Genomic DNA, 56,464 nt, shown 5'->3' on the forward strand with positions numbered 1-56,464 from the left:
GATAAAAACTTTAGGAATTACTGAAGAAAACCCCGGGAATTGGGACGATGGAATAACTAGGGTTAAAACATTTTTAGCTGATTCTGCCGGAATTGATACTGGCACTATCCGAATGGCAGATGGATCCGGTGTTTCCCGATATAATCTCACCAGCGCAGATCATTTTATTCAATTGCTTTCCTATATGTATCAAAGCCCATACTCAGATGATTTTTTATACGTATTAGCAAATGGCGGGTCTAAAGGAACTTTAAACAACCGGCTCACAAAAAATGGACATAAAATAAAAGCAAAAACGGGGCATCTTTCCGGTGTGAGTTGTTTTTCCGGCTATGCTTTTTCTCCGCGTTTTGGACCGCTGGCTTTTTCTTTTATGATGAATGGTTATATTGGCTCAGCAAAAGATTATCAACGATTGCAGGACAATATTTTAGAAATGTTAGTTCATGATTAAACCGCCGGTACTTAATCCAAACGCAACCATTGGAATTGTGAGCCCATCATCTTGGATGAAGGAATCTGACTTAAAAACCAGCGTTTTTGTTTTTGAGAATAAAGGATATAAACTGGTTTTAGGGAAAAGTGTATTTTTGAAAGATAACACTTATGCGGGGACACCCCAAGAAAGAGCAGATGATATCAATGGCATGTTTGCAAATCCGGATATTGATGCCATTATTTGTGCACGCGGCGGATATGGCGCCAACCGAGTTTTACCCCTTCTGGATTATGACCTCATCAAATCGAATCCGAAAATATTTATAGGTTACAGCGATATAACTGCTTTTCTAACATCCATTACCCAAACTACCGGACTTGTTACCTTTCATGGTCCCATGCTGTCTAGCTTTAATAAAGGGATGGTGGAATATAATTTTGATCTCATGGAAAAAACGCTATTTGGAAATGAATCTGTAACCATCTCGCCTCCACCAGAATTGCAAGCTCGTGTTTTAAAACCCGGTAAAGCAGAAGGCCCCATTTGGGGTGGAAATATGTGTCTTTTGATCAATCGATTGGGGACTGAAGATCAACTTGATACAGATGGTGCCATTCTATTTATTGAAGACGTTGATGAATATTTGTACGCATTCGATCGTATGCTCGTCCACATGAAAGAAGCCGGTATGTTTGACAATATTAAAGCACTCATTATAGGTGAATTGCTTGACATGAAAGATTATGATGATCCATTTGGAAAATCCACAGATGAAATAGTTATAGATGTGTGTGGTGATTTGAATATTCCCATTATTTCTAATTTTCCCTGCGGACATGGCATTTTTCAAGCAACAATCCCCATTTCAGTTCCAGTTCAATTGGATGCGAAAACTGATATACCATCCTTAACGTTATTAGAATCGCCGGTTAAATAAGGAAAAAATAAATGCTGAATTACATTTGGTTTGGAATGATGCTAATCGCTGTTGTAATTGGCGCGTTCACAGGGAATATTGATGCAGTCACAGAAGCGGCAGTCAATATGGCAAAAGTGGCCGTGGAGTTGGCGATTGGATTGATTGGTATTATGGCGCTTTGGCTGGGTATCATGAAAATTGCAGAAGAATCTGGACTCATTCGTCTCATTGCCAAAGGATTGCGCCCCATCACCATTCGACTTTTCCCTGATGTGCCGGAAGATCATCCTGCGATTGGATCGATTGTATTAAATATGTCTGCCAATATTCTTGGGTTGGGAAATGCTGCCACGCCACTTGGTTTAAAAGCAATGGAAGAACTCCAAGAATTAAATCCAAACAAAGAAACCGCCACCAACGCAATGTGTATGTTTTTAGCCGTGAATACGTCCAGCGTTCAACTCATTTTACCGGCAACGGTAGTGGCGCTGATGGGTGCACAATCCAGTCAGATATTTATCACCACCATTATTGCAACAAGTATGTCCACCGTTGCGGCTATTGTTTCTATCAAATTTTTAGAGAAAAGAAAAAGATTTTCTTTTGAGCAAGGAAACGAACTATGATTGATTCATTTGTAAACGGCGTAAACGAAATTTCAAAATACATTATTCCTTTTTTACTCGTAGGAATTCCGTTTTATGGTCTGGCAATTAAAAAGGTAAAAGTGTATGAATCTTTTGTAGAAGGCGCAAAGGACGGATTTACAATTGCTGTTAGAATTATTCCTTACCTTGTAGCAATTCTGGTTGCAATCGGAATGTTCCGAGCGTCCGGCGCACTGGATGTTTTACTAAATTTTCTAACGCCTGTTTTAACATTCATTGGTTTTCCACCTGAGAATCTTCCATTGGCATTAATGCGGCCTTTATCCGGAAGTGGATCATTGGGTCTTTTGACAGATTTGATTCATCAGCATGGCGCGGATTCTCTGATTGCAAAAATTGGCGCCACTATGTTTGGCTCTACTGAAACCACCTTTTATGTTTTGGCTGTTTATTTTGGATCTGTTGGTATTCGAAAAACGCGACATGCTTTGATTGCAGGACTCATTGCAGATGCGGTTGGTGTTTTAAGTGCCGTTTATGTGTGCAGATTCTTTTTTAGTTAAGGCAATTTACTTCAGTAACATCATTTTTTGCACCACACGAAATGAGCCACTAACCATTTCAACAAAATATACCCCACTGGCTTGCTTAGAACCGTTCCATTGGATCTCATGGATTCCAGGATTAAGCCACCCATCCACCAATGTTGCAACCAAACGACCGGCAATATCGTAAATGTTCAATTGTAGAGGCGAGTCATGTCTCGCCCCTACAGGAATATCAAATCGAATCGTGGTGGTTGGATTGAATGGGTTTGGAAAATTCGGATAAAGAGAGAACTGTTTTGGCTGCATGTTTGGTGTATCATTAGTTAACTGAACGTTAAATCCAAAGAAGCTCAAAATCCGCCCTGCCAAATTAATTTTTTCCTGATCATTATATATTGTTTCAAATGGAAAACCCATTAAAACCACACGTGCATTTTCCTGGCTCCCTGGGACAGGTCCGATAAACTGGGTTGCCGCAATCAATCCATTTGCATAAAGCAATGCAGATTCTGACCCTCCCATTAATGAAAAAGCATCCGGATAATTTTCAGGATACACGCCATAATTTCCATTATCATAATGAAGGGTTAGTCCATTAAAAACGGTACTTTCAGCGCCATGAACGGTATATGAATTGGCATCATCTACATTGTAATCAGTTTTTAGATAATCATGAATGAAACTGCGATCTGAGGACGAGCCCTGTTCATCCAAATCCCAAGCTACTTCCGAACCTGAAATAAAAATCTGCCCACCTTGAGATAAATAATCTTTCACTTTATTTTGTTCAACAGCATTAAATGTTTCATGCTCCGTACTTTCATCACCCAAAAGCCAAAAAACTGCAGTATAATTATTCAAATTAACTGAGTCCGAAATGATGGCATCATTATCTGCAGTGTCGAAAGAATATCCCCAGGGTTGGATCGCCAAACCCATCCGTTTAGAAAAATTGTGATACGGAAGTGCATAACTGCCATTCGTTCGGTCAAACCCGTCCACTATTAATATATTGCCCGATTCGCCAGATTGAAATGTGCCATAGATATCTGAAGAAAAACTTTCAGTTATACTATCATTTGCTGAAACGCTAGTTATTTTATAAAAAGCTGGAACCTCATTTTCATTGGAAAGAGTTAAATATGATTTATCTGAGCTCATTTCATTGAGAATATTCCACAAATCTCCGCCATTTTGAGTATAAATATGAAACCCGAAAATTGATTCCGGGTCTTGAATATTCCATTGCAATGCAATGCTATCTGTCCAAACGACTGAATGAATATCAGTTCGTGGAATTGTCGCCGGGTTGCCCTCCATGCCTACATAATATCTTGGTGTATAAGCTGTCAATTGACTCAAATTATAGGTTCGGTAGCTAACTTTCCAATCCGCTGCAGATGCCTCCACAGTTAAATAAGTCCCGTCTGTATTTCGCAAAATGACCATTCTGACATGCCCAACTTTATGGATGGCATCGCCCGGACCCAAATCGTTCCAATTGGTATAAGCGATCGTTATGCCATCGTCCATCATAGCTGTAGAATAATGCGATGACAAATTCCAACATCGTGAAACAAAACCGGAGCAATCCACTCCAACAGCATAATCGCTAACACAATAATTCACAGAACAACTTGTTGCGTTGTCTCCTGCATATTTTCCATTACTTATTCCATTATTAAATCCGTCCAATGTATAAAACCCGCCCCATTGATAAGGCGCATGATAATTGGTACCAACTTGTATCCAGCTCGGCGTTTCTACTGTTACGCCATTTGGATCGGTAATAGGACCACCGGTAATGTTCTCTGCGACAGCATCCCAGCTATAACTCACATAAGCATCCGCCATTGCCAATGCTTCCGTCGGTGTTACTTGCGGATAAATAATAGACTCTCTATCATCTTCTTGAGGCGGTTCAGGCTCCGGGAACAGATTTGGCGATTTATTATAATGAATCCCTTCCCATAAATAATCCGGGAATGAATAAATAGGGATATTTTCATATTCCTTCCCGTTTTGAATCCATCCATTGATGGTTACGCCAGATTCTCTTGTATTCATTATAAAAAGATTACCGGCACTGTCAATGTAAAATGGATTTTCAATGTGAGTAAAATCTACGTTTGGAATTTCAAAAATAGCGTGCGCCACTCCGTGAGAATTGTACAAGCCAATGGATCTTTTTACGTCTAATGGAATTTGTTTTGTGATGGTTTCTACGTAAATATAATGGAAACCTTCTGCATTTTTACCAAGATAGTTTCCCGATCCAATGACGCTAGATTGAATAATCGAAAAAGAAAAATCTTTTCCTGTAATTTGGAGGGTATGATCATTATTTCTGACAACCGTTCCTTGAGCATCTTTTTCAGGTGGTTGGAGAATTCGTGATTGTTTGAGCGGTTCGGTTTTAACAAGTTTAGTGTGTTTGAATATTTTTTGAATTTTGGCAATAGGATCTATTATTGTAACGTCTTGACCAACTACAGAAAAGGATGTTGGCCCCATTCTAAACCCAGGTATATCCTTGATTTGAATTGTTGAATCTTCAATCCCCCAAGGGACAAACAAGATTTCATCATAAGCATATTGGGCAATGATGGGGCTGGTGGCAACTGCCGTTATAAAAATAAGATTTTTCAACATAACAGAAATGTACGAACTTTATTTGACCGAAATCCATATCATAATCATTTATTATACCTATTATTCATCTGTTTTGATTGAGGATTATTTATTAAAATCACCTGTGCGGAATAATTTCTTAATTCTCAGTAAATATAAAGTAACTCTTGTTTTCCTTTTCTTATTTTGTTGTCTATTTGCAGAAGAAATTCCCAATCGACTAACTCCCGGGGATACAATTATCTTCGTTGCTCCTTCTGGGGGATTAGATAATAAACGAATTTCGCGGGCAAAGCGAAGATTGGAAAAGCGTGGATATATTGTTTTGTATGCAGATGATTTATTGCGTTCTCATGGATATTTAGGTGGGACCGATGATCGTCGTGTAGAAGAATTTATGGACGCTTGGAAGAATCCGAATGTAAAAGCAATTTTCCCCGGCACAGGAGGGTATGGGACAACTCGGATTTTAGATAAAATTGATTTTAATATGATCAAAGAAAATCCAAAAATCTTGGTCGGATTTAGTGACATTACCGGGCTGCATTTAGCGATTAACAAAATGGCAGAACTGATTACATTTCATACACCAAGTCCGATGTATGGTTTAGGGAGCATTGGAAACCTTTCACCGGTTTCAGATCATTATTTCTGGAAAGCTATTGAACAGGATAATCCAAATGGATACATAATCGATGTAAAACCATTTGATCTTGATGAATCCATTATCACACTTCACGGCGGGAAAGGAAGGGGAGAGCTTATTGGTGGGAATTTATCATTGATCAATACTTTAATGGGAACACCGTATGAAATTGAAACCGATGGAAAAATTCTATTTATCGAAGATGTGGGCGAAGCGCCGTATCGCATCGACAGGTATCTTTCTCAATTAAGATTAGCAGGAAAACTTGACAATCTTAAAGGAGTTATCTTGGGGAAATTTACTAGAAGGGCAGATGAACCACCCGATGATAAAAATAGTTTTAGTATGATGGAAGTATTAGAACAATATTTTTCACATCTTGGAGTGCCGGTTCTTGCCAACTTCCCCATCGGGCATCATAAATACAATATTTCCCTACCGATAGGTATTCTGGCCGAACTTGATGCAGATAAACAAATAATTCAAATTTTACATAATCCCACCAAATAATTCCAGGTAATTAGTAAACCATTACCAAAGTAGGATCATTTTTTTTGCTTGATACTGGTCGCTTGATCGGATGCGGTATAAATATAATCCCGAACTCATCCGTTTTCCATTTTCGTCTTTTCCATCCCATTTTATTTCATAGTTAAAGCTCGGTTCATAGGTGGAATTTGTTAGTGTTTTTATGGTGCGTCCTAAAATATCTACAATTTGAATTGTTACGTTTTCTTCTATAGATACATCAAATGGAATGGTGGTGTTGAGATTAAAAGGATTGGGATAATTTTGATGAAGTACTAAAGACCTTGGCATATCACCGAATTCAAGATATAATGAGATTTCATCTCGAAGTTCCGGGAGAAGAACCCAAATATTATCACCCGGGCATGCTGTGTGTTGATAATCGTAATAATCTCGGTGCCCTTTAAGAATATGTGGATTTTCGTAACCATACTGTTCTGAAATCCATGCATACAATTTTGTAATTGACTCACGGGTTGGGTCGCTCATTTCATCATAGCAAAAATAGGATGTTTCAGGTGGATGATAACACCCAAGCACGCACACTCCGATATTCCCGGTATTTGCACCAGACGTGTGCGCGCCGAGCACAGTTTCTGGTCTTGCCTGATAAATATTACCGCCCTTATCCACAACAAAATGATAACCGATATCTGACCAACCGCGAACATCCTGATGTAATTCTTGAATGGCTTGCATTTGGACGATTCCTTCTTCGATGTTTGTTGCTGAAAACCCTGCTGCGTGGTGAAGCGTTAGTTTATCATAATAAGGCATTGAAGAATAACCAAATTGAGGTGGCTTGGCATTCCATTCTTCTCGCGATATGATGCTCGGTTTTAGGATATGAGATATCGTAGTTTTGTGTAAAAGTTTTAAAGAATCAATTATTTCTTCCTGTTCCGGAATCAAAAACCCGGTGCTTAAAATTTGGAATTCAAAATCAGAAATTATTGTGATTTCAATGTGTTTGGATTTAGAGAATTCTATTCCTTTATACACGGCTAATAATCGATCTGAAAATGGCTCCGGATAAATAATAGCAGTTTTTTCAGATGACAAAAGATCGTTAGAATTCATAAATTTCATTTGGACGGTCAGAAATTTTGATCCCTGAAGTTTAATGAGAATTCCATTTGTACCAGGATCAATATTTTCGATTGAAATATCGAATTTTCGGTTTAGCGTTGAACCCAAACGTTGATCAAAAGTTTTGACTAATTTCACATCCACCACGTCTGCCATGTCTAAAAATTGTCCAGACATTGAGTCAGAAAAGGCAAATAGGATTAATAGGCATTTGCTTAAGCGTAAATTCATTATTCTTCCATATTAGTATAGAAAAAATATAGGCTTAAATATAGGGTAGTGAGCCCGGAGCGACTCGAACGCTCGGCCAACGGCTTAAAAGGCCGCTGCTCTACCAACTGAGCTACGGGCTCTGATTCTGGTTCCAAAATCGGGGCGAAAGTTACAGTAATTTATTCTCAGAATAGATTAAAATTTTGACTATTCTAAGCCTCCTTCAATGCAGGTTGTGTCGAATCCCCCTCTTGTATTGTAAATCGTTGTAACTTGTAATTTGTCGGTCCCTAAAGCTGATGTTAAATCAACATAAATCCGTTTGGTTACAGCTTCCTGATAAATCCCCACATTTCGAAAACTAATAAAATAATATTTTAATGATTTTAACTCGATGCATTTCCCACCAGTTGGAAAATATTCAATAATAACATCTGCCAAGTCGGGTAGTCCACTAAATGGACACACTGCACTGAATTCACTGTTTTCAGTACAGATATACTGATCTTCGCTTTCAAAATCAAATGTTTCAAGATAATCGGGACGGATTTGATCTTCGCTTTCAAAATCAAATGTACGCCCTTCGGGTTTAGTCATGGTTTATTCTCCTCGGTAAATACATCCGGTTGAACAGGTTTCTTTCACTTCAATCCCGGATAATAATGGAAGTTTTGGTTTTAAATTATTCCAAATCCAAACTGCCAAATTTTCACTAGATGGATTTTCTAAGCCGTCAATATCATTTAAACAGCTATGGTCAAGTTGATTTAAAATTGGGTCAAACACTTTCTTGATATCGGCAAAATCCATTACCCAGCCGGAATGTTTTTCAATAGGGCCATTAATGGAAATTCGAATTTTAAACGAATGTCCATGCATCCGCCGGCACTTATGATCTTCCGGCAAATTCGGTAAAAAATGCGCAGCCTCAAATCTGACTTCTTTATATACTTCCATTTTAATCCTTAAGAAATGCCTATGAATTTATGAGTTTGAAGGCTCAACCGCCAATGGGGATGATTTAGGCAAAATTCTACAGCAAGATCAATATTTTGTTCCAAGTTTGGACCGTCCATCGGTTGAATGGAAAAATATTCAAAATCTAGTTTTTCGAAATCTTTGGGATTCATATCTGCTTGAGGAAACACTATTTTTAATTCGTTTCCCCTTCTTAAAATAAATTTTGCATTGATTTTTGGGCTGACACAAATCCAGTCGATGCCAAGAGGTGGCACTAAGGTGCCGTTTGTTTCAACCGCAATGTTAAAGCCGGAATCATGAAAAGCATTCACCAATGCATCATCCATTTGCAATAATGGCTCTCCGCCGGTGCAAACGACAAACGGTTTCGTTGATTTTTTTGTGGGCCATTTATTTTGTACAGATTTGACAAGGTCCTCAGCAGATTCAAACACGCCACCACCCGGCCCGGATGTTCCGATAAAATCTGTATCACAAAAATCGCACATTGCATCCTTTCTGTCTTTCTCATGTCCATTCCACAGATTGCAGCCAGAAAATCGGCAGAATACAGCCGTTCGACCAGTATGAAAACCCTCTCCCTGAATTGTATAGTAAATTTCTTTAACCTTGTAACTCATCTTATCAGGACTGATAGGATATTGGATCGGATAATCCGGCTTCTTTAAATCCCTTTAGGCGCAAAATGCATGCATCGCATTTTCTGCAGGACGTTCCGGATTCGTCAGGATTGTAACAGGAAAAAGTGAGCCTGTAGTCCACGCCGAGTTTGATTCCATTTTGGATGATTTGTGCTTTTGTGAGATGGAGAAGGGGAGTGTGGATTTGTATGGATTCACTTCCTTCTACTCCAGATTTTGTTGCAAGGTTTGCCATTGTCTGAAATGCATCTATGTATTCAGGTCTGCAATCGGGATAGCCGCTATAATCCAGTGCATTGACGCCAATGAAAATGTTATAACATTCCAGCACTTCTGCCCAGGCGAGAGCATAAGAAAGAAAAATTGTATTGCGAGCGGGAACGTAGGTTACAGGGATGTCATTTGTTATATCATCAACCATTTCATGTTGTGGGACTTCGATATCATCTGTTAAAGCAGATCCTCCAAAGGTAGTCAAATCTATATCAATTATTTTATGTTTCTCTATAGCGTATTTGCTTGCAATACGTTTCGCAGAAGTTATTTCAAATTTATGCCTTTGACCATAATTGAATGAAAGCGCATACACAGAATATTTGTTATTCATTGCCATTGCTAAACAGGTGGCGGAGTCTAACCCACCACTTAAAAGGACGATTGTTTTTTTAAGGGTATTCATAAAACGTAGCAGAGAAATTACATCTATACTAGAAAATCATTTGAAAAGAATATAGGGAATTCAATTGTGCCCGCGGAAGGATTTGAACCCTCGGCCAAGTGATTAAGAGTCACCTGCTCTACCAACTGAGCTACACGGGCTTTTTAAGGGTTTGGAAATTAGTTTGTATTAAAAAATAAACAGAACTCAAATTTTTTGTTTTTTTTATTCTTTTGCACTTGCTCCAAATGACTCCGGCTCTTACTTTTGTTATGCCTCACTTATGCATATCATAAAGAGTTGCATAACAAAAGAGGTTGGTATTTGAAAAAAAGAAGGCTCTTGGTTGGCGTTGAGAGCCTCCAATTTGAACCAAGCCGCAGGATGCATTTCAATTTGAAACGTAGTCTGTGGCTTGATTCGTTTTTGGTTGTAAATTTATTTGTTTTTTGACATGGGGGCGACCGGTTTCGACGGGACAGGAGTTCTTTAGAACGGCATGCAGAGGTCCCAGGGTCCTCTTAAATCAACCTGGAAATACCATAAATGCCGATTACGGCTACATGGCAGCAGCTTAAGTAATTAAGCAATAAAGTTGCCCGTCCTGAGTCAGTTCCGCCTGTGGGCAGGCTCAAGGGCGTCGATTACACGGGCTGGGTATGTTGAGCGCCTGATCCGACATACTGAGAATTCTTCAGGCTTCGGTTGAAATGCGTGGGTCCCTGGATCGCATTTCAGCAACACTTAACCAGGCGACTAAGCATGTAGAAGATCTTTTGAAACTTGTTTCGGACGGGAGTTCGAATCTCCCCGCCTCCACTTCATTCAAGCGAACATGTTCGCTTTCATTCCGTTCCGGCGGGCAAGCCCGCCTCCCGTAGGCTAATTAGATGAAAATTAGTTTGGTTATATTGAGAAGTAGATTGATCCCGAAACGATATATTGGTATTACCAATAACTTAACCACCCGTTTAAAAAAGCATCGTACTCCAAATTCAAGAGTGTATCGAATGCTTGGGGATTTTGACTTAATTAATACTGAAAATCACCCGGATTATAATTCGGCGCGAAAAAGAGAACTTTTAAGTTTGGATTATTATGAATTGAATTAGGGTTTCATTATTTTCTTTGAACAATCGGAGCATATTTTATGAGAAAACTGTTTATGTTAAGTATTTTCATTTCATTCCTATTTGCAAGCGAGGGAGAAACTATCACTTTTACCAGCGCAAATCCTTTTGGGTTTAAGGATGTTATTTCTACTCTAGATCAGCAAGAGCCTCAGGAAGTCTATGGTATTCTCAAAATGCCGAAACAAATGGAGAATTCAAAAATTCCTCTAATTATCGGAGTGGCAGGCAGTTTAGGATGGTCTGATCATCATTATAAATTTCTTCAGATGTACCGCGACATGGGAATAGCAACATTCGAAGTCAAAAGTTTTGCCAGCCGAGATATTGAATCTACGGTGGGCTCACAGGTTGAGGTTACCATCGCAGCTATGATGCTTGATGTTTATCGTGCATTTGAAACATTGGCAAATGATCCACGAATTGATAAGGATCGAGTAGCCATTACCGGATGGAGCCTTGGAGGTGGTGTTACTCTTTTTTCTGGATGGCTACCAGCAAAAAATGTAATGAATTCAACTTTAACGTTTGCAGCTCATTTGGCTTTTTATCCGCCGTGTTTTATTGTGCCGGAAAATTTAGATTTTACTGATGCGCCCATGCATATTCTTATTGGAGACCTAGATAACTGGACTCCTGCCGCCGCCTGCGAAGAATTGATTCCTGAAATGTTGGCGAACGGTGCCAATATTGGCCTGACGGTATATAAAGATTCTCATCATTCGTTCGATAGTGCAAAAGAGCCGGTGGTGAATGAAGTGGGCTACAGTTTTACGGATTGTAGATTGAAAATGCAGGCAGATGGAGCTGTTGTTATGAATTTTCTAGATATTCCAATGACAAATCCTACACTCCAAAAAATTGGTCTGGCATTCTGTGCCGAACGAGGACCTACTCACGGTGGAAATCCTGAAAGTCGGGAAGCTGCATTTATTTTTGCAAAAGAATTTATGGGGGAACATCTCCTGAATAAAAAATAGCGATTACTTAACACCAGCAATCCCAATATAACCGCCTCTCTTATTTTATAATATTTTACTTACGACGACAGTAATGCCATTAATAACAAATTGTACTGCGATGACCATCAAAATTAGTCCCATGATTCGCTGAATAATTCTCATGCCGGTTACACCAAACCGTTGAGTAATTTTTTCTCCTCCCAAAAAAATGAATAGAACGGTAGCCATTACAAGTATAATTGCAAAAATTAAAGTACCAAAATTATAGGGTGTTTGTGTTTGTCCGGACAACAGCATTGCGCCGGTTATGGCACCGGGACCTGTGATGAGCGGGATTCCTACCGGTGTATAGGCAATTTCACTTGCAGTGATAGATTCTTTTTGTTCCTGCACAGTAGTTCTTGTTCTACCTACTTTAGCATCTAACATATGTAATCCGGTGCGAAAGAAAATGATGCCCCCCATAATTTGAAATGCTTCGATCGTGATTCCAAAAAAGGTGAAAATAACAGATCCGAATAACGCAAAAACAATCAAGGTAATGGAACCGGTCATTGCACCTTTTTTAGCAATGGAAATTTTATCGGTGTGATTATATCCTTCTGTCATTGATAAAAAAATGGGTGTAATTCCCAAAGGATTGACAAGAGGAAATAACGTTGACAAACAAAGTAGGAAAAATTCGAGTTCAGTATTAAATAAATTCATCGGTTACATTCGTTCCGGAGTTGATACCCCAAGAATTTGCATCCCAGCCGCTAAGATAATTTTTACGGATTCTATAAGTCCTAACCGGGCTTCAGATAGATTTTTATCATCTGTAATCACTCGACATTCTGCATAAAATTTATGAAAACATCCTGCGAGTTCCTGAAGGTAATTAACAACAATTTGGGGTTCGAGTGTTTCGTAAGCAGACTGCATGATATGTCGATATTGATCCAGTTTTCGAATTAATTCCTTTTCTCCGCCTATGGTTAGCAAGCTGAAATCAGCATCACGTTTGGTCGTGATTTCTTCAGCATTTCCTCTTTTAATGATATTACAAATCCTAGCGTGGGCGTATTGCAAATAAAAAACTGGATTTTTTTCAGATTGATCTTGCGCAAGATCCAAATCAAAATTCAGATGAGAATTCATTCCGCGCATTATAAAAAAATACCGTACAACGTCAGATCCATACGAATTGGTTAACTCCTCCAACGTTACAAAATCACCTTTCCGTGTGGACATTTTAACTATCTCGTCATTTTTTAATAGGGTAACAAATTGATGAATAAGAATTTTAATAAGAGAAATATCATACCCAAGCGCTTCAACCGCTGAAAGCACATCTGGATATGTGTCCATGTGGTCTGAACCAAAAATATCCACAAGTAAATCAAATTTGCGGTCGAGTTTGTTGCAATGATAAGCAATATCGGGAAGGCGATACGTTGGCTCACCACTGCTTTTGATTAGAACTCGATCTTGATCTTTTCCAAACGATGTTGTTTTCAACCAAGTGGCATCATCTTTTTCATACACGAGATTTTTATCCCGCAATGCTTCAACTGTTTTTTTAATTGCACCTGAATCATAAAATGATTTTTCATTTGAGAAAATATCGTGACTTATTCCAATAGATTTCAAAGATGATTTTATATCTTTAAAAATATACTTTTCAGGTACAACTCGAAATTCCGAAGAATTTTTCTCTAAATTATTTCCATGATCATCAATAATTAATTGAGCAATTTCTTTAATATAAGATCCTTGATAGCCATCTTCCGGGAAGACAAATGGTTGATCTAAAAGTTCGAAATATCGCGCTTGTACGGACTCTGATAAAATCCTCATTTGACGCCCTGCATCGTTAAAATAATATTCTCTTGTTACATCGTATCCGTGCCATTCAAGAATATTTGATATAGTATCACCGAGGACTGCTTGCCGACCGTGCCCCACTGTTAGCGGACCGGTTGGGTTTGCACTTACAAATTCTACATTAGCTCTTTTCTTTTTTTCAGAATGATTTTTTCCATAAGCAGAACCCTGCGTTATAATAGATTGAAGAACGGATTGCGAGTAAGATTCACTCTGAAAAAAATTGATAAATCCCGGTGGCGTCACCGTAACAGACGAAACCATTTCCGGATCCATAGAAAGCGCTGTCTTTATTTCTTCTGCAAATTCTATCGGTGGTTTATTAACCTGTTTTGCAAAACTCATTGCAATTGAGGTCGAATAATCGCCAAGTGCGGGATCTTTGGTTGGAAGAAGGGGAATATCGTCACTTTTCAACCCAAAGGTTTCGAGCGCGTCCTTTAGGTTATGTAATAGATATGTTCTCAGGTTCATCCAAAAATTCCTTTAGTGGCGCATCGGCCCACAGGCGCTCTAAATTGTAATAATCTCTTTCCGTGGTGGTGAAAACATGGGCTACTACATCAATATAATCCATGAGAATCCATCGAGAATGTTCATACCCTTCAACGCGCCAGGGCTTTGAAGCAGTTCCACGTTGGATTGCATTAGCAATGGCTTTTACTTGAACTTCTGAGTCGGCAGAACAGATGAGAAAAAAATCCGTAATGCTGGTTAAACCGCGCACATCAATAAGTTTGATATTAGAAGCCTTTTTACTAAGGGCTAACGTGGCGATTGTTTCAGCGAGTTCGTCTGCTTTTATAGATATTGAGTCAGAGGTAGTTGGCAAGATTAAAAGGCAGTGTCCGAATTATTCAGGAACGGTTCTAGAGATGAAAAATCTCCTCCAATGATCAGAGTGATAGATACATCGGAACTTTCATCGGGTTGTATTTTGACCCTTGGATCATCCAACCCTAACCCGAGTGTTTCAACAACTTTTTTTAAATGGGATTGTTGCTCGTTTCTAAGAATAACTAGTGTTTCTGTGTAGTCAAAATGTTCAGCATTTTCAGATCTTACAACGTCAATTTTATTCTCTCTCAAATAGTCTGAAAGTTTATTTGCTAATCCCGATTTCCCGCACCCGTTTAGCACTTCTATTTCAATATCCTGAACTGGAGGAACATAGATTTCGAGTGGTGTTTTTGGCTCTGGAAGAGCAGGGAAAGTAACATTTATTGAAACTCCATTTTGAGCTGTTCTCTGAGAAAATGAAAAAATGAATGCAATTAAGAATAATGAAAGAACAGCGATTGCAGAATTGATAACCGCACCTTGCTTAGATTTTCCCTTAATCCTTTTTGATGGTTTTTTAGAGAAAAGTTTGGATTTTTTACGACGGGATCGAGGTGTCACCAGACTGGTCTGTGGAATGGATTGAGGATGTAGTTTGGTTTGTTCTGGTATGTTGGCATTCTTTCAATACTTAGATTGAACTGTAGGTTTTCAAAGGGTTGATATCCAAGAGATGCTCGGTAAAATAAATTTTGCTGTAATGACTGATTTGGCAAAGAAGTCGGAGATCCGTTTGGCAATACAAATGCAATGTCTGTTTGTATCCAAGTTTTATCAGAAATCATGTAGGTCATCTGATTTGTATACGTATTCATATTCAACGGTTTTCCACCCATCGACATCAAAGACATTGAAAATCCGTGATGCATAGAAAATCGTGAAGGATCTAATAAACTTGAATTGTTGGTTTGTCCTGCAACTTCGCGGTTGGGCATGACCGGTTTTGCTAGATCGTGTTTGTATTGCCCTACTCCAATGCTAAAACAAACCAGCATAGTGATAAAGACCTTTGAGATTGTGTGATTAATCATGGGTAAAAGTACAACGATTTACAGATAAAAGTTCCAGTGATTTTCATTAAAAATAGATTCCAATATTTAAGATATTTATTGAATGATTCCACCGCCAAGGCAAACATCATGATTATAAAAAACTACGGATTGACCTGGAGTAACAGCGAAAATTGGTTGGTCGAAGGAAACGTTAGCAACACCATCTTTTATAGAATTAATTGTACATTTTTCATCTTGCTGGCGGTACCGAACTTTCGCATAAATGGTTATCGGAATTTTTGGGGCACTTCCTGAAATCCAATGCAATTGATCTGCTGTTAATTGTTTTGAATAAAGTGAAGGGTGATCTCGTCCTTGTACCACAATCAATTCATTGGATTCTATTATTTTTTTGGCAACATACCACGGGGAATCATCTGTTCCGAATCCACCACCAATTCCCAGCCCTTTTCTCTGCCCGATTGTGTAAAAGAGTAGTCCATCGTGAGTACCGCAACTCTTTCCGTCAATGGTTCTGATATCCCCAGGGTTTTCCGGAAAATAATTTTTTAAGAATGAAATAAAATGCTTTTGTTCACCTATAAAGCAAATGCCGGTACTATCTTTTTTATCATGGGTGTGTAAATTATGTTTTTCAGCTAAAGCTCTTACATTTTGTTTTGTCAATGATCCCAATGGAAAGGATGCCTTTGAAAGTTGTCTTTGGTTTAAGGCATAAAGGAAATAGCTTTGGTCTTTGTTTGTATCAAATCCTTTTAATAATTGATTTCCTTCATCCGATTTAGTTGAATTTGCATAATGTCCTGTCGCCATGAAATCAGCCCCCAATTCCATAGCGTATTCTAAAAAAGCTTTAAATTTAATTTCTCGATTGCAAAGTATATCCGGGTTGGGGGTGCGCCCTGCGTCGTATTCTTCTAAAAAGTAAGAAAATACATTTTCACGATATTCTTTTACGAAATTGACTGTATGGAGAGGAAGGTTTAACGCGTCTGAAACTCGAACTGCATCTTTATAATCCTGTTCAGTAGTGCAGTATTCTGCGTCCGGGTCATCCCAGTTTTTCATAAACAAGCATTCAACATCATAACCCCATTCCTTGAGTAAAAGTGCTGCCACAGAACTGTCAACCCCGCCACTAAGACCAACAATGACTCGTTCAGACATTATTCGGAACCGTCTAAAATTTCTAAGATGGTTTGAATTAGGTCATTCACCTCTTTGGCAGTATTATCTTTTCCGAAGCTAATCCGGAGAGTATTCAGATTTAGACTTTCTTTTATACCCATGGCTTCCAAAACAGGAGATGGTTTAATATCGCCTGAACCGCAAGCAGATCCTGCTGAAACTTCCATGGATTTTCGATCTAAATAAACCATCATTTTATCACTTCTCATATTTGGGAAAGAGACACTAACAATGCCGGGAATATGATGATCTGGGTCCCCATTAAAAACTACATTTTTACAGGTTTCAGTTAATCCTGTTATTAATTGATTTTCAAGGGTTTTCAAATGGATAGCAGTCTTTTTTAGTGATTGTTGTGCAAGTTTTACCGCCAGCCCAAATCCTGCAATTCCTGCAACATTTTCCGTCCCGGCTCGCAGATTTCGCTCTTGCCCACCTCCAATCAGTAAAGGATGAAGATTGGATCCTTGTTTGCAGAATAAGGCCCCAACACCTTTTGGACCATAACATTTATGAGAAGCTAAACTCATGAAATTTACTCCGAGAGTATTTACATCAATTGGAATTTTCCCCAATGCTTGTACTGCATCCGTATGCAGGGGAATGTTTCTTTTTTTGGCAATAAGAGAAATGTCTTCTACCGGCTGCATTGTACCCATTTCATTATTTCCAAGTATAATGGAAATCAACCCGGATTCATTTTGAATTGCAGAGCCAATGTCCTCCGAGCTAACCATTCCCATTGAATTTACAGGGATAGCAGAATGGGTTATTCCAAATTTGGTCAGTTTGTTCAGGACATTTAATACGGCTGGATGTTCAACTTGGGTTGTGATTACGTGTTTTTTAACAAGTTGTATTACACTCCAAAGAACCATATTGTTGGCTTCGGTTCCCCCTGCTGTAAAAATTATTTCATGAGATTTTGATCCGATAGCGTTTGCTATACCTGATCTTGCTTCTTCTATAGCTGCTCTTGCAGCGCGCCCGGACGAATGCACACTGGATGGATTCCCAATAGCATTATGAGTGATTTCCAGCATTTTATCTTGCACCTCAGGTCTGACTGGCGTCGTTGCAGAATGATCAAAATAGGGCATAGGAATGGTTATGAATTAAAACAGCTAACAGAGGATGGAGACAGTACTAGATGTCGTTCCGAATTTCTGCGTAACTAATAGTATTCTGAAGATTGGCATAAAATGGAGGTTTTCGATTTTCGAGCATATTAATTGTTACATCTTTATCATAATTGTAACGCACTACATCCCAATGAACACCATCGTTTACAGTTAAAAACCCAACCGCTCCGCGTGAATCTTTATCAAAAGGTAATCCGGTAGCACCTTGGCAAAAGACAGTTAAATTTCCATCAGTTTCTTCCCGCGGAAGGTGTGAATGACCGTGGATCAATACAAAACGATCTAGCATCGGGTTTGCTTCCTGCTCTTTTTTTCGCCATTCTTTCAATTCGTCCATAACGGGAGGTTCATCGTCACGCTCAAACCAGGCATGGGTGAATTCAATTAAAGTAGATCCAATTATTTCTTTGTGTGAAATATCAAGAGATTTAATAAAATCCAAACCCCGTTTTCCAATTTGCTCAGCTGTCCATTTTTCATTCAAAACAATTTCTTTAGTAACGGGATCGTTGGGATCCATTCCTTCTAAAGTAGGATTTTCTTGTTCCCATAATCGATCCTCAATATATCGTTCATGGTTTCCACGAAGCTTAATAATATCATCTAATTGAAGAATGGTATCAAGTGTCTCGACTGGCGCAGGGCCTAAAGAAAAATAATCACCCATAAGCATGAGCTGATCGACGCCACCGCGATTTTCGACAATGGACAATGCTGTCTCTAATGACTCAAGATTTGAGTGAATATCGGTAAGGATTGCAAACGTTTTTATACTCATAGGAATATAATTTACAGATATTAAAATGCAGTTTCCAACACTTTAACTATTGTGGATTTAATTAAGAAGTATTCTCACTTGCGGGATGGGAAAAATTCGAGTAAAATACTGGACAATAATCATGCATAATTCACTTCTAATAGCAGGATCCATTGCAATTGATTTGATTGAAACACCACAGGATAAAAGGAATGCTATTCTCGGTGGTTCGATTACCCATGCGCTTATTCCAAGCGGGAAAAGAGTTTCTGTATTTCCGGTTGGAATTATTGGTTCTGATTTCCCGGATGAGGGAATGGATATATATAATTCGTATTCCGAATCGTTGGAAAATATTCAGCAAGTTGTAGGTCAAACGTTTAGGTGGGGTGGGCGATATCATGAAAACTGGGATAAAAGAGATACGCTTTTTACAGAATTGGGTGTGTTTGAAGATTATCAGCCGGTTATTTCTAAGTCTGCATGCGATGCGGATGTTATATTTTTAGCCAATATCCACCCGGCACTTCAACTCTCGGTATTGAAGCAATGTAGCAAAGCTCAAACGGTCATTACCGATTCTATGAATCTATGGATTGATATTGCGAAAGATGAACTTTTGACTGTATTGCAACAAACGAATATTTTACTTATCAATGAAGAAGAAGCGCAACAATTAACCAGTCAAAAGAATTTGAACAAGGCAGCTTCTCACATGTTGGAATTGGGTCCGGATACAGTCATAATTAAAAAAGGAAGTAGAGGATCTGCCATTTTTACAACGGAAGATTGTACCTGTATTCCGGCAGTGTCTGGAGTGTCGGTGGTAGATCCAACGGGCGCCGGTGACACATTTGGAGGCGGGATGGCAGCGTCTCTTGTTTTAGGCGAATCATTAGTAAACGCTGTTTCGGATGGAACGGCATGGGCCTCTACATGTGTAGAAGGTTTTGGAATTGCAAATACATTGCTCGCAAAAAGAGAAGAAATAAATCAAAGAAAAAGAAACGTGCTGTCTGGTGTAAGCACTTGTTGAAAAAATAGAATCCCATTACATTCTAATGTCCTTTTAAGGTAACTATTGAGGAAACTATGTTAAAAAAATACCAATTATCATTAATAACTCTTTTGTCATCCGCTGTGATATTCTTGGGTTGTCCTCCCGCCGAGCTTACATCGGCTAGGGTATATTTAAATGAAGAGAACTTTGAAAGGGCTGAGGAATTTCTTCTGAAAACCATGGAAATCGCCCCCGAAAATGCCGAAGCTCCCGCGCTACTGGGAAATGAGATTTACGGGAAACGACAAGAATGGAATAAGATGAACGAAATGTTTGAAAAGGCGCTGTCAATCAATTCGCAGGAAACAATGCCCGATGGAATGACAATCGAACAATATGTCAAAAATAGTAGGTATTTCAATTGGACAACCTCATTTAACGTAGCCATTACAGAATATAATAAGGTTATTCATCTTATCGGCGAAGACCGAAAATCAGCAATGATTGAAGTGCTTCCATTATTTTTAGCCTCAAAAAATATTCATCCGGGAGAATCTCAAACATATCCGGTTCTTGCTACGGTATTTTTTGAAACAGGAGATACTTCTCAGGCAGTTGCGTCTTTAGAAATGGGCTATGAACTCGGTCCGGATGAAATTGGTATTAATCACACAAGCGGACAGATTTATCTCCGCTTAGGCGAAAAAGAAAAGGCTGTCACATTTTTGAGGAAAGCGTCAGAGCTTGATCCGAGTAATTCACAAATCACTCGTCAGTTAGCCACGGTGTATTATGATCTAGGGAGAACTGAAGAATCAATTAAAACGTTTGAGGATGCCATCGAGAAAGAAGAAGATAAAATCATTAAAGCAGATTTGTATTACAATCTAGGAATTTTGAATATGCAATTAGGTGAGTTCGATACCGCAGAGGATAATTTTTTCTGGGCGAATGATTTAAATCCTGATGATACGGAAGCGCTGTTGAGAATGGCTCAAACATTTGAACGTGCAGAAAAATGGCGGAAAGCAGGAAAATTTTACAGAGAACTCATTGCTGAAGATCCGGATGTAAAGGAATATTATTTGGGTATGGTGCGCGTGCTGACCCAGCAGGGAAAACCGCAGGATGCTCAGCGGTATTATGATAAAGCCCAAAGGGCCGGGAATTAGCAGATTTTCTTACCCTACCCTTTGCCGTTTTCTTAAATATTCATTCAGAGCCAAATCGAGACTCTGGTCGGTAAATAGAGGGACATAATCAATTTTACGATTTTGACATTCTTTTCTGTATTTATTTTGAACATCTTTTATCAATTCTTTATATGCTGTTCTGATTTGCCAGGGTTCGGTCGTAATCGTTTCGCCGGTTTCTAAATCCAAAAATTTTGACCGTGTATTAAATTGGAATTGTTCTTCTTGCCTATCCAATATATGAAAAACAATAACTTCTTGATTGTTATGCCGGAAATGTTTTAACCCGGAAATAACCGAATCAAAATTATCGAATAAATCAGAAATGACGATTACCAATCCCCTTTTGGATATGCGATCTGCCATTTCATGGAGAACATTCCCCAATTGAGTTTGTTTGCCTGGTTTAGCATGTTCCAGTTTCCCCAATATCGCATTCAATTGAGATTGAGTTGATTTTGGTGAAATAAGCGATTGAATTTCTTCATCAAATAGCACAAGCCCAACGCCATCTCGTTGGCGAACCATCAAGTAGGATAGAGCTGCAGCGAGGTAACCACTATAATCCAACTTGGATACGGTTCCACTGGAAAACGCCATTGATTTGCTCGTATCCATAAGAATGAATGACCGAAGATTGGTTTCTTCCTCAAATCGTTTGATATAATACCGATCAGTTTTACCATATAGTTTCCAATCAACATGACGAATGTTATCGCCGGGATTGTACGCCATATGATCTGCAAACTCAACGCTGAATCCATGGAATGGACTTTTATGCTGGCCGATAAGATACCCTTCAACGACCAACCTTGCCCGCAGGCCCATTGAATTAAGTCTGGCAACCATTTCCGGTTGGAGAAATTTCCTTTTATCAACGTTGTTCAATCTTGATTCCCGGCTGTAACAAGTTTAGTTAAAATGGAATCGACGGTCATTCCTTCGGCCTCAGCATTAAAATTGGGGATTACACGATGGCGTAAAACAGGAAGTGCAAGCGCCTCTACGTCTTTAATACTGGGAGATGGGCGGCCATCCAAAACAGCTTTTGCTTTTGCACCCAGAATTAGATATTGAGATGCTCTTGGTCCCGCCCCCCATTCAATCCATTCTTGGATAAAGGTTGGTGCTTGATCTGCGTAAGGTCGCGTTGCAGATGCAAGGTCCACCGCAAATTCCACAACATTATCTGCAACAGGAACTCTAAGAACCAAATCCTGAAATGCCAACATTTCATTTTTTGAAATAACTTTAGAGAGCGGGTTTTCATGCGAACCGGTTGTCATTTGTACAATAGAAACCTCTTCATCCCGTGAGGGATAATCAATATTGATTGTAAACATGAATCTGTCCAACTGAGCTTCCGGAAGCGGATAGGTGCCTTCTTGTTCAATTGGGTTTTGTGTAGCGAGGACAAAGAAGGGTTCATCCAGTTTGTAAGTTTGTCCAGAAGCCGTTACGCTATGTTCCTGCATACTTTCTAAAAGGGCAGCCTGTGTTTTGGGTGGCGTTCGATTAATTTCGTCAGCTAAAACCATATTACCGAAAATGGGACCTTTAAAGAATCGAAATTCACGTTTTCCTGTGTTTTGATCTTCCTCGATGATTTCAGTCCCAGTAATATCACTTGGCATAAGATCAGGAGTAAACTGAATACGGCTGAATTTGAGATCAAGCAATTCGGATAAAGACTTAATCATAAGTGTTTTGGCTAATCCCGGGACACCGACAATTAGTGTATGTCCGCGTGATAATAATGCAATCAAAATATGGTCTAACACAACTGTCTGCCCAATAATGCGTTTACTGATTTCCTGGTGAAACTGTTTCCTAATTTCAGAAAGGCGCTCTACCAGTTTTGTATCGTTATTTTCTGTCATAATTTATTTCCTCTTTAAAAAAATGAACCAAAACTTACACGGGCTTTAACCCTGAATCAATCTTAATGTCTTGCGCTATGGCTTGTTCCATCAAATATTCCAGCCACTTCAATTATAACGAATACAGCGCTTAAAAGACCATCACATCGCCTCATTGCAGACTTGAAAGAACAGGTTAGCGATAGAACGGGATTTTCCGGACAAACTGCGATTATTCTCGGATGAGTATTTAACACCTTATCAGAATCTTTAACGGATAAACAATCCATGCCGTATTCAGAATTAAATGTGTTTCCGGTATCCACAGTAGAAGGCTATACCGGCGAATCATTTACAGTATTAATTTCAACCATCATTGAAGGTATGAAAATAGAAAAGAATTGAGCCGATGAATAAACAAAACCGACCGGTAGTGGAAGCGGCTATTTAAGCAGAACTATTTTACGTGAATCTAATCTTTTTCCGTCGCTTATTTGTAAAAAGTACGTTCCTGATGCAAGATTGTTACCGTCCAATGAGAAACTATGCTGACCTGTGCCTAACCATGCATTTAATTGTTCCTTTATTAACCGGCCTTTTATATCATACAATTTGATTGATAAGACAGCGGGAAAAGGCACTTCAAATTTAATGGTGATATTCGAATTGAATGGATTTGGGTAGGCAGACTGAAGTCGCAGTTTTTTGGGTAAGATTGCTTCCGGTGTAATTTTTAGCCTTTGGTATTCAAGGGCTCCGATATCAGGCGCTTCCCCAACATAGTTATTTGGAGAAAGATTTACAATTGTATCTCCGTCCCACACAAAAAATGCTGTACCGGCATCAATCGCCGCCGAGGATGCTGATAAAGAATAATCATTGGAGTCAAGTAGACTGAATTGGGGATCGGAACTCATATTCCCATCAAGCAACGTTACATTTTGGGATATATTATCCAAATCTTGTACAATGTTGTGAGAAAAAATAACTTCATTTGTCGTCATTCCACCCCAAACAGTCATTTGGGAAGGGGCGTTCCCCCAAAATATGCAGTTTGCAAAGCGTGTACTTCCTCCGTCATGTCCGTCCACAATCACAGCGCCATACGAATTGGAATTTGCTATGAAGTTGTCCGCGAATGTACAGTTCACAAAATCTACGTTTTTCTTTGATTCCACATATACAATAGTTTGACTCCCACCTCCACCCGACAAGTTCACCTCATTCAAATTATTGGTAAATACGCAGTTTTCTATTCGCCTGCTTTGTGCAGAAGTAGCGAAGGAATGATGATTGACACGTAATGCAAGTGCGCCTGTCGAGCCGGTAATTCCGTAATAATAAGGTACACCATTCATAAAGCGACAATTTTCAATGGTAATGAAATAGTAATAAAAGGTACTGATATATCCAGAATTATTAATGAAGTCACAATCTCTTATGGTTATACTGGTTGAATCCGGGCATAATGAACCAGAGTAATATGTGGATTTAATAATATAATGCATGGAGTTTTGGGTGAATAAAAGGTCTTCTAACAATACATTTATATTTTGGTTCAATACCAAAACGCCTTCCATGTCGTATTGGTCCCGTCTTCCTGCATTCCTGATTTGGAATGAAGAAAGAGTAAAGTCTCTTTTATTTTCCAAATAAGCACTCATAGCAGGATCCAGCGACCCATCTAAATCAAATATCGTTTCTTCTTTTCCTGCGCCAACAATAGAGACGTAACTGCGAAGGTTGAGAGGCAAGAATTCCCCACTGCCGGAAAATGAGTACGTCCCCGGCGCTAAGTGAATGGTTCCGCGGTTTTCAGTATCAGCCGCAACAAGCGCGAGTGCATAATGAACATTTTTCAAAGGTTCATTTAAGGATGCGCCGGAGTTTTTATTACGTCCGGTTTCCGGATCAACATACAGGTTTGAATATTTTTGATCTATCTTTCCATGTTTGATATCTAAAACATCATTACGCCCTGTTCGGAAAAAATATCTGGACGGGTATTTCACAGTAGCAGTATCAAGATATATATCAATCGGATACCGAGGATTAAACCCGCCGTGACTTATATCGTTGTACCCTCCGGACCAATTCAAATAAACATTGCACCGGTTTACCGGATCAAAGGCAGCATTCCCTTGGTGGTAAATCGAAATTCCGCCTCCTGCCTTATCCGCATTAAAATTCTGTGTTACTGTTAGATTCGAAAGGAATGGGAAGGTGCCCTCAGCGATAGTAATTCCTCCACCGTTATTAAAACCCTCACCCATGGAATAGTTTTTGGTAATATAACAATTCTTAATGGTGGGGCTGCTGTTTCGTATAATAATTCCACTCCCGTTGGTGATAGTGAACCCGTTTAAGATGGCAGACCGAGTTTCGTAGGAATCAAATTTGACCACACTGCCACTCTTATTCCCGTCAATAATGGTGTTGTAAATAAATGAATCATCTTCATCAAAAATGTAATGAGAACAAACAAGGATATTTTTCCCATTGTAATCAAGATTTTCAATATACCTACCCGGTGACACTAAAATCGTGTCACTCGCCTGTGCCGAATCTATGGCTGTCTGTATAGAAACATAATCACTGCTTGAATCAGGATTTACCTTTATGATTGCACTTTGTAACATCCCTGAAAAAAGAGTAAAAATAATGGGTTTTACAATAGTCATCAGAAATACCACATGTTATTTAAGCAGTAAAAGTTTACCCTTTTTATGTTCACGGATTCCGTTAAGGTGATAGAAATACATTCCGGAGGAAACAGAGTCACCCCAATGGTTTTTCCCATTCCAGTCAATCGCGTAGGATCCTTTTTGGAAATTCCCTTCCGCTAATGATGCTATTTTTCTCCCCCTAATATCAAAAATCGAAAGTGAAAGCCATGTATCTTTTTCCAATCCAAATTGAATGGTTGTTTTTAGATTGAAAGGATTGGGAGCCGTTTGTACATAACTGAAAGCATTTGGTGAATGGTCATTTTTCTTTTTTTCATCAACCATTTTAAGCGTAACAAAAGCAGTGCCATTTTCCCTTCGGACATGGCTCGTAACGGGAATCTGTTTTACCATGGAAAACCCATTCTGGTTTGTGGTTGTCCGCCCTCGTAGATTTTGTGTTATGACATCGTAAGTAAGATTGGGGATATCTTCAATCTTTGCGTACAATTTTAGATTGATAGGGCACCCTTCAACCCGCTCCGATCCCACACACTTCCCATCTTTAAAAGCACCCAATTCAATAATGTTGGCCCCATTTTCAATACTTTCAATTATTACAGGCTGGTAATATTCTTTTTCTTCATACGTAAAATGAGGAGTGTAAGTGATTTCAGAAGGCTCGGTTTCAGACGTTTCATTCGGGGTATTCCAAGTAAATGTTATTTCATCTTCAATATCCAATTCAATGTCCAGTAAGTACGTGTTCCCGTATTCCATTTTCAGACTGCAGTCTTCGGGATCTTCACTTCCGCATCCCATATACGGAAGAAATTCACCGTCTTCCACCGCCATAAACCAATGCTGTCCTTTTAAGAGTGTTAGGTGGTTTTTTACTTCTTGCGGTAGCGCATCAAGAGGTGATTGTGCTGTCGGCAAAAAATAATTTATCCAGTTTTCACCGTCTTCAAGGGTGATGGGGGTTCCAGAATCAACCACTTCTCCCTGAACCGGTAATAAATAGGCGGAAGCACTATCAGACATCTTCATTTTATAACCTCGGGTACTATTGAAATTCCCCAGCCCGTTATTATCCCATGTTGAATCAATTGGATCCCATGCCATAATGCCCGATTCTGTATATCTGACTTCTTCAACAAAGGGCACTAAAGTTTCCAAGACCAGTTCGGACGATGTTGAATCGTTATCGAGAAGCCGGGGAAAGCCTATCCAATTCCACCCTTTATTGAGGGTTTTAGATTCAATACCAGTTATGGTATCAAAATTCTCAAGAAGTATTACATCTTGGATTGGATGCAAGATGACAAATGAGTGATCATCCATATCATTTTGCCAGCTGTATGGGTCACTTGAAATTGTCATGATGGACTTATAAGCACCTTTAAAATCCTGGGATTCAGGAAAAGCAACAGTGTAAACAAGAGGATGATTGGTATTGTTGTTGTCAATTCGTCGGAATCCATAGAGTTGCTCTCCATCAGAAAAGATGAAATTCTTGTCTCCAGATCCCTGGAAAAAATTTGGATTACTAAGAGCTTGATTTATCCCGCTTAATACATCGTAATCATTTATAGCTATGTGTAACATTAACCAAGAGAAATAAATTTCAGAATCTACCACACATTGCCAACCACCGGTGGACGATTCATCTTCCCAATCGCTGCCGCACGCATTACCCGAAGAGGTTATGTAACCTTCGAACGTTTGCGGAGGATGCTCGTTTAGCCAATTGGGGTCAATCCCTAGTATAAGATCCCTAACAATCTCTTTTTCAATCGTGCCGTTATGTGCAAAAGAATAGTCTCGTCCGTCTTCACCGTTCCAAATAAATGGATGAGGATTAGGTATACCTTGGGATCCTGTAGTTGCGCGCCTAACGTGACCTAAAGCTAGGTTAGCAATTTCATCATTAATAGCATATAATATAGAATCTTGAGCATTGTTATAATTCCAACTATTCCATGCTGGTTCTACACCTCTAAAAATCTGGTTTTCAAGCAATATTAAAGGGTTTTTGTTACTATAGAAGAGTAGTCCCCATCCATCGTCACTATTATACTCCCAAGACGAACCTGAGCCCCCCTGCAATTTTAATCGATTAAGTTGGGCATCAATAAAAGTCATTACATTATTATGATATGGACCGCTACTGTCATAACCATTTTTCATAATAACTCCCCATAGTTTTGAACCTTGTAGCGATTGCATTGGAGATAGGCAAATAGTAATAGTAATTATTACTTTGAAAACCATTGTTCATATCCTTTTTGCATGCCTTTTTCTTACTTTTTACCTTTCTGGATAGAAATTATACTGAAGGCGATCTAGATACAAGTAGTAATCGAAACAGTTGCAATTACTCCAAAAAATACATCATTGGGTGTTTTATACCAAAGTCTATATCCATAGAATAATTAACTAAGAGTCATGAGTAGAATGCATACGATTATAAGCTGTAAGTTCCTATATGATACTGAGAAACAAATAAGTTAAGCTAGTGCTAAAATAATTGTATTTGGAATATTGATACAATTTTTTTTCAGATGGATTAAGAGGTTACAACGGGTTGGTTGATTTTGGATACAAAAACATTTTAGAGTACATTCTAGCAAGACCAGAATTTGCAAGAGGAAGGGCACATATTAATGGGATTTAAAGCTTTTGGAGGATATGCTAAAACCCAGCTTTTCAAACATCGCGGAATCCATTAACTAATACAAAATAAGTGGGCTTTTATGAAAATAAATATTCTAAACAAAATCGAACTAATTAAAAATGAAATCATTACTACGCGCCGCGATATTCACAAACATCCTGAACTCGGATTTCAAGAAATCCGAACCGCCGGACTGGTTGCTAAAAGACTACAATCGCTGGGCATGGATGTAAAAACAGGTGTAGGAAAAACCGGCGTTGTCGGAGACTTAAAAGGGAAAGGAGAGGGTCCTACAATTGCGCTTAGAGCAGACATGGACGCCCTACCCATTCAGGAAACAGGAGAGAAAGAATATATTTCAGTTAATGATGGCGTGATGCATGCCTGCGGGCATGATGGTCACGTGGCCATGCTCTTAGGCGCCGCCAAAGTGTTGGCGGAAAAAAGGGATGAACTAAATGGAAATGTACGTTTCATTTTTCAGCCGGCGGAAGAAGGAGAAGGAGGCGCTCGTTATATGATTGAAGACGGTTGCCTAGAGGATGTGGATGAGATTTACGGAATTCATTTATGGACCTATCAAAACACGGGAGAAATTGGAATCAAGCCCGGTCCGATTTTGGCGTATGCTGATAAGTTTACCATTACGGTTAAAGGAATCGGTGGTCATGGCGCCGCACCGCACGGGTCGGTGGATGCTGTTCTTGTTGCATCTCATTTGGTAATAGCGCTGCAAACCATTGTTAGCCGAAATACCGATCCGCTAAAAAGTTCGGTAGTTTCGATTGGGAAAATAAATGGAGGTTACAATTTTAACGTGATTGCAGATGAAATTGTGTTATTGGGAACAGCAAGAGCCTACGAAGAAGATATTCAAGCCATGATTAAAAAACGGATGGGAGATATTATTGATGGAGTTGCTCAAACGTTTGGCGCAAAGATTAAGTTTGACTATCAGGAAGGTTATCCTGCCACGATTAATGATGAAGTTGCGTATGAAAAGTTATTAAGCTCAGCGAAAAAGATTGTGGGTGAAGGTGCAGATTTTCCTTATCTCTCAATGGGTGGGGAAGACTTCAGTTATTATGCGCAAAAAGTTCCGGGATGCTTCTTTTTTGTAGGTGCAGCGCCAAAGAATCAACCATTTCAGAGTGTACCACACCATTGTTCTCATTTTGATATTGATGAAGAAGCACTTTTGGTTGGCGCTTCAGTATTTGTTCAGGTTGTGGAGGATTTAATAGGGAAAAATTCTCAGTAGCCGACAACGGAATTTTCACCACGCGGATCGGCACCACCATTGAACCCGGTGGAGTCAGCAGCAATCGCATTTACATTCCCGATGCTTCCACTTCCGTAAATGGCAATCTCGTGCCCTTTTTGTTTTAGATTATTTTCAACATCTTTCGATATTGCGCGAGTTTCAATAAAAATCATATCTGGCAGCCATTGCGAGTGAATGCGTGGCACGGAAACGGCCGTTTGTATATCCATTCCAAATACAACCCTATTTAAAATCGTTTGAAACACAGTAGTAATTATTTTTCCTCCTCCTGGCGAGCCGACAACTATAACCGGTTTTTCATCCTTTAAAAGAATTGTCGGTGTCATCGAACTCAGTGGCCGTTTCATGGGTTCAATGGAATTGGATTCTTTTCCTACAAGGCCGAAATAGTTAGGCGATCCCGGTTTTGCGGAAAAGTCATCCATTTCATTGTTTAGAAAAAACCCTGCACCTTCCACCACAACACCTGAGCCGAAACCAGTATTTATGGTGGTAGTTACGGAAACGGCATTGCCGTTGGCGTCCATCACAGAATAATGGGTTGTTTCGGGGCTTTCGTACGGTAGCGGATCACCGGCGAAAACCATAGCGCTTGGTGTAGCTTTTTCCATGGTAATTGTTTTTGCGCGCTCTTCAGCATACGTTTCGGAAGCAATCATACTGAGCGGAACCTTCCAAAAATCCATATCGCCCATATGCTCAGCGCGGTCGGCATACGCGCGCCTTTCAATTTCAGTCAGCACATGAATGTAATTAGAAGAATTCCACCCAAGGGAATCTAATTCAAAATGTTTGGTCATATTTAGCATGTGGATGAGCAATGCGCCTCCGGAGCTGGGTGGACCCATTGAAACAACATCAAAACCATGAAATTTCCCTATGACCGGTTTGCGATATTTTGATTCATAATTTTCCAGATCAGCGTGAGAGATAATCCCACCACCTTCTCTCATTTCTGCTACTATTAAATTTGCTACAGCGCCGGAATAAAACCCATCACGCCCATATTTTGAAATTCGCTTCAGGGTTCTTGCAAGATCACGCTGGACGAGATAATCGCCTTCCTGCCATGGATGCCCATCTTGCCTAATAAATATTTCTGAAGCGCCGTCATCTCTTGCAAAAAAATCATTAAACCAGTTTAATAACGCTGCATATCTACGGGTGATTGGGAAACCATTTTGTGCTAGATTAATAGCGGATGTCAAAATTTGTTGTCGGGATACTTTCCCGGATCCATAATCTTCAAACACTTTTAAGAGGCCGTCTACAGATCCCGGGACACCCGATGATAAATGAGAATGAAGCGCAAGCTCACGGTTTACTCCACCGGTGTCATCAATGAACATGTCGCGGTGCGCAGCTTTTGGCGCCATTTCTCTGTAATCGAGCGTGAGCTCGGCGCCGTCTTCCAAATGCACCACCATAAATCCTCCACCGCCAATATTTCCCGCTTGCGGAAGTGTGACCGCCAGCGCGAATCCAGTTGCAACAGCAGCGTCTATAGCATTACCGCCTTTCTTAAGAATGTTCACACCAGCCTCAGAAGCCCACACGCTGGATGAAACGACCATTCCATTTTCTGCGTGAACGGGTCGTGGGTTGGCACTTTGCGCAAGTGTTGAGAATAAGAAAATTAATATGGTTCGTCGAATTGAATTCATAAGATATTTATTGATGAATCCAATCTATAATTCGATCGATACCTTCCACAACGCGATTGCATGTTGGGTTTAAATGGTCAAACGAAAATCCGTCGGAAGGTTGTTTAGCGCTTTTTTGAAGTGCTTTAGCACCATCAAATGTGACATAAGCAAGACGAGCTGTAAGTTCTAAGCGATTCCTAAAAAAAGCTGAACCGGGGAGAAGGGCAACTCCTGTATCTTCCAGTAACTTCTTACAAAGCGTAGGACTATCAGAAATCCCTCTTGTTGAAAATGAATCCTTGATGTCAGAAAAATCAGGAAAAAGATAGAATCCACCTGTAGGGGCAACTGTTTTAATGCCACCTTCATTCAGTTTTTTTGTGGAATATTGACCTATGAGTTTCAATACACGCCTTGTATGAAACTGGTAATTCTTGATAGAATCGTCTGCCTGGTATGCCCGCACCGCAGCAAATTGTATCGGAGCAGAAACGCATGAAAAAGTTTCGCTGGCTGCCGCCGCCATGGATTGCATCAGCTGTTTCATTTTTTTCGGAAAAAGAAAATGTCCAAGTCGCCATCCGCCCGCACCGCACCACTTTGAAAGACCGGAACTGATAATGGTACCTTCCGGATAGAATTCTGCAATGGATCTATGATTTCCTTCGTGATTTAAGCGCCCATAAATTTCATCAGATAAAATGAGAATTTTATGTTTTCTAGCAGTCTCTGCCAACGCAATCAAATCTTTTTCTTTATAAGATGTTCCGGACGGGTTCCCGGGATAATTGAGGATCAAAAGCTTAGGCACGGAGGAAAATTTCTTTAGTTCATCGTCAAGTTGACTAGCAGATAAAAGCCAGTCTGAATCCGATGAAGTGTGAATATAAGACACCTTTCTTTTAAGCATGGAAGCTTGTGGAGAATAGGATACCCATGAGGGTGTAGAAATAATCGTTTCCCCATCATGGATCATTTGAAGCAAAAACATCAACTCTTTTGTTCCGGGACCAATAAAAACTTGAGAACCATCACATTCAGTGCCTAGTTCTTTGGAATAGGTACCAGCTATCGTGCTCCGTAATTCCGGAAGACCTTCTACAGAAATATATTCTTTTCTATGTGCATAAACTTTAAGAGTGTCCACGACGGTTTCTGGAACAGGAAAAGGTGATTGCCCAAACCCAAATTTGATAATGTCCTGCCCATCTTGTTCCAATGCAGAACTTTGTTCATTGATAGCAAGTGTTGCAGATTTCTCAAGGTTTTGAAATTGTAATTGAATATCATCTTCCATAATAGACTATGAAATTAAGGTCTTAATTAAAAATGAAGAATAAAAAAAGGCGGTGAGTTTCCTCACCGCCTTTTTCACTTAATTGCGAAGCAATTAGAAGTTATACATTAACCTTAGGTATGTCATACCACCGTGGTAGCCGATTGGCGTACGACGAGGATAAGGCATCCCTTGAGATACACGCCCAGTAGTTTCTGATGGGTACGTGTTCAATATGTTGGCAGCACCCAAGATTACGCTCAGGTTATTGCTTACAACACAACTCATTTCAAGGTCTAGCAGCATAGCTGGATCAACTTTTTTACGGTCGCCTTGTTCATCAATAGTTTCGCCGTAATAATTAAGACGAGCCATTGCTGAAAGTTTTTGACTGAGCCTATGATCAGCGGTCAACGATAACCGGATTTTCGGCAGATTGTTCTGCATATTGAAAATCGTACTGCTGGATACCGGCCAGGCATCTTTGATACCATCGTCGTCTGTATCAATCTCTGTAGAGTCGGTTACAGTCGTCGAGTTGTAATTCATCGCCATACTGAGGTTCGTTTTACCCATGTTGTACACGGCAACAACATCGAGACCGGTGGTATTGGTACTGAGGTTGTTGGTGTAAAATGCGAGCTTCGAAAATTCCGTGCTTCCTGTAACAGCAAGAGATCTCGATTTAATGATGCGATCTGTAACATTAATGATGTATGCATCAATTGTCAGATTCAGGCTCGGAATAATATTCGTAGTCAAGCCAACACTGATATTGGTCGCTTTTTCAGGAGTAAGAGCCACTCCGCCCATGGTAACAGTCAAGGAATCAGTCGGCCTAAGAGTTCCTTCCTGAACCTGTTTCCCTGTTGGGCCATCGAATGACGTTACAATACCGGTATAGTTGGACTGTCCGGGAGTCGGTGCGCGGAACCCCGTGGAGAAGTTTCCGCGAAGTGTCGCGAGGTTTCCAAGTATAAAACGACCGGCAACTTTAAAGTTGGTTGTCGTTCCAAAATCGGAAAAATCCTCAAAGCGTCCGGCTGCCTGTACCAGTAATGCACCCATGTCCATTTCTGCATCAGCATACATTGAGTAGTTTGTGCGTGCAAAAACACCGGCTGCATCCGGGCTTGTTCCTGGCATACCGTTGGCCGCCAAACCTGGCGCTGTGTAATACGTTGAATCCCCAGCAATGGTTGGATCCTTGATCAAGGCTACATTTGCCCAGGGTCCGGGCATCCAGGATTCTTTCTGTCCTTGATACATGGTGTATTCCTCTTCACGCCATTCTCCGCCAAATGCAAGATTCAAAGCATCTGAAAGTGCATAGGAGAAGTCAGCATTCAAGTTGGTTTCTGCCTGCTGAAGATCCCCGATGTCAAAATTGTGCGGTGAGTACGGTCCCCAGGAAAGATTCAGAGTATTTTTCAGGTAGTAACGGATATAATTGGATCCATAGCTTGCGCTGAAGTCATACTCTAATCCATTTGCTAAGTCACCCTTAATTCCAACAACAGAACTTATGTCATTTCCATGCCCTTCAAGGCGAGGAGTAAACCCCAATGGATACGTGTCGGCCCAGGAAAAATTTCCTTCGGACGAATCTGCAGGATTTAAGGGAATGTCCGTCAAAGCGCCGGATTTTCCTGCCGCTCTAAGGAAGAAACTGTATTCACCAAATGTATCGGCAAAGTTACCAAATGAATATGCCTGCACATGATCATTGATTTGCAGACCTGCATTCCAAACAGACCGAAAGCCGTAGCTCTTTGGCCGTCCCCAGTTCATGGCTGTCTGCCAATTATCTGTATTGGACTTATCATCAACTCCCCAGCTCGAATCCCATCCTTTGTAACCGTCAGATGCGGAAGCGTGCTGTTGCCCGCGTGAAAGCTCCGGGTTATTGATCCATTCGGTAGTGATATTGAGGAAGCCTTTTTCTGTAAGCTTCATACCAACATTGGTCGCGATTTTAAGATCAAATTCACCGCCTCTGCCGTTCGGTGCGGGAAGCCACATTCCGGATTGAACATCTACTTCAATTCCTTCTGAACGTTCTTTCAAGATAAAGTTCATCACACCTGCAATGGCGTCAGATCCGTACTGTGCCGAGGCACCGTCACGGAGAACTTCGAGACGCTTGAGTGCGATTCCCGGAATCATTCCGACATCAACAGCGTGGGCGCCTACATTCATTGCCGCGCCAAAATGTGAAATCAAGGCTGAGCGATGTCTGCGTTTTGAGTTAACGAGAACAAGGATATTGTCCGGTGGTAAACCTCTCATTGAGGTCGGGCGCACGAATGCTGCTCCATCACCTGTCAGAGGTGTCGCATTGAAGGACGGTACCTGGTTCTTAAGAGTTTCAGTAAAGTCACCGTTGCCTTGTCTGCGCAGCGCCATATCGTCAAATCCATCAATCGGCGTTGGGGATTTCATGGCAGTACGGCTCGCAGCGCGGGAACCGGTTACCATAACTCCGCCCATCGCAATGGCTTCTCCAGCGAGCTCAAAGTTAACGGTTGTTGCTGTGCCTCCTACGTGAACGGCCTGACTTGCAGATTCATGTCCAATGTAAGACGCCGTTATGGTATAGGAACCAAACGGTACATTAGAAATGCTGTAAGAACCATTCGCGTCTGAGGCTGTTCCTAAGGATGTTCCATCCAGAACCACATTTGCACCGGCAAGGCCGTTACCATCTGTGTCTGAAATTGTACCGGAAACTGAACCCGATTGGGCCCAAAGACCAGCTACCATCCCAAGAATTGCTACTAATCGCATTGGTGTTTTCATGTTGCTTTCTCCTTGGTTGTGTTTATCACTATTATGAAATTTCCGGGTATGTGGTATGTATACCAGAAATCATACAAGTATAGATGTAGTATTGAATAACTGCAAGTAGTTTATTTTATTGGGGAATAGGGAGGTAATTAACAAACAAATGGTTGATTACCTCGTCGGAACAACCATAAATATAATTCTGGGGTAAATTAGGTGCTGTAGGTTCCGATTTTAGACATTAATGCTTCGGTTAGGCTATCCAAGCCAATACGATCTTGCTTTTGTGTATCCCGATGGCGAAGCGTTACGGTCTGATCTTCTGATGTTTGATGATCAACTGTAATACAAAATGGTGTTCCCATTTCATCCTGGCGGTAGTAGCGTTTTCCGATGGAACCGGCCTGATCATAGAGCACCTTAAAATGGCATTTTAAATCATCCACAATTTTGCGAGCAATTTCAGGAAGACCCTCTTTTTTAACGAGTGGACAAACCACTGCTTTTACTGGAGCCAGAGACGGATGCAGTTTTAATACAATGCGGTCATTTTCGGTGTCATCCCAGTATGCATCGGCGAGAACTGCAAGTAACATTCTATTTAATCCGGCGGATGTTTCTATAATATAGGGAAAGTACTTTTCATTCGCTTCCTGATCAAAAATTTTCATATTTTTCCCTGAATATTCTTGGTGCTGTCGCAAATCAAAATCGGTTCTATTGTGTATTCCTTCAATCTCTGACCATCCAAACGGGAATTCATATTCAATGTCCCACGCTTCTTTTGCGTAATGGGCAAGTTCGCCTTCTCTATGCTGATGAAACCTGAGTTTGGTGCTGTCAATTCCCAAAATATCAGTATAAAAGTTCAACCTTTCTTCTTTCCATGCTTGTAAAGAATTTTCATCGTTGCCCGGCTTAACAAAATACTGCATTTCCATTTGTTCGAATTCCCGTGTGCGAAAAATGAAATTCCTGGCAACAATCTCATTCCGGAATGCTTTACCGATTTGCGCAATTCCAAAAGGGATTTTTAATCTCATGGCACCTTGTACCAAAAGATAATTCACATAAATTCCCTGCGCTGTTTCCGGGCGGAGATATGCGACAGCAGCATCATCTTCCACAGGGCCGACATGTGTCTTGAACATCAAATTAAACTGACGCGGTTCTGTTAATTGTCCTGTTGTCCCGCAGGATGGGCATTGAATATCTTCCCAGGTCCCATCATCAGGATTACCGTCAAATAATTCATCGGCCCGATAACGCGCGTTACAATGCTTACAGTCCACAAGCGGATCGTTGAATGCGCCCACATGTCCCGAAGCTTCCCAAATTTTTGGGTGCATTAAAATTCCACTATCTAATCCAACAATATTCTCATGTAATTGAGTCATTGCTGTCATCCAACCTTGTGAAATAGCATTTTTAAGTGCTGTTCCGAGTGGGCCATAATCATAAACGGCGCCAAATCCGCCATAGATTTCCGAACTCTGGAAAATGAATCCGCGGCGTTTGCAGAGGGAAACGATATTATCTATGGAAGTTTTTTTCATAAAATTAATCTAATTCTTTGAGCTCTTTTTCAATGGTATCATTGAATGGGATGTCACTTTGTTTTGGTTGCTTGACAGTGATGGCGGGGTGGGGGCGTTTTTTCATTGTAAAGCCAATTATAAGAATCGCGGCAATCCCGAGTGTTGCGGGCATCAGCCATGCTAACAAATTAAAACCAGAAGCAGTCGGTACAGCAAGAATTCTTTCTCCATATCCAAAGGTTCTTCTGCCATCAGACATAACAATTTGCTTTTCATTAACAAAATAATTTAAAATTTCTTCCCTGGGTTTTCCTTTTAGGACCAAGGCTTCAATTTCCTTTTCCATTTCAGAATTGCCATGATCATAAACTGTCCCGCTCCAGCAACATGGTGCCATCAGGCTTTTCTCCAAATCTAGTATCAATTGTTCTGAATTGGCAAAAAGTAGGGTGCAAAACAATACGGAAATAAGAGATGTTAATTTCATGATTTTTTTCGTTTCCTTCGTCGTTTTTTAGGAGGATTTAATCTGCGATTGTCAATTAATTCCACAGCTGTGTCCAAGGTAACATCATTGGGCTCAACGCCTTTGGGAAGGGACGCATTAATTTTTCCGTCAGAAATAAACGGACCATAGCGCCCAGCTTTTACAGTCAGCTCTTCTCCTGTTTTAGGATGTTTGCCTAATGTTTTTAATGCTTCAGATCTCCCAGAAGTTGCTTGTGCGAGTAATTCTATCGCACGATCAAGGGAAATGTCTAATGGATTGTCAGGATTTTTAAGACTCCGTGTTTTTTTAACCATTCTAAGGTAAGGACCATATCGGCCGTAGTCAGCTGTAATTTCCTCTCCGGTTTCCGGATGAGAGCCAACGACTCTCGGAAGATTCAAGAGCGCCAAAGCTGTTTCCAAATCAATAGATGATGGATCAATATGTTTAGGGATACTTTTTCTTTCGGTTGTTTCACCGCGCTGAACATAAGGTCCATAGGGGCCAACTTTACTCACAATGTCGTCATTTGATTTTGGGTCTTTTCCTATGATTACCGGACCGTCGCTTTGCGCTAACAATTCCATCGCCTTTTCAATTGTAATATCTCCTAAAGCAAGGTCCAACGGGATATTTCGTCGTTCTTCGCCTTGCTGGACGTAAGGTCCGAATTTCCCGATTCGAATAATCAATTCATTTTTATCCGTTCCATTCAGCGGAATAATGCACGCTTTCGGAATATCTACAGGATCATCTAGCATGCCTTGCAGTCCGGCATCTTCGTTATTTCCAAAATAGAAATCATTCATAAACGGCAACGCTTTCATTTCACCTCGCGCAATTGAATCTAAATCGTTTTCCATTTGGGCAGTAAATTGTGTATTTACCAGATGCTCAAAATGGTTTTCTAATAGTTGGGTAACGGCAACTCCCAAAAAGGTTGGAACGAGCGCACCTTTGGTTTTTGTCACATATTCCCGAAAGAGAATCGTGTCAATTATATTTGCAAACGTGGAGGGTCTTCCAATTCCATCCGATTCCAATTCTTTAACAAGAGACGCTTCTGTAAAGCGAGCTGGCGGTTTGGTATTATGTTCTTCTGCATCCAGAGAAATACAATCGAGTGTGTCGCCTTTTTTCATATTCGGTAAAACAGATTCCCGGTCTGCCAAACCTTTCGAGGAATCGTCCCTTCCTTCCACATAAATCTTCATGTAACCGGGGAAAATAATCACTCTTCCTGTAGCTCGAAATGTTGCGGAATTATTTTCTATTGTTACCGTTGTCTGTTTCAATTTGGCCGATGCCATTTGGGATCCGATGGTACGTTTCCAAATCAAATCGTAAAGTTTTCCCTCGTCGTCACCCAGTTTGGTTTTTGCACTTTCAACCGATGCGAATGTTGATCCGGATGGGCGGATAGCTTCGTGCGCTTCCTGAGCGTTTTTTACCTTGGTCTTATAAATGTTGGGCGTTTTGGGAGCATACTTCTTCCCGAATGTATCTATGATATAATCGCGTGAAGCTTTCAAAGCTTCGTCGGATAAATGGGTTGAGTCAGTTCGCATATATGTGATAAATCCATTTTCATACAATTTCTGAGCAGTTCGCATGGTTCGGCGTGCCGGGAAATGTAATTTTCGAGCGGCTTCCTGTTGCAGTGTGCTTGTGGTAAATGGAGGCTTTGGATTAGAAGTGCGCGGTTTTTCAACAATATCTTCGACTATCCAAGGTCCCGATTGTAGTTCATCCACAAGCGCATCTGCTTTTGGCTTATCCAGGAGTAAAGCATCCTGCCGTTTTAAATCGCCGGTTGTACTATCAAAATCTTTCCCGGTAATTAAAGTCTTTTGATCGACGGAATGGAGGTTGGCAGGGAACCCACTTGACGTACCGGATTTGAGTTCCGCTTTTATTCCATAATACGAAGCAGAATTAAACATCGCTCTTAGGCGCTCACGGTTAACCAAAATTCGCAATGCAGCAGATTGAACTCTGCCAGCGGATAATGTTTTATTTACAAAATTCATATTATTCTGAAGCGTGCTCCACAGTACTCTAGAAACTTTATATCCGACTAACCTATCAATAATTCTTCGTGCTTTTCGAGCTTCCACAAGATTGGTGTCAATGTCTCTGGGCTCGGTTAATCCTTTTTCAATTGCAGTTTTTGTGATTTCCGTAAATTGAATACGCTCGATCATAGAGTCACTCAATTCTTCTGCAATGTGCATAGCAATGGCTTCGCCTTCACGATCCGGGTCAGTTGCTATTATCACTTTCTCCGCAGACTTGGCTAGTTTTTTCAGTTCTTTAAAAAACTGATTCTTTTCTTCAAGAATTTCTTCTTCCATGGAAAAATCCTGATCAACATCTACGCCTAGCGACTTTCTTGGTAGGTCTTTAACATGTCCTACACAGGATATTATTTCAAAATTATCACCAAGGAGTTTGGATAATGTTTTCACTTTTGTTGGCGATTCAACGATGAGTATAGATTTGGTGCTCATAGATTCCTTTAATTAATTTTTTGTTTCAAAATGGCGTTTTTCATGCGTCTGTATTTTAATGTATAAAAGAAAGTTTATATTTGCAAAGAGGCAAGATAACCGCCCAGATCATCAAATTTGATTGACATTTGATCCCCTGTTTCCAAATTTTTTATCTGTGCTTCTTTTGCTTGAATTTCTGAATCCCCAATAATCACTGCAAACTCGGCGCCGATTCGATTTGCTTCTCTGAACTGAGCTTTTAAGCTACGCCTTATAGGGTCAAAATCTGACTGTACACCTATTTGCCTACTGGCATGGATTAGTGGGATCACAATTTCCCGAGCCACATCTCCATGTGCAATAAAATACACTTGAATTTGGCTATCCGCTGTAGATTCATTTTTGGATTCTAAACACAATAATATCCTTTCAATCCCAGCTGCAAATCCAATCGCTGGCGTGGAAGGACCGCCGAGGGTTTCCACAAGTCCATCGTATCTTCCGCCACCACAAACCGCATCCTGTGCACCCAAGGCGGTGGAGGTAATTTCAAAAGTAGTGCGAGTATAATAATCCAAACCGCGCACCAAAGTGGAATCAAGTTCAAATGGAATTCCACATTGTGTAAGTCCTTCGCAAACATCTGAAAAATGTGCCTTATCATTATCGTCTAAAAATTCAGAAATGTTGGGAGCGTCTTGTAATAATTTTTGTTCTTCAAGGTTTTTGGAATCCAAAATTCGAAGCGGATTAACTTCGAATCTTTTTTGGCTAGCCTCTGAAAGTTCGTTGAAATGCGGCTGTAAAAACGTTTTTAATGCTTTACGGAATTTTTTTCGGCTTTTCGTTTCGCCAATAGAATTCAACTTGAGTGTGAGCCCATCAAGGCCAAGTGCAATCAAGGATTCGGTTGCGAGCGAAATAACTTCAACATCCATTTCCGGTTGGTGTGAACCGATGGCTTCCACACCATATTGGTGAAATTGCCTAAATCTTCCGGCTTGGGGGCGTTCTTGACGAAAGGCATGATCAATGTAATACAATTTTGTCATGGGTGACTTTTTCCCAAGATTATGTTGAATAAAAGATCGGATGACCGGCGCAGTAATTTCCGGTTTTAAGGTTAAACTTGTATCGCCTTTATCCGAAAAAGTGTACATTTCTTTAGACACGATATCCGACGTTTCGCCAACACCACGAGCAAACAATTCAGATTTTTCAAATACAGGTGTACGGATTTCTCCATATCCAAAAATATCCATCATCTTCCGAATGGATTCTTCAGCAACCTGCCAGCGTCTTGCTTCAGGAGGAAGAATGTCATGCGTTCCCTTGGGTGATTGAATTTTATCTGGCATTATCCTACAACCGTGTGTAAAAGTGATTCAGCTTTTTCTTTATATTTTTCAGGAACAAATAGTTTTATTAAGCCTCCCGTTGCTTCACTTGATGAGATGGAGAAAGTGGTTGTCATAACATCTGATTTTACAAAATGCGGAATATCGTTTTGTTCAAGCAATTCGGTTATCATGTCTGCGTACATTTTTCCGGAAAGTTCGCCGACTTTTATCCAAGTGTGTTCATTTTGTTTAGAAGTTGTCATTCATTCATTAATAGCTAGCATGAATTTGCACCAAATCAGGCAGAGAATAAAACCCTGAAATATAATGTTACCAGTTTGGCTGCGATCGAAACCTTCCGCCTCTTTGTTCAACTTTTAAATCTTTTAAGGTCGGCGATTTTACGTGTAATAAAAGGTGAAAACCTGAACCATAACCAGATGGAGTCCATGTGATTGACATTGTCCAGCAATGGAGATCACGGTTGATAGAAAAATTGTGGCTGACTAACTCGCGGTTAATTAAATCAAACCGAGCGCTATAACCGACATTCCAGTTTTTAGTTAACTTAAAATTTGAATTTGTTGAAAGCCAAAATGTTTCTTGGGTTAATTCCGGATTAGATCGGTTTTGGGAATAACGAATGCTCAAAGTTGTGCTCCATAGATTTCCAGATCCTGATGGCCTTTCGGAAGATGGTATTCCGGTATCCAATCTGCCATCGGTGGTGATGCTATCAGCCCCCGACGCTTCACTTGATTGAATGGCAATTCTTTTCCCGGAAAATTTGAACCCGGTTGATAAACTCATATTCATCAGTCGAGGATAAGGAATACCGGTTTCTGTTACACGATACCGATCGATCCGAGCACCGGTTTGTGGATTAAAATCGTAGAAATCGTGCTTCATGGAAAGATCAAGATTGAGTATGCCTGCAATGTTGGATCGCACCGAAGATTGTAATTGAGAAAGCTTAAATGTTTCCGCCACAAAATTATATCCGGAAGACATTCCCCATGTGAATAAGTTCACTTTTTTGGTTTGATCGCCATCTTTCATTTTTGCCTGAAAAGAATGATTTAATGAAAAATTCATAGATTGACGTTCACCGGAGGATGTTCCACCTGCCATTGTGCCGGAGAATCGGTCAAAAGTTTGACTGAGAGAATCCTGAGTAATTGTTTTGAAATAGCCGAGATCTTGACCAAAGACCGGTTTAGAAAAATCGGGCGTATAGGAATAACCAATAGAGGTTGACATTACATGGCGGATAGATTTCAGAGAACCAATGCCAATCGGAAACAATCCGTAAAATTGGGTAGATGCACTGAGCCCCATTGAGCCGGTTGTGCGCTGTGCAAATCCGACAATTTCATCTTTAATAAAAACGCCGCTGGTATCAAAATGTCCGCTGTAAGATTTATTTACCCAGACAGATCGTAAACTCATATTTGGATTTAATGTGATGTATTGAAACACTTTTTGGGGCGCACTTAGTCCCATACTGTGATTGGTAACATAATCGTTGAAAGATTGCACAATGCCGGCACTGTCAGAATCTGTTATCCAGCGGTAAATCGAGGTAGAATCATCAAGTGAATAAGATTCGCTTTCATAATAAGTGCGGTGCTTGTTGGTAAAATTTGAAGAATAATTATACGCGATATTATGATACCATTTTCGCGATCCGCCAATGTGTTTAATGAGTTTTCTCTGACCATGTCGAAAGGCAATTTTTGGAAAAGTGCTGGATGTAATGTCCATTTGGGTTCCACTTCGGATTGGACTGGAATAGAAAGCAGAAGTTGGATCAATTTTTTGTTCCACCATAAGATCGGTATTGGATGATAAGTTGATACTGATTGAGTTATTAGACTTCCTCCAGTTTTTGGTGTATGTCGCATTGGATCGTGCCTGTTGGTTCAGCCGTGTTACAGGATTTATTCCGGTAAGTCGGTTGTATTGCCCATTGCTGTAGTAGCTGGCATTCACTCTAAATGTTTGGTCATTTCTTAGGACTTGATTATGATTCCAGTTTACCACATAATCACTTTGCCGGTTATTCAAAAGTTGCGTGATATCGCGCTCACTTTGTCCCAATCCGGATGGGAAATTTTGTCTGTTTTCAAGGTTCAGATTTCCGCTGAAGGCATATCGCTTTTCATACGCATTATTAAGCCGTATCGTGATTCCCTGTCGATCTGCAAAGCTCATGGTAAATTTTGAACCCCAATAATCGCTTGGAGCCCAATAATAACCGAGTCCGTCAAGGTATTGTCCACGTGTGCTACTTTCGCCATATCCCGGCATAATCCAACCAGAGTGTCTTCTACCGCGCTGATGCGGAAATACACCTAACGGAAGCCCCATTATCGGAATGCCGGAAATATACAGGACGATGGGCCGGGCAACTACTTTGTCTTCTGAAATCATTTTCATCCGAGAGCTTTCGAAATGGAAATGAGGTACAGGAAGATCGCATGTAGAGTATATACTTTCATCAATATAAAAATCGTCATTTTCACGGTTTCGGATTTCATCCCCTTGGAAATAGCCATCATCTATTTTTGTTCTGCCTTCAATCACTTTTCCTCTTTGAGATTCAAGATTATACAGAAGCGTGTCGCCTTCCATAGGACTCCGACCATCCTCGGTAAGTGTTGGTTTCATTGGAATATAGGTAGTATCGTGATATCCCTGCGGTAGTGCACGAAGAACATTGGTTGACCACAATACATTTATAAATCCTGCACTAAGGTGAACATTGGTATAATCAATGTTTGCGTTTCCATGCAGATCGGTTTCTTCTTCGGGAATTTTATAGTTGATAACATTCGATGTGTATTCCAAAGGTGCTTCGATATTGGTTGAAACGGTATCAGGAGTATAGGTTCCTCTGGCGCCGCCCGAAACTAAAATCTGATTCAAATTCCCTTCTTGGAATTTCATCCAAACGGTATCGCCGGATGCGAGATTTTTTCCCTGATAAACGGAATCATCAAAATTATGATATAAGGTTGTGGCCATTCCCTCCAACCGCATTGAATCCATTGAACCATTAACAAAATATGCTTTCATAACTCGACTCGTCATATCATCTAAATAATCGCCTTGTTCTTTCTGGATAACAACAGAATCTTTCTCCTGAGTTTTAATTTCACGATAACCTGAATTGTGGTAAATAGCATGCGCTTGTTCGGGAATATAAACGAATTCTAATTCTCCGTTGTTGTATTGTAGGGAAATTTCTTTACCGGAAATTGTTTGCCCTTCTTGGATAATTTTTGGATTAAGGATTAGTTGTGTTTTTTCTGACTCTCTGTTGTATATAGCACGTCCACAGTTTGCGGTGCGAAGGCTATCTTGAATGATTACTTTTTTATGAGCAGAGTACGAAACGCCATCAGTTACCTGAGATTGAACGTAAGAAAGTTCCTCAGCCATAATGGTTTGTCCTTCCTGGATCAATTTCACATTTCCCAAAGCCAATCCGCTGTCTTGTTTTGAATAATACACAAGCGTGTCAGATTTTAAATCATATGTTTCGGTCCATGCGCGTGTGTTACCATAACCGGTTAGGATATCTTTTGGTGAATTGATATGCAGTGAATCGCAAGTCAATGTTTGATTGTTTCGAACTACTTTTACAGATCCGACGAGCATTCCAAGCCCCACCTTTTGGTGGTAGCGCGCGTGATCGCAACGAAGCGTCATATCTTCTTTTTGGAAGATTACATTTCCCGTCAGGATTTGAACTGCTTCACCATTAAGGGTGATATTTTCCAGCACATCGGCGCGTTTCAGTCGCAGACGGTTATCGGCTGAAAAAAGAAATCCCAAGAGGAAGCACAGTGAAAGGATGCGCAAATTCATAAGCGTAGCTCGTTAATGCACATTTTGTTACAGGGTTCCGGAATATTAAGTTTGGTCGTATTTGGATTATTGATGGACGAATTTACGAGTAAAAATTTTCAGTCTTCTGATGTAAACTCACCGATTTCAAAGGAGAAATGAATGCGAGATTTTAAACAGATATCCTTTTTAATCCTTCTTTTAGGATTAATAGGATGTGGCAACCAAAAGGTGGTAACAATGGACAATGGACTTATCATTGAGAACATAATTGAAGGTGAGGGAACTGAAGCTAAAGATCAAAGTATTGTGATGGTACATTATACTGGATGGTTGGAAGACGGGACCAAATTTGATTCATCCCTAAATCCCGGTCGAGACCCGTTTAGGTTTACGGTAGGTGCCCGACAAGTTATTTTAGGCTGGGATCAAGGTTTGCTCGGAATGAAAATAGGCGGAAAAAGAAAGTTAACCATTCCACCGGAATTGGCCTATGGAGATCGCGGTGCTGGAGGAGTGATTCCACCGGGATCAACATTGATTTTTGAAATAGAATTGTTGGGAGTGGAGTAATCCGGCTGATGAATCATTTGCGCTGGAACATCTTATAAGATTAGAAATTGGAAATAAAAGAGTAGGAGAATCGACGATTATTAATGTATTGACTCTTTTATCAATAAAAATTCCCAATCCTTAATTTGAATTGTAGCATGTTCGGGGACTTTAATGGTCAATATTTCTGATGTTGGGAAAAGCCGAATTTCTTCCCCGTTCACTAATATATCTACCGGCATATCAAAATCGGATCGAACATTTTTCCAACGGTAATGGAACGTATTTTCGGATTGTTTATATTCTAGCGTTGGCGGTCGGCGGTCAAAAAGATACTGACGGAAAAATGGTTCGTAATCTTTACCGGATTTTTCAGTAACAAATTGAATAATGTCTTCGGTGCAGACAATAGATTTTGCATTCTCAACTGCGAATGATTTTAAGATATCAAAAAAGAGAGATTCATTATCCATCACATTTCTGAGGGTGTGAAGTATCCAAGCCCCTTTGTAATACGCATCTTCAAATCCCCAGTAATACTCTCCCCGCGGACCGACCATAGCTTTTCGGTTTCGAATGTATTTCCGTTTTGTCAACAAATAATCGACACTGAGGTCGTAATCCCAGCGGTCTTCCACATACAAGGCTTCGCAGTAGGTTGTAAACCCTTCCTGAATCCACACATCGGCTCCATCGCAGGCAGTGATGCTGTTTCCCCACCATTCGTGAAAAGATTCATGCAGAGTGATGTAATCCAAGCTCCCATATATACTTCGGTTAGATTTATCGAATATTTTAAATGAACTTCCGTACGCAATCGCAGATTGATGTTCCATGCCAAGATACGGCGCTTCAACTAATTTGTAGCCGTCATTCCAAAAGGGATATGTTCCAAAACGCTTTTCCATAAATTGGATAACGTCCCGTGCTTCCTTTAAATGCTCCGTTGCAATAGCTTCGTTGTAATCCAATACCCAATAACTGAGCGGATGCACGATTCCCAATGAGTTGACGCTGTCTTGAATTTCTATATAATGCCCGATGTTAAATGTAACATTGTAATTATTGATCGGATTGGAAACAAACCATTGCCAAGTTTTAGTATTACCGTTTTCCAATACATTTCGGAGCGTTCCATTCATCACACAAACCAAGGATGAATCCACAGTAATATTCATCGCCATACTATCCGGTTCTTCGGTTGGATGATCTTTGTTGGGCCACCAAAGGCTTGCGCCATCACCTTCACATGAAACCCCTAAAAACGGTCGACCTGCTTTATCAGTTTCGATGACGACTCCGCCGTCCCAGGGTGGTCGTTTGGCAATCTGCGGACTTCCACTGTATTTTACTCGAAATGTGAAATGTTGATCTTTGGATATCGGGGGGAATTCAACAAAAACAGCATCTTCTTTCCGCGTCCAATTGAGTGCGGTATCTTCGAAAATAATTTGGTCAAGCATCATTGCTTTTGCTAAGTCGATCTGCAGTTTTTCGAAATTGTCAACTGCCTCCGCATGAATATCAACATATCCGTTTATTTGTAGATTTTCATCCAGGCGTTCTATGGTGATATTCATATCATAAAAATGGACGTCATAGCAAGTTCTGAGCGGAGTCAGTTCGCCGATAAGACGATTTCGATCTGACACCGTTGGATAGGTACTTTCTTTTTCCGGGATGACCATTCCGGACCCAAAATGTCCACGCAGATTTGAGACTTGAGAACATCCCGTCAGAATTAAGGATAAAAGAACGATGGTTGTTGTAAGAAATTTCATTTATAGCCTAGTTTTAATGTGGATTTGTTAATTTAATTTTTGATTTTTTTATCTTTTAAGTGTAAGTCGTTTTTAATTTTGTGTGTCTCATAATTTATGTAGAGAAAAGAGCCACCTCGCGGATTTGAACCGCGGACCTACTCATTACGAATGAGTTGCTCTACCAACTGAGCTAAGGTGGCAAATACTAGCGAGTGAAATTATGGTTTTCAATGATAGAAAACCAAGCCTGCCTTACTCAACTTTTTGGTAATATTTAGCTGTTCGCCATGCGCCGTAAATTTCTCCACCATAAAAAATAGCGGTCACAATTGCATAGATAGAAAAAGCGGCAGAATCGGTATTGTCCCGCATTCGATACGCCGATGAGGCCGGCATGGCAAACATCATGAAGCCGAAAATCCCGTCCCAAGAACGCTCCGCGTAGATTCGCCCGGCACCCGGAATCATCGCTGACATCATTGCGGCCACAAACGGGGATTTCTCGGAATTTCGTTCCATCGGTTTTACCGGGTCAAGTATCCGAAAATCTTCTGCTAAAAATTCGTTCCCTAATTTTGCGTGGTACTCAAGCGCCATCGGATTGCATCGCGCAATCCGGTCAGCCGCCATCACGGGACCAAGCATTATACCGTGTTTTGCAATGGCGTGTGCGCCATAATTACTGCAGCTTGGAGAAAATTGGCAATCCAGCCCATTGGATTTGTATGATAATCGTTGCCATCCTGCAATCGGAAAAATAAGTGATTTCCGAATCAGCGATACCGATCGACTAGATAATAGTGAATCTGCCGGGTAAAAAACATTTGTCTGCGCCTTGAGAAACATCAAAGGCAGCAAAACAAAATGGGCAATAATTATAAATCTTGGCAGCATAAGTGTGAAGTTAAATTTAACTTGAATTCTATTCAGAGTAACGTCAATTTATCTACCGTAATGAACGCTATCTTTCGATCGATCTTCTTATTAATTGTGCTGTTGACATCTCGGCTGAATGCTGAGAAAAAATCTTTGTTTATCCTGCATACGAACAATACCAATGGTGCGCTCGAAAATTGCTATTGTCCGGACCACCCATACGGTTCGGTGGAAAAACGGGTTCTGTTTGTAAAAGATTTTATTCGAAAAAACCCCAATACACTTTTGTTTGATGCCGGTGATTTCTTCCCGGTGAGTCATCGCACCTATCTTGATAGTCTTGTTTGTGTTGCCTACAGTGAATTGCCTTACGATGGTATTTTATTAGGCGATCAGGAATTCGCCCGGGATCCGAATGAATTGAACTTGATTCTTCCCATAATGAACGCATCCTTGATTGGCACCAATATATCAGCACCGGATATTAATGGGATGGTCGCTTTCAAACGCATTGAAAAAGGTGGGTTTAGCATTCTGGTGCTGGGAATAATTGATCCGGCTGTATTTAAATACTATCCAGAACCGGTGCGAGCCAGAATGGTTGTAACCGATCCGATTGAAGCTCTTACATCTGCAATTAAAACGCATAAAAATGATACTAATTTGGTTGTGGTTTTAAGCCATCAAGGATATGCAAAAGATTTGGAACTTGTTGAAAGGGTTAATGACATTGATGTTGTTATTGGATCTCACAGCCAATCGGTTATCGCAAACCCGTTCTCATCATCCGCTCCGATTGTAGCGCAGGCAGGGAAAGAGGGTTATCATGTGGGCGTTATTGTTTTGAATATGGATGACAAAGGCACATTATCTCATTCCGGATATGCGCAAACTATGACCCAAAAAATGCCTGATTCCGATCGTATTATGGATTTGATTCTTGAGTACGAAGAAAAAACAGGTCACATTAATCGCAATAAATTAAAACAAAATAGGAAGTCAGAATAATGGAAGATCTTGTAAAGATATTTGCTGATAATCCCGTTTACCTTGGCATTGCCGTTGTTCTAGCGGGTGTCATTTTATTTGGTATTATTAAAAAGCTAATCAAATTAGCGTTGGTTGTCGCTGCCGTCCTTGTGATATATGTAGCCTATTTGGTTTGGACCGGTGAAGAAGTAAATGTGGATCGAATAAAGGAAGGTGTTCAATCAGCCGGAGATGCCATTTCAGAAAAAGTGGACGAAATAACAAAATCAGCAAAAGAAAAAGCAGTAGAAAAATCCCAAGAAGCGGTGGGCGATATTCTAGATAAGTAAATTTATTGAATAGCCGATCGCAGGCGGCTGGTCAGCAGTTTGACGATGCCTTGCATGATATCCATATTTCCACTCATAATTTCGTAAAACGCATCTCCTGAAATTTTCAAGAGAATCACATTTTCTTCCACGGTTGCGTCGGCGGAACGCGGATCTTGATCCAGTAGCGCCATTTCCCCCAAACATTCACCTTTGTCCAATGTGGCGATAGGTTGGTCTTCCAAATGAATTTTAACACTTCCGTTCATGATGATGTACATGGAATCACCAAATTCACCTGCTTTGAAAATGGATTCACCTGAATCAAAATGAACCTCTTCTGCAATTTGTGCAATTCGGGACAAATCTTCACTCGGGATGGACTGAAACAAACTTACGCTTTTCAGCAGGATGGTTTTTTCGATGGTGGAATACATAGGTAGTTCCTCCTTTTTCAATACTAATGATTCCGGAATTTTTCCGGAGTAATCTTTTCCGTTTTTAATTGAATGCAAACTGATGACTTCTTTAATAAGATTTGACGGGTTTACTTTTTCCCAATCGATTTCTGATAATATTTTATCATCCCCAGAATTGAAAATTAGATTCAAATAAAGCGCGGCAGTCCAATCATTCCCCGAATGAATTCCTTTTATAATAAAATAATTTTTATCTTTGGGTAAATCGGGAAAGAAATTTCTGCCGATTAAAACGCGGTCCGAAATATCCATTGGTTCGATCAGTGGATTGATTATTTCTCGTTCTTCCACGGTAAAAATCTGTTCCAAAAGTTCAAGCACAAATCCGAGTCGTCCCGAGTCGTTGGATTGTAATGTATGAATATAGGTTTCAACTCGGGTTTCAGGTTGATCCAGAACGCCCAATTTTAAAAGTACCGGGCGCAAAAGAGCCAGCTTATGATTCAAATGGTCCTCCATTAAACTAGACTTGGAATCATCGTGGAAAAAATCAAGTGCAATTGAATGTTGATATGCCAATTCTGCAATAAATCGAGTTTCATCTTCAAGGTCCTCTAACAAAGCATTTGGCAAGGGAGTGTTCCTGGCAATCGATAGCAAGGTATCCACACTTTCTCGATAAATCTGTGGATTGGATCGATCCATCATTTCAGAAGTAACCATTGCACTTCCTGCTCCCGGATAATGCTTAAGAGTATTTAAAATGGCACAAGAAAGATCTTCCGGAATCCCGCTTCTAGATTTTTCTGCCAGTGCCGAAATGGCTTCCGTTTCATCAAAATGTTTTAAAGCAGATCTAGCTTTCAATACTGTTTTAGAATCTGCCAAATTTTCAACAATAAAGGGTAATAGCGATTTTTCGCCACCGGATTGAATGAGGTCCAAAGCAGCCGCTCGCACATCCACTGAGTCATGAGAAAGCAGTTGAGAGATTTGATCAGCAGAAATTAAATCTGGTGCTTCAATTAGACTTTGCAGAGCTACGGTAGTTGTGTATGGATCAGGCCCATGGATTTGGTTTTGTAAAATAGAAATCGCCTTCGTTGTATTTCCTGAATCAAGCGTTAAGAGTGCCGCTGCAGCCGCAGCACTTTCATCCGGATTTTCACTGCTTAATCTTGATTCTAAATCCGAAGTTAACTCTTCTAGTTTGCGGTGTCCGGCTACAACAGCCGCTTTATTTCCAAGCAATCCGCCTTGCTTAAAAGCACTTATGATTTCTTCATTCGGAATGACATCTTCATCATCAATAGTAAGGAAAAGGATGGCGCTTTGAACTTCGAATGATCCTGTTTTAAACATTTCCCGAATAGTTCTTTTCCATGGAGAAAGTGGAATGTCTTTGACCAAATCCAGAACAAATAATTGCTGATTGGTGTCCTCTACATCCAGCGCTTTTTGGATGGTATCAACCAAGGCGGAATCGGTAACATCTAGCGTTAGTTCATCAAAATTGAGCTGACGTTTTTCAACAGCATTTTGCAGTTCAGCAACATATTGTTTTTTCAGTCTGAAGGAAGTCCATATCCATAAAGAAAGGGCGCCGATTGAAATAATGCTCAGGAATTGCAATGGGATGTATTTTGTTAAAATAAAGGTAATGAGTCCACCCACGCCAATCATGATAGCGGTAATACTGCCTGTCACCATCGGTCTTCCGATTTTTTTTCGATGCGGTGGAACCGGAAGCCAAAGGATTTCCCACACCGATTGATTTACTGTAAATTTGATTGTTTGGTCTGCGAATTTAGCGAATGTTCCGGCCCACAATACGGGCGCAAGAAGAATGGCGGACGCTCCTAACATCAATGCAATGGGAAGAATGAGCAGTCCGATTAACATACCGAACCGAGTCAGAATTTTCCCGGTAAAGCCAAATTGTATAATGAGCATTAGAAACCCTGCTGCTGCAAAAAATGACCCAAAAAAACTAGCCAGCGATGCTTCGTCAGTTAAAGTTGTACTTGCTATCATTTTGAATTGGTAATCCACCAATAGAGAAACAATTGATGATAAACCAATGACGATAGCAATTGACTTTAAATACGGGTTAAAAACTTTTTTCTGTTTCGGTTGTGATTGTTGATCCATTTGATTTTGACTAATTTTTTGTCTAAATCTCATTGCAATAGGCACAAGCAATAACACCAATCCAAGTAGCCCGGCAACGACAAACAGAAGTTCATCGGTTCCAAATTTTCCAATAAATGGTTTTAAACTCATTCCGGCCACCATAGGCGCCAGAGAACCGCCTCCACCAATAACGCCAAATAATCGTTTAGCTTCTCTTGGTCCAAAAAATTGTCCGGCAATCGTCCAGAATTGAATCATAGGAATGGTGCAGACTATATCCATCCATACAAATAGGACGGGGATCAGAATCGGCTTTCCCCTAAAGGTGATGTGTAAATTGAATTGCAGGAAAACTAAACTTAGGATAAACAACACCAAGCATGATAAAACAATTGTTGACAAGTTAATTTTTTTATTGATCTTATTATAAATTGTAATGATTATAGTCATCACAATTGCTGTTATAACAAACATGATAGGAAGAAGCTCGCGCTCATACCGGCTCAGGAAATACGTATCGCGGGTTGTTTTTCCGATGATGACAACGCTGACTAAAAGGAAAAAATATGTAAATAAAGTCAGAACTTTTTTGCCTTCCCCGGGGCGAATATTCAATGCGTTCAAAAATATTTTCATAGTAGGAAAAGAATCAATATTTGATGTTGAGTCATCAGTCTAAACCGTATAGTCAAATCCGGGATCACTGATAAAATCAAACAATGCAATCCCGAAAACAAAAACCATGATCAAAATCAGGATGAAAAATAGTAAACCGATCAAGTACATAATTCCTGTTAATGTCATAAAACTCCGGATCTGATCTAAAGCTCTGGAAAAGCTGACATTGTCTTGCGCCGATAATGCATAACGAAGGTGTCTGCTGGCATTAATAAGCTTTTTGCCAAGAAGAATCATAATGATACCTATTAGAAAGGTAGGAATGCTAAAAAAAATGATGGACAAGGCATAGCAAACACCAAAAAAGATATTCATGATGCCAACGAATTTGCTCCATGAGGCGAGTTTGGTGATTGTTTCATATCCCAAAGCATCCAGCGGTTGGGTTAAAGCCGGCCCGGGATTTTGAATGGGCTGAGAGGGTTCTAAGGCAGACATTGTATCAAAAAATATACTTCAGCAACCATGATAAAAGAAGTGTAAAGCCGTCATGTCTAATTCTTATATTTACCATTGAAAAATGAATAAAAGGAAACTCTATGTTTGAACCCGGATTACTAAAAGGTAAAACTGTTATTATAACCGGCGGGGGAACGGGCCTTGGAAAATCCATGGCTCACCGCTTTGGATCCTTAGGCGCCAATCTTCTTATTGCGAGCAGAAAAGAAGATGTATTAAAGGCTGCTTCAGATGAATTAAAGGAAACAGGTGCGGATGTTGCTTGGGCTGTATGTGACGTTCGAAAACCGGACGAAGTTTCTGCCATGGTGCAAGTGGCAAAAGAAAAATTTGGGGCCATTGATGTTTTGCTTAACAATGCGGCAGGAAATTTTATCTGCCCTACTGAAAATCTGACAGAAGGCGGTTTTAAAGTCATTGTGGATATTGTACTGAATGGCACATTTAATTGTTCACTCGCCGTCGGAAAAGAAATGATCAAACAAGAATCCGGCACGATATTGAATATTGTTACAACGTATGCGTGGACCGGTTCGGGATATGTGATTCCTTCTGCCTCAGCGAAAGCAGGAGTGTTAGCGATGACGCGATCTCTTGCAGTAGAATGGGGGAAGTATGGAATTCGAACCAATGCGATTGCACCAGGACCTTTTCCTACTGAAGGCGCTTGGTCAAGGCTTGCGCCTCCGGGATTTGGAATAGAAAAAGCGATGAAAAAAAGAATTCCATTAAAGAGATTTGGCGAACATGAGGAATTAGCAAATCTTGCATCGTATTTGATAAGTGATCAGGCAGGATATATAAATGGAGAGGTAGTAACCATTGATGGGGGAGAATGGCTGAAGGGCGCCGGTCAATTCAATGATTTAGACAAAGTTCCAAATATAGCCTGGAAAGCCATATCAGCAATGAGAAAGGGAAAAAAATAATTTTCTTTTTCTAGCCGGCACTAAAAAGACCAATCAATAAAGAACCAATTAATCTGTAAATAATTATCGTATAAAAAATTGCAATCCCCAAGAGGGAGAAGGGTGTAATCCGAAATTTTTTGGCATATTTATGATTTCCTTGATTATTGCTATACCATGTTTTCATAGAAGTCAGTGTAACCCAAGAAAGAAAACAGGATAAAGCAAAAAATAAGAATATGACAACATGATCCAGCCAGGTTAGTGAGTTAAGCCATTTCCCCAAATTCATGATGAATCACCAAGCCAAGCCGCACCAATAACCCCTGCAGAATCTCCCAAAGTGTGCTTTACAATCGGTGTATCGGCATTCGGACTGAACACATAATTGTGAACAGAATTCGCACCATCTGAGTATAAAAATTCACATTTTGATACACCGCCGCCAAGCACAATGACATCCGGATCCAAAATGTTTATTACATTGGAAAGTGCAATTCCAAAGTTTTGAGTGAATTCATTTTTCCAATTTGATGGTGGATTTAGCGCAATATCGGTAACGATTTTTTGGTCACCGGTAATTTCCTTATATCGAGATTCTAACGCCGGCCCGCTGATGTAGGCCTCCACACATCCTTTTTGCCCGCAATAACAATTTTTTCCATTTGGGTAAAGAGTATGGTGTCCCCATTCGCCTGCGATGTGCGAACGTCCGTGATGGATTTTTCCATCAATAACAATCCCACCACCCACACCTGTTCCGAGGATGACACCGAATACGATTGAATGTTTTTTACCAGCTCCCATTTTTGCTTCTGCAAGGGCAAAACAGTTTGCATCATTTTCCATGATTATTGGCTGACCAATTTTTGATTCAATGTTTTGTTTTAATGGTTTGTCAATCAGGCAAACGGTATTGCTATTTTTTAATTTTTCAGTTTTTGGATCAATTGATCCAGGCGTACAAATTCCAATGGTTGTTTCATTGACACCTTTCAGTTCATAAACCAAACTGCAGATGCGATCTACAATGGCATCATAACCATCGTCCCTTTGTGTAGGAATTCGTTTTCGATTTATTTCCCTACCTTTCTCATCAAGTAGGATTCCCTCGATTTTAGTTCCGCCTAAATCAATTCCAAGTTTTAGCATGAATCACCTCGTTTAGCACACATTTAAATTCGGACAGAATCATAGCCGTGACACCCCAAACTCGAACGGATTTGAATTGGAAAAAAGGAATTTCAGCTGAGATATTATTTATGGTTCGGTTTTCTTTTTTTTCACAAGAATCATTCAAAAGTTCTTCCAAAGATACAGAATGGAGTGAATCCACTTCATTTTTCTGAATCAGAGTTTCGGGCTCGTAATCTGAAAATGCAATAAAAGGATGGATCATAAATCCGGTGACGGGAGTAAAAAGAGGCGTTAGACTTCCTAAGATTTCAAACGAGATTGGAGAAACTCCAATTTCTTCGTGTGTTTCCCTAATGGCGGTTAATTCAAGTGTCTCATTATTTTCCTGCATTCCTCCCGGAAGAGAAATCTGTCCTTTATGTAATTCCACAGTCTGCGATCGTTTTGTCAGAAAAAAATGAATACTTTCATTTTTTGGAAATAGTAAAATTAAAACAGCAGACGGAGTTGATTCTTCGATGGTATTCGGCGAATTAATAGGAGAACGGGAACGGGTTTTAAACTTATTTTGTGCATTTTCACCCGGAAGATTGTCTTCCAATCTTTGTTTTAATTGAGGAATGAGGTCGTCTGGATTCATGGGATAGGAAATTTCTTACGAAAAGTTATCAATTATATTCGATTTATTCTCCATGTTTGGAATAGTATTATGAGATTCAAACACATTATTTGGGATTGGAATGGGACTTTGCTCGATGATCGATGGCTTACGGTTGAGTCAATGAATCTTCTGCTCGATAGGCGGAAGATGAAACGCATTACAGAAAAGTCGTATCGAGATGTATTCAGATTTCCGGTGAAGGATTATTATGTCAAACTCGGATTTGATTTTAAAAAAGAGCCCTTTTCAATATCCGGGACAGAATTCATTGTTGAATACAATAAGCGCGCTCACGAGCCAAAGCTGCATGGCGGCGTAAGTGAGTCACTTAAAACTTTAAAAGAGAAGGGAATCCGCCATTCAATTTTGTCTGCGAGCAAACAGGATATTTTGAATACACTGATGGTTGAATATGGATTATCAGAATTGTTTGATCATGTTATTGGACAAAATAATCATTATGCACACGGCAAAACAGAAGCCGGAAAGGAATTAATCTCGATGATTGATGAAGATCAGAATCAGATTTTATTTGTTGGTGATACCATTCATGATTATGAAGTGGCATCTGCTTTAAATATCGATTGCGCTTTACTTACCTGCGGGCATACGAGTACAAATAGATTGAAAGAAACATCTGCACATTGTTTTTCCGGTTTTCAAGACCTAATGCAGTTTATTAA

The 56,464-nt window shown here is 40.1% G+C and carries 49 protein-coding genes, 3 tRNA genes and 1 other RNA gene (1 of these 53 running past the window's edge); 16 read left to right on the forward strand and 37 right to left on the reverse strand.

What is annotated here, in order from left to right:
• The 4 genes in view from dacB to HOD97_07110 are tightly spaced (at most 11 nt apart) and all read left to right on the forward strand, a layout consistent with a single transcriptional unit that may run on beyond the window.
• Positions 1-454: the end of a D-alanyl-D-alanine carboxypeptidase/D-alanyl-D-alanine-endopeptidase gene (gene dacB, locus HOD97_07095; GenBank protein ID MBT4281362.1), read on the forward strand. 824 nt of this gene lie to the left of the window's left edge; the window shows 454 of its 1,278 coding nt (coding positions 825-1,278); the start codon falls outside the window, past its left edge; its stop codon occupies positions 452-454.
• On the forward strand, positions 447-1,376 hold the full coding sequence (locus HOD97_07100; protein MBT4281363.1) for an LD-carboxypeptidase: 930 nt from the start codon (positions 447-449) through the stop codon (positions 1,374-1,376). Before dacB ends, HOD97_07100 begins: the two co-directional genes overlap by 8 nt.
• Positions 1,377-1,387: 11 nt before the next feature.
• Positions 1,388-1,984 (forward strand): nucleoside recognition protein, encoded by a 597-nt coding sequence (locus tag HOD97_07105; GenBank protein MBT4281364.1) that lies wholly within the window; start codon positions 1,388-1,390, stop codon positions 1,982-1,984.
• Entirely contained in the window at positions 1,981-2,529 is a 549-nt protein-coding gene (locus tag HOD97_07110) for a spore maturation protein (protein ID MBT4281365.1), read from the forward strand. Before HOD97_07105 ends, HOD97_07110 begins: the two co-directional genes overlap by 4 nt.
• A gap of 6 nt (positions 2,530-2,535) precedes the next feature.
• Here the strand turns inward: HOD97_07110 and HOD97_07115 are convergent, their stop codons facing one another.
• Positions 2,536-5,166 carry a T9SS type A sorting domain-containing protein gene (locus HOD97_07115; protein MBT4281366.1) on the reverse strand — a complete coding sequence of 877 codons (2,631 nt, stop codon included), beginning with the start codon at positions 5,164-5,166 and terminating at the stop codon, positions 2,536-2,538.
• 22 nt (positions 5,167-5,188) lie between these two features.
• On the opposite strand from HOD97_07115, the gene HOD97_07120 reads away from it, so the two are divergent.
• Positions 5,189-6,301, forward strand: coding sequence for an LD-carboxypeptidase (locus HOD97_07120; GenBank protein MBT4281367.1), 1,113 nt, complete (start codon positions 5,189-5,191; stop codon positions 6,299-6,301).
• A gap of 21 nt (positions 6,302-6,322) precedes the next feature.
• Here the strand turns inward: HOD97_07120 and HOD97_07125 are convergent, their stop codons facing one another.
• The 7 genes from HOD97_07125 to HOD97_07155 all read right to left on the reverse strand — a co-directional run bounded on the left by HOD97_07125 (position 6,323) and on the right by HOD97_07155 (position 10,062).
• Entirely contained in the window at positions 6,323-7,639 is a 1,317-nt protein-coding gene (locus tag HOD97_07125) for a T9SS type A sorting domain-containing protein (GenBank protein MBT4281368.1), read from the reverse strand.
• A 49-nt stretch (positions 7,640-7,688) separates the two neighbouring features.
• Positions 7,689-7,761, reverse strand: a tRNA-Lys gene (locus HOD97_07130).
• A 67-nt stretch (positions 7,762-7,828) separates the two neighbouring features.
• Positions 7,829-8,218 carry an NADPH-dependent 7-cyano-7-deazaguanine reductase QueF gene (gene queF, locus HOD97_07135; protein ID MBT4281369.1) on the reverse strand — a complete coding sequence of 130 codons (390 nt, stop codon included), beginning with the start codon at positions 8,216-8,218 and terminating at the stop codon, positions 7,829-7,831.
• Positions 8,219-8,221: 3 nt separating this feature from the next.
• Complete coding sequence (queD, locus tag HOD97_07140; protein ID MBT4281370.1) at positions 8,222-8,584, reverse strand: 6-carboxytetrahydropterin synthase QueD; 363 nt, start codon at positions 8,582-8,584, stop codon at positions 8,222-8,224.
• A gap of 2 nt (positions 8,585-8,586) precedes the next feature.
• Positions 8,587-9,222: a 7-carboxy-7-deazaguanine synthase gene (gene queE, locus HOD97_07145; GenBank protein MBT4281371.1), complete on the reverse strand. Its 636-nt coding sequence runs from the start codon at positions 9,220-9,222 to the stop codon at positions 8,587-8,589.
• 4 nt (positions 9,223-9,226) lie between these two features.
• The gene (queC, locus tag HOD97_07150; protein MBT4281372.1) at positions 9,227-9,922 is read right to left on the reverse strand and encodes a 7-cyano-7-deazaguanine synthase QueC; all 696 of its coding nucleotides are present in this window, start codon (positions 9,920-9,922) and stop codon (positions 9,227-9,229) included.
• A 67-nt stretch (positions 9,923-9,989) separates the two neighbouring features.
• Positions 9,990-10,062 (reverse strand) — tRNA-Lys (locus HOD97_07155).
• Between the two features lie 295 nt (positions 10,063-10,357).
• Here HOD97_07155 and ssrA point away from each other — a divergent pair.
• The 3 genes from ssrA to HOD97_07170 all read left to right on the forward strand — a co-directional run bounded on the left by ssrA (position 10,358) and on the right by HOD97_07170 (position 12,011).
• Positions 10,358-10,723: a transfer-messenger RNA gene (ssrA, locus tag HOD97_07160) on the forward strand.
• Positions 10,724-10,791: 68 nt separating this feature from the next.
• A complete protein-coding gene (locus tag HOD97_07165) occupies positions 10,792-11,013 on the forward strand; it encodes a GIY-YIG nuclease family protein (protein MBT4281373.1) in 222 nt (73 codons plus the stop codon).
• Positions 11,014-11,051: 38 nt separating this feature from the next.
• On the forward strand, positions 11,052-12,011 hold the full coding sequence (locus HOD97_07170; GenBank protein MBT4281374.1) for a hypothetical protein: 960 nt from the start codon (positions 11,052-11,054) through the stop codon (positions 12,009-12,011).
• A gap of 45 nt (positions 12,012-12,056) precedes the next feature.
• Here HOD97_07170 and HOD97_07175 read toward each other — a convergent pair whose 3' ends face one another.
• The 8 genes from HOD97_07175 to HOD97_07210 form a co-directional block, all read right to left on the reverse strand.
• A complete protein-coding gene (locus tag HOD97_07175) occupies positions 12,057-12,701 on the reverse strand; it encodes an NAAT family transporter (GenBank protein MBT4281375.1) in 645 nt (214 codons plus the stop codon).
• A gap of 3 nt (positions 12,702-12,704) precedes the next feature.
• Entirely contained in the window at positions 12,705-14,333 is a 1,629-nt protein-coding gene (locus HOD97_07180) for an arginine--tRNA ligase (GenBank protein ID MBT4281376.1), read from the reverse strand.
• Positions 14,305-14,664, reverse strand: coding sequence for a ribosome silencing factor (rsfS, locus tag HOD97_07185; protein ID MBT4281377.1), 360 nt, complete (start codon positions 14,662-14,664; stop codon positions 14,305-14,307). Before rsfS ends, HOD97_07180 begins: the two co-directional genes overlap by 29 nt.
• 29 nt (positions 14,665-14,693) lie before the next feature.
• Positions 14,694-15,260, reverse strand: coding sequence for a LytR C-terminal domain-containing protein (locus HOD97_07190; GenBank protein ID MBT4281378.1), 567 nt, complete (start codon positions 15,258-15,260; stop codon positions 14,694-14,696).
• Positions 15,257-15,730, reverse strand: coding sequence for a hypothetical protein (locus HOD97_07195; GenBank protein ID MBT4281379.1), 474 nt, complete (start codon positions 15,728-15,730; stop codon positions 15,257-15,259). Before HOD97_07195 ends, HOD97_07190 begins: the two co-directional genes overlap by 4 nt.
• 75 nt (positions 15,731-15,805) lie before the next feature.
• On the reverse strand, positions 15,806-16,879 hold the full coding sequence (mnmA, locus tag HOD97_07200; protein MBT4281380.1) for a tRNA 2-thiouridine(34) synthase MnmA: 1,074 nt from the start codon (positions 16,877-16,879) through the stop codon (positions 15,806-15,808).
• On the reverse strand, positions 16,879-18,000 hold the full coding sequence (locus HOD97_07205) for a cysteine desulfurase (protein ID MBT4281381.1): 1,122 nt from the start codon (positions 17,998-18,000) through the stop codon (positions 16,879-16,881). Before HOD97_07205 ends, mnmA begins: the two co-directional genes overlap by 1 nt.
• 46 nt (positions 18,001-18,046) lie before the next feature.
• On the reverse strand, positions 18,047-18,820 hold the full coding sequence (locus HOD97_07210) for a metallophosphoesterase (protein ID MBT4281382.1): 774 nt from the start codon (positions 18,818-18,820) through the stop codon (positions 18,047-18,049).
• Between the two features lie 121 nt (positions 18,821-18,941).
• Here HOD97_07210 and HOD97_07215 point away from each other — a divergent pair, with 121 nt between their 5' ends.
• Positions 18,942-19,835 carry a sugar kinase gene (locus tag HOD97_07215; GenBank protein MBT4281383.1) on the forward strand — a complete coding sequence of 298 codons (894 nt, stop codon included), beginning with the start codon at positions 18,942-18,944 and terminating at the stop codon, positions 19,833-19,835.
• A 56-nt stretch (positions 19,836-19,891) separates the two neighbouring features.
• Complete coding sequence (locus HOD97_07220; GenBank protein ID MBT4281384.1) at positions 19,892-20,971, forward strand: tetratricopeptide repeat protein; 1,080 nt, start codon at positions 19,892-19,894, stop codon at positions 20,969-20,971.
• 9 nt (positions 20,972-20,980) lie between these two features.
• On the opposite strand, the gene HOD97_07225 is transcribed toward HOD97_07220, so the two are convergent.
• The 5 genes from HOD97_07225 to HOD97_07245 form a co-directional block, all read right to left on the reverse strand.
• The gene (locus HOD97_07225) at positions 20,981-21,841 is read right to left on the reverse strand and encodes a DUF58 domain-containing protein (protein ID MBT4281385.1); all 861 of its coding nucleotides are present in this window, start codon (positions 21,839-21,841) and stop codon (positions 20,981-20,983) included.
• A 35-nt stretch (positions 21,842-21,876) separates the two neighbouring features.
• On the reverse strand, positions 21,877-22,872 hold the full coding sequence (locus HOD97_07230) for a MoxR family ATPase (GenBank protein ID MBT4281386.1): 996 nt from the start codon (positions 22,870-22,872) through the stop codon (positions 21,877-21,879).
• 62 nt (positions 22,873-22,934) lie between these two features.
• Positions 22,935-23,141 carry a hypothetical protein gene (locus tag HOD97_07235; GenBank protein MBT4281387.1) on the reverse strand — a complete coding sequence of 69 codons (207 nt, stop codon included), beginning with the start codon at positions 23,139-23,141 and terminating at the stop codon, positions 22,935-22,937.
• A gap of 153 nt (positions 23,142-23,294) precedes the next feature.
• A complete protein-coding gene (locus HOD97_07240; protein MBT4281388.1) occupies positions 23,295-25,532 on the reverse strand; it encodes a DUF1565 domain-containing protein in 2,238 nt (745 codons plus the stop codon).
• Positions 25,533-25,547: 15 nt separating this feature from the next.
• Positions 25,548-27,707, reverse strand: a complete 2,160-nt coding sequence (locus HOD97_07245) for a hypothetical protein (protein MBT4281389.1) — start codon at positions 27,705-27,707, stop codon at positions 25,548-25,550.
• Positions 27,708-28,273: 566 nt separating this feature from the next.
• Here HOD97_07245 and HOD97_07250 point away from each other — a divergent pair.
• Positions 28,274-29,455, forward strand: a complete 1,182-nt coding sequence (locus tag HOD97_07250; GenBank protein MBT4281390.1) for an amidohydrolase — start codon at positions 28,274-28,276, stop codon at positions 29,453-29,455.
• Here the strand turns inward: HOD97_07250 and ggt are convergent.
• The 9 genes from ggt to HOD97_07295 form a co-directional block, all read right to left on the reverse strand.
• A complete protein-coding gene (gene ggt / locus HOD97_07255) occupies positions 29,449-31,143 on the reverse strand; it encodes a gamma-glutamyltransferase (protein MBT4281391.1) in 1,695 nt (564 codons plus the stop codon). The two genes, HOD97_07250 and ggt, sit on opposite strands and share 7 nt — an antisense overlap.
• Positions 31,144-31,150: 7 nt before the next feature.
• Positions 31,151-32,422 (reverse strand): aminotransferase class I/II-fold pyridoxal phosphate-dependent enzyme, encoded by a 1,272-nt coding sequence (locus HOD97_07260; GenBank protein MBT4281392.1) that lies wholly within the window; start codon positions 32,420-32,422, stop codon positions 31,151-31,153.
• 93 nt (positions 32,423-32,515) lie between these two features.
• Complete coding sequence (locus HOD97_07265) at positions 32,516-35,200, reverse strand: TonB-dependent receptor (protein ID MBT4281393.1); 2,685 nt, start codon at positions 35,198-35,200, stop codon at positions 32,516-32,518.
• 197 nt (positions 35,201-35,397) lie between these two features.
• Complete coding sequence (locus HOD97_07270) at positions 35,398-36,741, reverse strand: glycine--tRNA ligase (GenBank protein ID MBT4281394.1); 1,344 nt, start codon at positions 36,739-36,741, stop codon at positions 35,398-35,400.
• Positions 36,742-36,745: 4 nt separating this feature from the next.
• Positions 36,746-37,210 carry a hypothetical protein gene (locus tag HOD97_07275; GenBank protein ID MBT4281395.1) on the reverse strand — a complete coding sequence of 155 codons (465 nt, stop codon included), beginning with the start codon at positions 37,208-37,210 and terminating at the stop codon, positions 36,746-36,748.
• Positions 37,207-39,723 carry a type I DNA topoisomerase gene (gene topA, locus HOD97_07280; protein ID MBT4281396.1) on the reverse strand — a complete coding sequence of 839 codons (2,517 nt, stop codon included), beginning with the start codon at positions 39,721-39,723 and terminating at the stop codon, positions 37,207-37,209. The genes HOD97_07275 and topA overlap by 4 nt, the downstream gene beginning before the upstream one ends.
• 74 nt (positions 39,724-39,797) lie before the next feature.
• On the reverse strand, positions 39,798-41,063 hold the full coding sequence (locus tag HOD97_07285; protein MBT4281397.1) for a histidine--tRNA ligase: 1,266 nt from the start codon (positions 41,061-41,063) through the stop codon (positions 39,798-39,800).
• Positions 41,063-41,308: a hypothetical protein gene (locus tag HOD97_07290; protein ID MBT4281398.1), complete on the reverse strand. Its 246-nt coding sequence runs from the start codon at positions 41,306-41,308 to the stop codon at positions 41,063-41,065. Before HOD97_07290 ends, HOD97_07285 begins: the two co-directional genes overlap by 1 nt.
• Positions 41,309-41,375: 67 nt before the next feature.
• Positions 41,376-44,918 carry a hypothetical protein gene (locus HOD97_07295; GenBank protein MBT4281399.1) on the reverse strand — a complete coding sequence of 1,181 codons (3,543 nt, stop codon included), beginning with the start codon at positions 44,916-44,918 and terminating at the stop codon, positions 41,376-41,378.
• A gap of 141 nt (positions 44,919-45,059) precedes the next feature.
• Between HOD97_07295 and HOD97_07300 the strand changes: the two genes are divergently transcribed.
• Positions 45,060-45,470 carry an FKBP-type peptidyl-prolyl cis-trans isomerase gene (locus tag HOD97_07300; protein ID MBT4281400.1) on the forward strand — a complete coding sequence of 137 codons (411 nt, stop codon included), beginning with the start codon at positions 45,060-45,062 and terminating at the stop codon, positions 45,468-45,470.
• Between the two features lie 80 nt (positions 45,471-45,550).
• On the opposite strand, the gene HOD97_07305 is transcribed toward HOD97_07300, so the two are convergent.
• The 3 genes from HOD97_07305 to HOD97_07315 form a co-directional block, all read right to left on the reverse strand.
• On the reverse strand, positions 45,551-47,230 hold the full coding sequence (locus tag HOD97_07305; GenBank protein ID MBT4281401.1) for a M1 family metallopeptidase: 1,680 nt from the start codon (positions 47,228-47,230) through the stop codon (positions 45,551-45,553).
• Between the two features lie 109 nt (positions 47,231-47,339).
• Positions 47,340-47,412, reverse strand: a tRNA-Thr gene (locus HOD97_07310).
• A 52-nt stretch (positions 47,413-47,464) separates the two neighbouring features.
• The gene (locus HOD97_07315) at positions 47,465-48,106 is read right to left on the reverse strand and encodes a membrane protein insertion efficiency factor YidD (protein MBT4281402.1); all 642 of its coding nucleotides are present in this window, start codon (positions 48,104-48,106) and stop codon (positions 47,465-47,467) included.
• A gap of 60 nt (positions 48,107-48,166) precedes the next feature.
• Between HOD97_07315 and HOD97_07320 the strand changes: the two genes are divergently transcribed.
• The gene (locus HOD97_07320; GenBank protein MBT4281403.1) at positions 48,167-49,096 is read left to right on the forward strand and encodes a hypothetical protein; all 930 of its coding nucleotides are present in this window, start codon (positions 48,167-48,169) and stop codon (positions 49,094-49,096) included.
• The gene (locus HOD97_07325; protein ID MBT4281404.1) at positions 49,096-49,407 is read left to right on the forward strand and encodes a hypothetical protein; all 312 of its coding nucleotides are present in this window, start codon (positions 49,096-49,098) and stop codon (positions 49,405-49,407) included. Before HOD97_07320 ends, HOD97_07325 begins: the two co-directional genes overlap by 1 nt.
• Positions 49,408-49,409: 2 nt before the next feature.
• Here HOD97_07325 and HOD97_07330 read toward each other — a convergent pair whose 3' ends face one another.
• A complete protein-coding gene (locus tag HOD97_07330; GenBank protein MBT4281405.1) occupies positions 49,410-52,574 on the reverse strand; it encodes a cyclic nucleotide-binding domain-containing protein in 3,165 nt (1,054 codons plus the stop codon).
• A 39-nt stretch (positions 52,575-52,613) separates the two neighbouring features.
• Positions 52,614-53,054 carry a hypothetical protein gene (locus tag HOD97_07335; protein ID MBT4281406.1) on the reverse strand — a complete coding sequence of 147 codons (441 nt, stop codon included), beginning with the start codon at positions 53,052-53,054 and terminating at the stop codon, positions 52,614-52,616.
• 101 nt (positions 53,055-53,155) lie between these two features.
• On the opposite strand from HOD97_07335, the gene HOD97_07340 reads away from it, so the two are divergent.
• Positions 53,156-54,004: an SDR family oxidoreductase gene (locus tag HOD97_07340; GenBank protein ID MBT4281407.1), complete on the forward strand. Its 849-nt coding sequence runs from the start codon at positions 53,156-53,158 to the stop codon at positions 54,002-54,004.
• Between the two features lie 267 nt (positions 54,005-54,271).
• Here the strand turns inward: HOD97_07340 and HOD97_07345 are convergent, their stop codons facing one another.
• Both HOD97_07345 and HOD97_07350 read right to left on the reverse strand, forming a co-directional pair.
• Entirely contained in the window at positions 54,272-55,135 is an 864-nt protein-coding gene (locus HOD97_07345; GenBank protein ID MBT4281408.1) for an ROK family protein, read from the reverse strand.
• Positions 55,116-55,760, reverse strand: a complete 645-nt coding sequence (locus HOD97_07350) for a CoA pyrophosphatase (protein ID MBT4281409.1) — start codon at positions 55,758-55,760, stop codon at positions 55,116-55,118. The genes HOD97_07345 and HOD97_07350 overlap by 20 nt, the downstream gene beginning before the upstream one ends.
• A gap of 69 nt (positions 55,761-55,829) precedes the next feature.
• On the opposite strand from HOD97_07350, the gene HOD97_07355 reads away from it, so the two are divergent.
• Positions 55,830-56,464, forward strand: a 635-nt coding sequence (locus tag HOD97_07355) for an HAD family hydrolase (protein ID MBT4281410.1), incomplete at its 3' end; no start/stop codon positions are given.

It is taken from the genome of Candidatus Neomarinimicrobiota bacterium (assembly GCA_018651745.1).
GTDB lineage: Bacteria > Fidelibacterota > Marinisomatia > Marinisomatales > TCS55 > JAAZYX01.

Coding starts and splice junctions, on each gene's coding strand:
- HOD97_07100 (MBT4281363.1), top strand. CDS start 447: ATGATTAAACCGCCGGTACTTAATCCAAACGCAACCATTGGAATTGTG.
- HOD97_07105 (MBT4281364.1), top strand. CDS start 1,388: ATGCTGAATTACATTTGGTTTGGAATGATGCTAATCGCTGTTGTAATT.
- HOD97_07110 (MBT4281365.1), top strand. CDS start 1,981: ATGATTGATTCATTTGTAAACGGCGTAAACGAAATTTCAAAATACATT.
- HOD97_07115 (MBT4281366.1), bottom strand. CDS start 5,166: ATGTTGAAAAATCTTATTTTTATAACGGCAGTTGCCACCAGCCCCATC.
- HOD97_07125 (MBT4281368.1), bottom strand. CDS start 7,639: ATGAATTTACGCTTAAGCAAATGCCTATTAATCCTATTTGCCTTTTCT.
- queF (MBT4281369.1), bottom strand. CDS start 8,218: ATGACTAAACCCGAAGGGCGTACATTTGATTTTGAAAGCGAAGATCAA.
- queE (MBT4281371.1), bottom strand. CDS start 9,222: ATGAGTTACAAGGTTAAAGAAATTTACTATACAATTCAGGGAGAGGGT.
- queC (MBT4281372.1), bottom strand. CDS start 9,922: ATGAATACCCTTAAAAAAACAATCGTCCTTTTAAGTGGTGGGTTAGAC.
- HOD97_07165 (MBT4281373.1), top strand. CDS start 10,792: ATGAAAATTAGTTTGGTTATATTGAGAAGTAGATTGATCCCGAAACGA.
- HOD97_07170 (MBT4281374.1), top strand. CDS start 11,052: ATGAGAAAACTGTTTATGTTAAGTATTTTCATTTCATTCCTATTTGCA.
- HOD97_07175 (MBT4281375.1), bottom strand. CDS start 12,701: ATGAATTTATTTAATACTGAACTCGAATTTTTCCTACTTTGTTTGTCA.
- HOD97_07180 (MBT4281376.1), bottom strand. CDS start 14,333: ATGAACCTGAGAACATATCTATTACATAACCTAAAGGACGCGCTCGAA.
- HOD97_07195 (MBT4281379.1), bottom strand. CDS start 15,730: ATGATTAATCACACAATCTCAAAGGTCTTTATCACTATGCTGGTTTGT.
- mnmA (MBT4281380.1), bottom strand. CDS start 16,879: ATGTCTGAACGAGTCATTGTTGGTCTTAGTGGCGGGGTTGACAGTTCT.
- HOD97_07205 (MBT4281381.1), bottom strand. CDS start 18,000: ATGCCCTATTTTGATCATTCTGCAACGACGCCAGTCAGACCTGAGGTG.
- HOD97_07210 (MBT4281382.1), bottom strand. CDS start 18,820: ATGAGTATAAAAACGTTTGCAATCCTTACCGATATTCACTCAAATCTT.
- HOD97_07215 (MBT4281383.1), top strand. CDS start 18,942: ATGCATAATTCACTTCTAATAGCAGGATCCATTGCAATTGATTTGATT.
- HOD97_07220 (MBT4281384.1), top strand. CDS start 19,892: ATGTTAAAAAAATACCAATTATCATTAATAACTCTTTTGTCATCCGCT.
- HOD97_07225 (MBT4281385.1), bottom strand. CDS start 21,841: ATGGTTGCCAGACTTAATTCAATGGGCCTGCGGGCAAGGTTGGTCGTT.
- HOD97_07230 (MBT4281386.1), bottom strand. CDS start 22,872: ATGACAGAAAATAACGATACAAAACTGGTAGAGCGCCTTTCTGAAATT.
- HOD97_07235 (MBT4281387.1), bottom strand. CDS start 23,141: ATGGATTGTTTATCCGTTAAAGATTCTGATAAGGTGTTAAATACTCAT.
- HOD97_07240 (MBT4281388.1), bottom strand. CDS start 25,532: ATGACTATTGTAAAACCCATTATTTTTACTCTTTTTTCAGGGATGTTA.
- HOD97_07245 (MBT4281389.1), bottom strand. CDS start 27,707: ATGAAAAATGGTTATGACAGTAGCGGTCCATATCATAATAATGTAATG.
- HOD97_07250 (MBT4281390.1), top strand. CDS start 28,274: ATGAAAATAAATATTCTAAACAAAATCGAACTAATTAAAAATGAAATC.
- ggt (MBT4281391.1), bottom strand. CDS start 31,143: ATGAATTCAATTCGACGAACCATATTAATTTTCTTATTCTCAACACTT.
- HOD97_07260 (MBT4281392.1), bottom strand. CDS start 32,422: ATGGAAGATGATATTCAATTACAATTTCAAAACCTTGAGAAATCTGCA.
- HOD97_07265 (MBT4281393.1), bottom strand. CDS start 35,200: ATGAAAACACCAATGCGATTAGTAGCAATTCTTGGGATGGTAGCTGGT.
- HOD97_07270 (MBT4281394.1), bottom strand. CDS start 36,741: ATGAAAAAAACTTCCATAGATAATATCGTTTCCCTCTGCAAACGCCGC.
- HOD97_07275 (MBT4281395.1), bottom strand. CDS start 37,210: ATGAAATTAACATCTCTTATTTCCGTATTGTTTTGCACCCTACTTTTT.
- topA (MBT4281396.1), bottom strand. CDS start 39,723: ATGAGCACCAAATCTATACTCATCGTTGAATCGCCAACAAAAGTGAAA.
- HOD97_07285 (MBT4281397.1), bottom strand. CDS start 41,063: ATGCCAGATAAAATTCAATCACCCAAGGGAACGCATGACATTCTTCCT.
- HOD97_07290 (MBT4281398.1), bottom strand. CDS start 41,308: ATGACAACTTCTAAACAAAATGAACACACTTGGATAAAAGTCGGCGAA.
- HOD97_07295 (MBT4281399.1), bottom strand. CDS start 44,918: ATGAATTTGCGCATCCTTTCACTGTGCTTCCTCTTGGGATTTCTTTTT.
- HOD97_07300 (MBT4281400.1), top strand. CDS start 45,060: ATGCGAGATTTTAAACAGATATCCTTTTTAATCCTTCTTTTAGGATTA.
- HOD97_07305 (MBT4281401.1), bottom strand. CDS start 47,230: ATGAAATTTCTTACAACAACCATCGTTCTTTTATCCTTAATTCTGACG.
- HOD97_07315 (MBT4281402.1), bottom strand. CDS start 48,106: ATGCTGCCAAGATTTATAATTATTGCCCATTTTGTTTTGCTGCCTTTG.
- HOD97_07320 (MBT4281403.1), top strand. CDS start 48,167: ATGAACGCTATCTTTCGATCGATCTTCTTATTAATTGTGCTGTTGACA.
- HOD97_07325 (MBT4281404.1), top strand. CDS start 49,096: ATGGAAGATCTTGTAAAGATATTTGCTGATAATCCCGTTTACCTTGGC.
- HOD97_07330 (MBT4281405.1), bottom strand. CDS start 52,574: ATGAAAATATTTTTGAACGCATTGAATATTCGCCCCGGGGAAGGCAAA.
- HOD97_07335 (MBT4281406.1), bottom strand. CDS start 53,054: ATGTCTGCCTTAGAACCCTCTCAGCCCATTCAAAATCCCGGGCCGGCT.
- HOD97_07340 (MBT4281407.1), top strand. CDS start 53,156: ATGTTTGAACCCGGATTACTAAAAGGTAAAACTGTTATTATAACCGGC.
- HOD97_07345 (MBT4281408.1), bottom strand. CDS start 55,135: ATGCTAAAACTTGGAATTGATTTAGGCGGAACTAAAATCGAGGGAATC.
- HOD97_07350 (MBT4281409.1), bottom strand. CDS start 55,760: ATGAATCCAGACGACCTCATTCCTCAATTAAAACAAAGATTGGAAGAC.